Genomic DNA, 45,279 nt, shown 5'->3' with positions numbered 1-45,279 from the left:
GAAGCCCTTGCCGGCATCGCCGGCACGGGCCGCCTCGACCGCGGCGTTGAGCGCGAGCAGGTTGGTCTGGAAGGCGATGTCGTCGATCACCCGGATGATGTCGGAGATCTTCTGCGAGGCGCTCTCGATCCTGGCCATGGCGTCGACTGCCTGTCCGGCGATGGCGCCGCCATTCTCGGCTGCCTGCATCGCCTCGTCGGCGATCCGGGCGGCATCCTTCGAGGCCTGGGCCGAGGCCTTGACCGAGGCGGCGAGCTCCTCGGTCGTGGCGGCGGTCTCCTCCAGCGATGAGGCTTGCTCCTCGGTGCGCTTCGACAGATCGTCGGCGCCCATGTTGATCTCGCGGGCGGCGAGGCCGACATCGGCCGAGGTCGTCTGGATCGTCGCGACCGTGTCCGAGAGGCGATCCACCGTCTCGTTGATCGCGCCCTTCAGGTCGGCGAAGCGGCCGCGATAGGCCGTCTCGACCCGGTTGGTCAGGTCTCCGCCGGCGATCGCAGACAGCGCCCCGGCGAACTCCGTCGTCGCGCCGTCGACCACCGCGTTGATCTCGTTGATGCCGGCCACCAGCCGCTGCATCTGCTCGTCGGCATCCTCGATCTGCAGGCGCGCCGAGAAATCGCCGGCCGCGGCCGCGGCGACGACCTCGCCGACATCCGAGACCACTGCTTCCATCGACTGCGCCCGGGCGAGGCGCGCGGCGGCGGCAGCGCGCTCCTGTTCCTGCAGCAGGGCGACCTGCTCGGTGCTCTGGCGCAGCACGGAGACGGCGCGGGCCATCGTGCCGATCTCGTCACCGCGCTGGGCATGAGGCACGTCGATGCGGGTATCGCCGGCGGTCAGCTTCTCCATGACCCGGCTGAGATCCAGGATCGGGCGGGTGATCGAGCGCTGGGCAAAAATGAGCGCGACACCGACCGAAGCCAGCAGCGTCGTCAGCAGCACGATCGGCATCAGCCACTGGACCTGCCGGGTAAAGGCGGTCGCCTCGGCACTGACCGCGATGCTGGCCTTCTCGACGCGCTGGCTGAAATTGATCAACAGGTCGTTCAGGGCCTTGCGGTTGGAGCGGTTGGCTTCGTTGTTGCCCTGTTCATTGGCGGCTGCGGGTGAAACCTCGCGGCCCAGCCGGGCGGTCTCGGCCCGGAAGGTGATGAACTCCTCGACAGCCTTGGCGATCTGGTCGACGACAGCGCGTTCTTCCGGCGGCGCGACCTTCTGCAGATCGGCGGAGAACCTGCGCAGCGTCGGGAAGCGATCCTCGATGCCCTTGGCGAAAGGCTCGGCCTCCTTGCTCGTCTTTGCCATGTAGACGCCGCGTGAATCCATCACCACGGCCGTGACCACGCCGTTGATGCGTTGGGTCAGCAAAGCGACATTGCCCTGGATTTCGGAGCGGGTGTTGAGGTCGTCGGCCTTGTACAGCCCGTACAGGCTGATGATCGCTGAGAGGATGGCCCCGCCGGCGACGATGGCCAGCATGGCAAGGATTTTCAGGCGGATAGATTTCATGAATGGCGCCCCGAGGCGGCTTCCCGACAATGGAAGCCGATCTAAATCCTGACCTTTGGGCGTTAATGATAAAAAACTGCTTAAAAGCTTAAGGGAGTGAAAATCCTCTGTTTTCCTGCCGGTGTTTAAACGCAGCGAAAGGACTCGCCTGCAGCAGGATCGAACTGATCCTTGGCAGGGCTTTCCGGCCATATCGAAAGCTCTGGCTTGTCTTTGAGAGAGTATCTTGACTCAAGGGAAGGCTCCGCCTTCCGCTAAACGGCCTGTCGGGGTGGTCTAGCGGCCTGCCTCTTGATAGAGCCGCCCCGCCTGAACATGTTTGGCGTGACCCGCCGCCCCGTCTCGATCCCCGGTTAGCCATCTCATGTCCGAAAACAGCAATGTCCCCGTCATGCACGCCACCACCATCCTGATGGTGCGCAAGGGCGGGCGCGTCGTCATCGGCGGCGATGGCCAGGTCTCGCTCGGCCAGACCATCATGAAGGGCAATGCCCGCAAGGTCCGCCGCCTCGCCAAGGGCGAGGTGATCGCCGGCTTCGCCGGCGCCACCGCCGACGCCTTCACCCTGTTCGAGCGCCTGGAGAAGAAGCTCGAGCAATATCCGACCCAGTTGCTGCGCGCCTGCGTCGAACTCGCCAAGGACTGGCGCACCGACCGCTATCTGCGCCGTCTGGAGGCGATGCTGCTCGTCGCCGACAAGGAGGTTTCGCTGCTGATCTCCGGCACCGGCGACGTGCTCGAACCTGAGGCGAGCGAGCACGGCGCGGTGATGGCGATCGGTTCGGGCGGCAATTACGCCCTCTCGGCGGCCCGCGCCCTGATCGATGTCGAGCCCGATGCCGAGGCGATCGTGCGCAAGGCGATGAAGATCGCCGGCGACATCTGCGTCTACACCAACCATTCGCTCGTCATCGAGACGCTGGAGGCGGCGTGAGCGCAGAATTTTTTCGAGAGCTGGATAAAGCCGCACGCGAGCGCCAAGTGGCTGACGCCAAGTTCCAGCAAAATGGCGGAATACGGATGTGGCTTGGCTCGCTTGCTTCAGCGGCGGCCCTCTTTGCATTTGGAAAATCTGTGCTGGTTTTCGGCCTGGTGATCGGTGGTTTGAGTGTCATGTTTTTTACATGGCTGTGTGCCGAGCTCGTCAGCCGCCCCTTTCGACTGGCCTTGCCGAGCATCGTGCTTCTCATCGGTTTTTCCGCTGGAGCATTTTTCGCAAGCAGCGGGCTTTTAGACCCCTTGGTGAAACAAATCGCCCAAGAGCCCACCGCGCTAACCGCTTCGCTCAATTCACATCAAGCGCTTAGGACCGGCGGCGGCTTGATCTTTGCGGCTTTTTTCGTAGGCCTTTACTACTGGCGCTTTAGGGTGCCGCTCGCCGTCTCGGTCGCGTCTGCGCTATTCTTCATTGGCGCATTCAGCCTCTTGTTCTACCAGTCGACCGAAGCCACCAACCGCTGGGCCTTACCAATTACTCTCTCTTTTGGTCTCGTGATGGTGGCCTTGGCCGTCAGATACGATCTCACGGATCCGTCCCGTGCAACGCGGCGAAGCGATGTTGCTTATTGGCTGTATCTGCTTGCCGGCGTCGCTGGCTCACAAGCGATTCTGGGGGGCTTGGAATCGGAACCCGCCACAAGCGTGCACATGATCGGCTTATCTGTACTTCTGCTCCTGTTTGGCGTCATTGGCTTGGTTCTGGAGCGGAATATCCTGTTCAGCGCAACCATTCTTTCTTCAGGGCTATCAGTCGCTTACTCAGCTTGGCGAAGTGCTGATTCTGGCCAATCGAGCCCCTTGTTGTGGTTGCTTTTGGCAGCGCTCGGAATCTTGGGCTCCGCGGTTTGCTGGCGACCCTTGCGCCTCGCGGTAGTCCCGCGTCTGCCATTGGGACGCTTGGCTGATAAATTGCCGCCGATACAACCTGAGAAGACGAGAGCCTGCCCGTGACGGCCAAACCGATTCACGGACATCCCTCCTGCACCGCTTCATGGTTCCCATGATGACTTCTTTATTCTCCCCGCGCGATCGTTCCCGAGCTCGATCGTTTCATCGCAAAGGCGAGCGGGAGCGAAGCCGTCCGATTTCCCAATAAGACGATGAAGCCCAATAGCGAGTACCAGCAGTGACCAGCTTTTCCCCTCGTGAGATCGTCTCGGAGCTCGACCGTTTCATCGTCGGCCAGAGGGACGCCAAGCGCGCCGTCGCCATCGCCCTGCGCAACCGCTGGCGCCGCCAGCAACTCGAAGGGCCGCTGCGCGAGGAGGTCTCGCCGAAGAACATCCTGATGATCGGACCGACCGGCTGCGGCAAGACCGAGATCGCCCGGCGCCTCGCCAAGCTTGCCAACGCGCCCTTCCTCAAGGTCGAGGCGACCAAGTTCACCGAGGTCGGCTATGTCGGCCGCGACGTCGAATCGATCGTGCGCGACCTGCTGGAGGTCGCGATCGCGCTGGTGCGCGACAGCCGGCGCAAGGATGTCCAGGCCAAGGCCCATGTCGCGGCCGAGGAGCGCGTGCTCGATGCGCTGGTGGGCGCCAATGCCAGCCAGGCGACGCGCGATTCGTTCCGCCGCAAGCTGCGCGCCAACGAGCTCGACGACAAGGAGATCGAGGTCGAGGTCGCGGCCGGCGCCGGAGCCTCCGCACCGATGTTCGAGGTCCCCGGCATGCCTGGCGCCTCGATCGGCGCGATCAACCTCTCCGACATGCTTGGCAAGGCTTTTGGCCAGAAGGGCAAGCCCAAGCGCGTCCTGGTCAAGGACGCCTACCAGCCGCTGCTCGCCGAGGAGAGCGACAAGCTGATCGACCAGGATGCGATCATCCAGGCGGCGATCCGTGAGGTCGAGGAGAACGGCATTGTCTTCCTCGACGAGATCGACAAGATCTGCGCCCGCGAGGGCAAGGGCGGCGCCGACGTCTCCCGCGAGGGCGTGCAGCGCGACCTGCTGCCGCTGATCGAGGGCACCACCGTCGCGACCAAGCACGGTGCGGTGAAGAGCGACCACATCCTTTTCATCGCGTCCGGCGCCTTCCACGTCTCGCGCCCCTCCGACCTGCTGCCGGAACTGCAGGGGCGCCTGCCGATCCGCGTCGAGCTCAACCCGCTCGACATCGAGGATTTCAAGCGCATTCTGACCGACACGGAAGCAAGCCTGATCAAGCAATCCGTTGCGCTGATGGCCACCGAAGAAGTGGACATCACCTTCACGCCCGACGCGATCGACGCCATCGCCCGCATCGCCGTCGAGGTGAATTCCACGGTCGAGAACATTGGCGCCCGCCGGCTCCAGACCGTGATCGAGCGCATTCTGGACGAGATTTCCTTCACGGCGCCGGACCGCTCCGGCGAAGCCGTGACGATCGATGCGGCCTATGTCGAGGCCCGCATCGGCGACCTCGCCAAGAACGCTGACCTGAGCCGGTTCATCCTCTGACGAGAGCATGAGACGAGCGGCACCGCGATGGCTTATGTCTTCAAGATTGTGTATCTTGAAGACATAAGGGAGCCCGAACCATGTCTCGAACGACGACCATGACCGTGCGCATCGGCAGCGCGCTCAGCGAGTTCGTGGCGGGCAAGGTCGGTGACGACGGCCCCTACGAGAATGTCAGCGAGTATGTCCGCGACCTGATTCGCCGCGACAAGGAGCGCGCTGAAAGCGAGGCTTTCCAGCGGCTCAAGGCCGAGCTGACCCATGCCTTCGCGGCGCCGGATTCCAGCTACCGGCCCCTGACGGCGGCAGAGGTGATCGCGCGCAACAAGGCACGGGCGTGACGGCTGTTCGTATCCAGGAAGCGGCGTCGCGCCGCCTGGACGAGATCTATCGCTACACCCTGGAGCAGTTCGGCGCCGTGCAGGCGGAACGCTATATCGAGGGACTCTTCGAGGCTTTCGGCAGGATTGCGACGCATGGCGTGCTCTCCCGCCCGGTGCCGGCCGATTTCGGGGTCGACGGCTTCAGCTTCCGCTATGAAAGCCATGTCGTGTATTGGCGCAGGCTTGCGAACGGCGATATCGGCATCGTGACGATCCTTCACCGGCGCATGCATCAGATCGATCGCTTCCGCGAGGATTTCGGATTGTGATCGGGAATCCCCGGCCTTGAGCGAACAGCCCTCCCGCCTCGCTCGCGATTCCGCCGTCGTCGGCGCGGCCACGATCGCTTCGCGCTTGCTCGGCTTCGCGCGCGACGTGCTGATCGCTCGGTTGCTCGGCGGCGGGCCGGTGGCCGATGCTTTCCTCGCGGCCCTGCGCCTGCCCAACCTCGTCCGGCGCGTGCTGGGCGAAGGTGGGCTCAATGCGCCCCTCGTGCCGCTCTATCTCGCGATCAAGGGCGAGCGCGGCGAGGCGGCGGCGCTGGGCTTTGCCGGCGAGGCGGCCGGGCAGATCGGCTTGCTGTTACTGGTCTTCGTCGGCCTGGGCGAGCTGTTCGCGCCCTGGCTCGTGCTGGGCCTGGCCGGCGGCTTCGCCGAGGCGCCCGAAACCCTGGCTCTGGCGGCGTCCTACACCCGGCTGATGCTGCCTTTCCTGTTCCTGACGACGCTGGCCGCCATGCTGGCAGCACTGCTCAATGCCGAGAAGCGCTTCACCGTCGCGGCCCTGGCGCCGGCGCTGATGAACGCGATCCTGCTCGTCGTCCTGTTGCTGCTGCACGCCAGCGACACGCAGCCGGAAGCAGGGGCGCGCTGGCTCGCTCTCTGCACCAGCCTGACCGGCCTCGCCCATCTCGTCATGATCCTCGCGGCGCTGCGTGGCCCCGGCCTGCCGCGCCCGAGCCTGCGCTGGTCGCCGGACATGACGCGGCTCGTTCGCACCGGCGGCGCGACCTTGCTCGCTGCTTCCGCCGCCCAGCTTGTCCTGCTGGTCGCGACGCAGATTGCCTCGACCGGGCCGGGCGCCGTCGCCGCGCTCTACTATGCCGACCGCGTCTTCCAGCTGCCGCTCGGCTTCGTCGGGGTCGCGATGGGCACCGTCGTGCTCTCCGACATGGCGCTGGCAGCGAATCGCGAGGGCCCCGACGCCATGCTCGGGCAGGCTCTGGCGCTGGGCCTCGCGCTGGCCCTGCCCGCCGCGACGGCGCTCGTCGCCTTGGCCGAGCCGATCGTCTCGGCGTTGTTCGAATATGGCCGCTTCGACGCCGGCGATCGCGCCCGGACGGCGGCGGCGCTGGCCATGTTCGGCTACGGCCTGCCCTTCGCCATCGCCGCCAAGGTTTTCGGCCAAGTCTATTTCGCGCGCCGGGCGCCGCGCCTGCCGCTGATCTCCGGCGGCGTCGCAGTGCTCGTCGCCGCTTTCGTCGGGTTCAGCCTGGCAGACCAGGGCAATGCGGCGGAAATGGCAGCTCTGGCAGCGACATGCGCCTTCGTGGCGCAGGCCTGCCTGCTCGGCGGAGCGTTGTTGCGGGACGGAATCTGGCGCCCGAGCATCGGCAGCTTGCGGCCGATCGCCGCCAGCCTCGGTGCCAGCGCTATCATGCTCGCCGTATTGGAGCTGTTGCTCAGGCTGCTGGCGACGCTCCTGGCTTTCGATCAGCCGGCACTGCATCGGGTCGGGGGGCTTGGCCTGCTCTGCCTCGGCGGGCTGGCGTCCTATGGCGCTGCGGGCCTGATGCTCGGGGCTTTCGGTGCTCTCCCCTTGCGCAAGCGGCGGGGTTGAGCCAGAAGCGCCGCTTCCCTTCTCCATCGTGACGACGGAGTGCCCCATGTCGGGTTTTCATCAGCGCGTATTCTCAGGCATGCAGCCGACCTCGACGCTGCATCTCGGCAATTATCTGGGCGCGCTGACCAACTGGGTCGCGATGCAGAAGACGCATGATTGCGTGTTTTGCGTCGTCGACATGCATGCGATCACGATGTGGCAGGACCCGGCCGACCTGAAGCGCGCCATCCGCGAAGTCACGGCCGCCTATATCGCGGCCGGCATCGATCCCAAGCGCAGCATCATCTTCAACCAGAGCCAGGTACCCGGCCATGCCGAGCTTGCCTGGATCTGCAATTGCATCGCCCGGCTCGGCTGGATGAACCGCATGACCCAGTTCAAGGAGAAGGCGGGCAAGGATCGCGAGAACGCTTCTCTCGGCCTCTATGCCTATCCGAGCCTGATGGCGGCCGACATCCTGCTCTACAAGGCGACGCATGTCCCGGTCGGCGAGGACCAGAAGCAGCATCTCGAGTTGACCCGCGACATCGCCCAGAAATTCAACAATGATTTCGGGCCGCAGATCGCCGAACGCGGTCTCGGCACCGGCGAGCTCGGCTTCTTCCCGCTGCCCGAGCCGATGATCATGGGCCCCGCCCAGCGCGTGATGAGCCTGCGCGACGGCACCAAGAAGATGTCGAAATCGGACGCTTCCGATTATTCGCGCATCAACCTGACCGACGATGCCGAGGCGATCGCCCAGAAGATCCGCAAGGCCAAGACCGATCCGGAGGCGCTTCCCTCCGAGGAGAAGGGGATGGAAGGCCGGCCGGAGGCCGAGAATCTCGTCGGCATCTATGCCGGGCTCTCCGGCACGTCGAAGCAGGCGGTTCTCACGCAGTTCGGCGGCGGCCAGTTCTCCGGCTTCAAGGCGGCGCTGGTCGATCTCGCGGTCGAGAAGCTCGCGCCCATCGCCGGCGAGATGCGCCGCCTGCTGGCGGAGCCGAAGCATATCGACGACATCCTCGGCGCGGGCGCCGATCGGGCCGATGCGATCGCGGCGCCGATCATGCGCGAGGTCAAGGACATCGTCGGCTTCGTGCGCAGCCGGTAACGTAGGGTGCACTTGCGCCGGGGGGCCGGCGCAGGCCACCATGCTCGTCCCTGAAGCGGCGGCAGGACAGTTCATGGTCAAGAGACGGCGGTCCTACGAGACGGGCCATCGCCCGAAATTCCTCGCCGTGGTCGATGGCAGCGAGGAATGCGGCAAGGCGATTCGCTTCGCCGCGCGCCGCTGCGCCCGTGTCGGCGCGGCGATCGTCCTGCTCGGCGTCGCCACCCCGCCCGAGCACGAGACCTGGCTCGGCGTCGGTGAGGTCATGCAGGCCGAAGCCGAGGCCGAAGCCGAGAAGCGACTGGAGACGGCCGCCGCCGCCGTACGGACCCTTGCGGGACTCGAACCCGAGAAAGTCGTGCGCATCGGCAACAAGGCCGACGAACTGGTCAAGCTGATCGAGGAGGACGAGGATATCTCGTTGCTCGTGCTGGCGGCCGGCACGAGCAGCAAGGGGCCGGGCCCGCTCGTCAGCGCGCTCGCCGGCAAATCCTCGGCGAGCTTCCCGATCCCCGTCGCCATCGTGCCGGGCCATCTCGAGGACGAGGAGATCGACGCCCTCGCCTGACGGGCGGCTCTCCCCGTCATTGCGAGCGCAGCGAAGCAATCCAGGGGGCTTGGCTGAGCGTTCCACCCGGCGCCCCTGGATTGCTTCGTCGCTTCGCTGCTCGCAATGACGGGTTGTGGTACTGCTTCCTGCTGGAATGATTCCAGCCGGCAGCCTATATCGGAGCCAGGAACGGCGACCTTGAATCGCCGGTACCGGAGGTATCCATGTTCATCCAGACCGAAGCCACGCCGAATCCGGCGACCCTGAAGTTTCTCCCCGGTCGCGCCGTCATGCCCGACGGCACGCTCGATCTGCGCGATCTCACTGACGCCGAGCGTTCGCCGCTGGCGCAGCGCCTGTTCGGCGTCACCGGCGTTTCCGGCGTCTTCCTCGGCTCCGATTTCATCACCGTCACCAAGTCGGACGGCGAATGGCAGCATCTGAAGCCCGCGATTCTCGGCGCCATCATGGAGCATTTCATGTCGGGCGCCCCGGTCCTCGCAGCCGGCTCGGCAGCGGATGTGATCGAGGAGGGCGAGTTCTTCGACCCCGCCGATGCTGAGACCGTCGAGACGATCAAGGACCTGCTCGAAACCCGCATCCGCCCGGCGGTCGCCGGTGACGGCGGCGACATCACCTTCCGCGGCTATCGCGACGGCACGGTCTATCTCGCGATGAAGGGCTCCTGCTCGGGCTGCCCCTCCTCGACCGCGACGCTGAAGCACGGCATCCAGAACCTGCTGCGCCACTTCCTGCCGGATGTGCGCGAAGTCGAAGCCGTCTGAGCGGAACGGGATTGCTGGTGACGATGAGCGTGGCCTGTCGCGGAATGACATCCTGATGCGCATTCTCGCGATCGATACCGCGCTCGGCGCCTGCTCGGCCTGCGTGCTGGATACGGCCGACATGGTGAAGCCCCTGGCGATCGAGCAGGTCGCGATGGAGCGCGGCCATGCCGAAGCGCTGATGCCGCTGGTCGAGCGTGTCATGAAGGATGTCGAGGGCGGCTTCGGTTCGCTCTCGCGCGTCGCCGTGACTGTCGGTCCCGGCAGCTATACCGGCCTGCGCGTCGGTGTCAGCGCGGCGCGCGCCATCGCTTTTGCGGCCGGCATTCCCGCCGTCGGCGTCACCACCGTCGCGGCTTGCGCCGCGCCCCTGATCGGGCGCGAATCGGGCCGCGTCATTGCCGCCGCGCTCGATGCCAGGCACGGGCAGGTCTGGTTCCAGGCACTGACGGCGGAGGGCAAGCCCCTGGTCTCGCTCCGGCAGGTCAGCTATCGCGACGCGGCCCGCGCCATCGGCGCCGGGCCGGTCAGCCTCGTCGGCTCCTCGGCGCTCGCCGTCGCCAACGAAGCCTGGGCGATCGGCCTCGATGCGCTGGTGATCGACGATGCCAGGGCGCCCGACATCGCCTGGGTCGCCCGGCTCGGCTTCATCGCCGATCCCGACAGCGCGCCGCCGCGGCCCCTCTACCTGAAGGCGCCGGAGACGACGCCGCAGGACAAAGCCCGCCTGCCGCGCCGGTGAGCGCATCCCCCAAATGGTGGTTGCCGCTGCGTCAGTCTGTGCGAACAGGCGGCATGGATTGGCTACGCAGATTGCTTCACCCTGATTCGGCTCCGCTGCGCACGATGCGGCTCGATGCCGGCCGCGCCCGTGATGTCGCGACCTTGCACCATCAGGGCGGTTTCGCCCGTGGCTGGGAGCCGGCCGAATGTGCGGCGCTGATTGCCGATTCGGCGGTGTCGACTGACGGCGTCTTCAGCGGCGGCAGCAGCCATCCCGAGGGTTTCGTCATCTCGCGCAAGGCCGCCGACGAGGCGGAGATTCTCAGCATCGTGGTTGCTCCTGCACGCCGCCGCGACGGTTTCGGCCGCGCGCTCCTGGCGTCGCATCTCGCCCGGCTGGCCGAAGAGGGCGTGGCCCATGTCTTCCTCGAGGTCGAGGATGGCAATCTTCCGGCCGAACGGCTCTATCGCCATTTCGGCTTTCGCGAGGTCGGGCGACGCAAGGGCTACTACCCCAAGCCGGACGGCTCCCGCGCCACCGCGATCGCGATGCGGCTCGATCTTGCGTGACAAGCCGGCGCAATCGCGCCATTGACGGCATCTCGACCTCCCGATGGGATTGCCCGTTCCGCCGATGACCGGACCCGCCTGCGCATGAACGGCCTCCGCATCGGTGCGCTCGCCCGATTGGCGATGCTGTGTACCGGCACGCTCGGGCTCGTCCTCGCCCAGCTCGTCGTCATGCGTGTTGCGCCGTCGCGGCGAGGCGCTTTGCCGCTGCGCTTCCATCGCCTGACCTGTTGGTGCCTTGGCGTGCGGCGGCAGGTACGCGGTGCGCCGCCGCCGGCCGGAACCGGGGCGCTGATCGTGTCCAACCACGTCTCCTGGCTCGATATCGGCGTGATCGGTGCCGAACGGGAACTCGCCTTCGTCGCCAAGAGCGAGGTCGGCGAATGGCCGGTGGTCGGCTTCCTCGCCAATCTCCAGCGCACCCTCTACATCGACCGGCAGCGCCGTAGCGCGACCGCCGGCATGGCCGCCACGATGGGAGCTCGCATCGCCGGCGGCGAGGAGGTCGTGCTCTTTGCCGAGGGTACGACCGGCGACGGCACGCGCATCCTGCCCTTCCGCTCCTCCCTGCTCGGCGCCGCGCATCAGGCTATGGGCGATGCCACGGCGGATGTGACGGTCTATCCGTTGACCCTCACCTATACCGGCTGGCAGAATCTACCGGGCGGTCGCGTCGGCCGCGCCGCGCTCGCCTGGTACGGCGATACCGAGCTCTGGCCGCATCTGAAGCATGTGCTGGAATGCGGCGCGATCGATGTCGAACTGGTCTGGGGCGAGCCGATCGTGATGGGCCGTGCGACCTCCCGCAAGGAGGCGACGCGACTGGCCGAAGCCTCGGTCCGCAAGGCCCGTCGCCGGGCCGTCACCGGCCGCCCGGAAGCCTGAAGCTGCTGGTCCGCTGCTTGCTTCCCATCCGTTTGCATCCTGCGGCCGTTCCCAAGGCGCCCGATCCGCAGTAAAGGATGCGCTTTGGAGACCCGATCCGCGGCGATGAAGAAAGTCCATATCAAGTCCTTCGGCTGCCAGATGAACGTCTATGACGGGCAGCGCATGGCCGATATCCTGAGCCATCAGGGCTATGAGGAGACGGCGACGCCGGAGGGCGCGGACCTGATCCTGCTCAACACCTGCCATATCCGCGACCGGGCGGTGCAGAAGGTCTATACCGAGCTCGGCAAGCTGCGCGACATCAAGAAGGCGCAAGGCGCCGAGGGCCAGGAGACGAAAATCGTCGTCGCCGGCTGCGTTGCCCAGGCCGAGGGCGGCGAGATCCAGCGCCGCCAGCCCGCCGTCGATCTCGTGGTCGGGCCGCAGGCCTATCACCGCCTGCCGGAGCTTCTGGCCGAGGCCGGCAAGCGCCGCGTCGTCGACACTGATCTGCCGATCGAGGACAAGTTCGGCTTCCTCCCGGCGCCGAAGCGGCAGGCGATTCTGGCGCGCGGCGTCTCGGCCTTCGTCACCGTCCAGGAAGGTTGCGACAAGTTCTGCGCCTTCTGCGTCGTGCCCTATACGCGCGGCGCCGAGTTCTCGCGTCCCGTCGCGCAGATCATGGCCGAGGTCGAGCGCCTCGCCGAGGCCGGCGTGCGCGACGTCACCCTGATCGGCCAGAACGTCAACGCCTATCACGGCGAGGGGCCGGACGGCGCCGTCTGGAGCCTGGCGCGCCTGATGCATCGTGTCGCCGCGGTGCCGGGCATCGCCCGCATCCGTTATACAACCAGCCACCCCAGAGATATGGACAGCGATCTCATCGCCGCGCATCGCGACCTGCCGCAGGTGATGCCCTTCCTGCATCTGCCGGTGCAGGCGGGCTCGGACCGCATCCTCGCCGCAATGAACCGCAAGCATACCGGCGACGAGTATCGCCGCCTGATCGAGCGCATCCGCGAGGCCCGGCCCGACATCGCCCTGTCCTCGGATTTCATCGTCGGCTTCCCCGGCGAGACCGATGCCGATTTCGAGGAGACGATCCGCCTCGTCGACGAGATCGGCTTCGCGTCCAGCTATTCCTTCAACTATTCGCCGCGCCCCGGCACGCCGGCGGCCGAGCTTACGGCGCAGGTTCCGCGCGAACTGATGAACGAGCGGCTCTACCGCCTGCAGGCGCGCATCGAGCATCACCGGCAGGCCTTCAACGCCGCCATGGTCGGACGGACTGTGGATGTACTCCTGGAAAGAGCGGGGCGGTATCCCGGACAGCTTGCCGGCAAGTCGCCCTATCTGCAGGCTGTGCAGATCGAGAGCGAAACGAATCAGATCGGCGATATCGTGCGCGTGATGATCGAGAGGACGAGTACCAATTCCCTGTTCGGCCGGCTGGTGGAGCCTGGCGACGCCAGTGGGAAGGGTCTGGCCGCTTGAGCGCGCCCCGCCTCGTCACCATTTGCCAGGGATGGGCGGTGGCCTGTCATCAGGCTGAAATTGTTGCGTCCGGTTATGCTGCGAGACGACCCGGCCGGGCGCTCCTGCCCGTCTGGAATAGGTACCGGGGCCGGACCATCCTCCGCCACCCCGGCCTGAAGCGAGGCGACGCATTTGGCACAGGCTGATTCGACGACGCAAAGACCCGACCGGAACCCGCGGCGCGATCTCGCGCCAGCCCGCCCCGAGGGCGGTGTGCGCGAAAGCGCGGGCCGTGACGGGCTGGCGGCGACGGAGGTCGTGCTCTCCTTCGACGACAACGGCCTGGCCAGCCTGGTCTTCGGTCAATACGACCAGAACCTCGCCCATCTCGAGCGCCGCCTCGGTGTCGTGGTCAGTCCGAACGGCAACCACGTCACCGTCAAGGGCCCCCGCGAGACGGCCGAGCAGGCCGGGCGCGTGCTGAAGACGCTCTATGCCCGCGCCAAGGCCGGCGCGCCCGTCACCCTCGGCGAGGTCGACGGCGCGATCGAGGAAAGCAACGTCCAGCGCTCGCTCTTCCCGACGGCCGATGCCGGCAAGACCTCCTTCGACGCGGTCGTGACGCGCAAGCGCGGACCTGTCAGGGCGCGCAATGCCGCGCAGGACGCCTATCTGCGCCAGCTCAAGCGCCATGAGCTCGTCCTCGCCGAAGGCCCGGCCGGCACCGGCAAGACCTGGCTCGCCGTTGGCCATGCCGTCTCTCTGATCGAGCAGGGCGTGGTCGAGCGCATGATCCTGTCGCGCCCGGCGGTGGAGGCCGGCGAGCGGCTCGGCTTCCTGCCCGGCGACATGCGCGAGAAGGTCGATCCCTATCTGCGCCCGATCTACGACGCCCTCAACGACTTCATGGAGGCGCGCCATGTCGAGCGCGGCCTGCAGACCGGCATGATCGAGATCGCGCCGCTCGCCTTCATGCGCGGCCGCACCCTGACCAATGCGGTCGTGCTGCTCGATGAGGCGCAGAACACCACCTCGATGCAGATGAAGATGTTCCTCACCCGCCTGGGCGAGGGCTCGCGCATGATCATCACCGGCGATCCCTCGCAGATCGACCTGCCGCCGGGCCAGCGTTCCGGCCTGAACGAAGCGGTGAAGCTGCTCAAGGATGTCGAGGGCGTCGGCTATGCCCGCTTCGAGGAGGGCGACGTCGTCCGGCATGATCTGGTGCGACGCATCGTCATGGCCTATGAGAGCGCAGCGCGCCATGAGCGCGAGGAACGGGAGGAGCGCTTGCGCAATCCCGATGTGCCCCCGGATCTCAACCGGGAAGGCGACAGCGAAGGGCTGAAGCGGATGTTGGCGCGGGAGCGGCCGCGATGAACGATCGACCTCGCGGGCGGCGCCTGGCGCCGCCACCCGAGAAGACGTCTCCGGAAATCCATCTCGACCTCAGGGCGCAGTCGCGCCGCTGGCATGAGCTGGGCAAGCTGGCGAGCCTGCGTGCATTGCTGAACGAGGCGCTCGACGCCGGCATCGCGGTCGCGCCGCGCAAGCCCATGCCCGGCGCCGAGCTCAGCCTGCTGCTCACCGACGACAGGCGCATCCGCACCGTCAACCGCGACTGGCGCGGCTTCGACAAGGCGACGAACGTGCTCTCCTTCCCGGCCGCTCCGCCGGAGCGCATCGCGCAGAGCCCGCTGCTCGGCGACATCGTCATCGCCTATGAGACCGTGCTGCGCGAGGCCGAGGCCGAATCCAAGAGCGTGAGCGACCATCTGCGCCACCTCGCCATCCACGGCCTGCTCCATCTTCTCGGCGAGGATCATGAGACCGAGGCCGAGGCGCGCCGCATGGAAGCGCTCGAAATCGCGGCGCTTGCCCGTCTCGGCGTGTCCGATCCCTATGCCGGTGCCGAACTTGTCACGGCACTTAGCCCTTCTTCCCCGTAAGCCCCACGATCATGAGCGACGACAGTCGACAATCCCAGAACGAAACCGCCGGCCGTGGCCTCGGCCATTGGCTCGGACAATTCCTCGACCGGCTCGGCCTGCGCGGCGGCGGCACCGCCCGCGAGGAAATCGTCGAGGCCCTGGCCGAGGAGAATGGCGAGCTCGCCGATCTCTCCGCCCAGGAACGCGCGATGCTCACCAATGTGCTGAGCCTGCGCGAGCGCCGCGTCGACGACGTGATGATCCCGCGCGCCGATATCGTCGCCGTCCCGGCGGATGCGACGCTGGACGAGCTGCTCGCGCATTTCCGCACCGCCGGCCATTCGCGCCTGCCGGTCTTCGACGACACGCTCGATGATCCCCGCGGCATGGTCCATATCCGCGACTTCCTCGAATACATCGCCGAGAAGGCGCGGCCCGGGGAGAACCGGCCGCCGGAAGAGAACGGCAAGCTCGCCATTCCCCATACGCTCTCGGCTGTCGACCTCTCGACGCGCCTGTCCGAGACGAAGCTGCTGCGCCCCGTCCTCTATGTTCCGCCCTCGATGCCGGCTGTAGACCTTCTCGTCCGCATGCAGTCGACCCGCACCCATATCGCGCTGGTCATCGACGAATATGGTGGCACCGACGGCCTCGTCTCGATCGAGGACCTGATCGAGATCGTCGTCGGCGATATCGAGGATGAGCATGATCTCGAGGAGACTCCGATCGTGCCCGCCGGCGAGAACCGCTTCACGGCGGATGCGCGCGCGACCCTCGCCGAGCTCAAGGAAGCGACCGGCGTGGACCTGTCCGGCAACGAAGTGGCGGATGACATCGATACGCTCGGCGGGTTGATCGTCACGTTGGCAGGCCGCGTGCCGACCCTTGGAGAGATGGTGAAGGGGCCGGATGGCCTCAGCTTCGAGATCCTCGATTCGGACCAGCGCCGCGTGAAGCGTCTGACCATCCACTGTCACGGCGAGCCCGCCACGGAGGAACCGGCGATGGAGCCGGGCTGATGGGGCTGGCGGGGGCAGCGGAGGCCGTCATCCTGGGCTGGGGCTGGCGGAAGCGCCTGGTCGCGCTCATCGCCGGGTCGAGCGGCGCGCTCGCCTTGCCGCCGCTCGACCTCTGGCCACTCGTCGTCGTGCCGATGACCATCGCGGTCTGGCTGATCGACGGCGCCGTCGGCACCAGCGCCTGGCGCCGCTTCCGGGCCGCCTTCGCGGTTGGCTGGTGGTGGGGCTTCGGTTTTTTCCTCGCCGGCCTGTGGTGGCTCGGCGCCGCCTTTCTCGTCGAGGCCGACAAGTTTGCCTGGGCGATGCCGCTCGGCGTCGTTGCCCTGCCCGCTTTCCTCGCGCTCTTCCCGGCTTGCGCCTTCGGCCTGGCGCGGCTGGCCTGGCCCAGGGGCGCCGGGCGCATCCTCGTGCTCGCGGCCATGCTCGGCATCAGCGAATGGCTGCGCGGCCATGTCCTGACCGGCTTTCCCTGGAACCTCTACGGCATGATGCTGGCAGGCGAGATCCATCTCGCGCAGGCCGCCTCGCTGGTGGGGCTCTACGGCCTGACCCTGTTCGCGGTGGCGATCGGCGCGGCCCCGGCCGTGCTCGGAACGGCCCGGACGCCGGCGGGGCGCAACCTGCCGTTGCTGCTGGCGGCGGTGGCCTTGGCCGGCCTCTTCGCCTTCGGATACTGGCGCCTGCCGTCGGGCCCGTCGCCGCTCGTCGCCGGCGTGAAGCTCAGGCTGATGCAGCCCAACCTGCCGCAGGATGCCAAGTTCAACGGCAATAACGGCGCGGCGATCCTCGAACGCTATCTGGAGCTGAGCGATCGGGCCACCAGCCCGACCACGCCGGGCCTCCAGAGCGTCACGCACCTGATCTGGCCGGAATCGGCCTTTCCCTTCCTGCTCGGCCGCACGCCCGGCGCCCTGTCGCGCATCGGCGCGGTCCTGCCGCCGGACGTGACGCTGATCACCGGTGCGGCGCGCGCCGGCGAGACGCTGCCCGGCGAGAGCCGGCCGCCGATCTACAACGCGATCCAGGTGGTCAATGACGAGGGCGTCATCATCGCCAGCTACGACAAGGTCCATCTCGTCCCCTTCGGCGAATACCTGCCGCCGTTCCTGGAGACGCTGATACGCCGGGTCGGTCTCTCCGAGTTCGTCTCGATTCCCGGCGGCTTCGCTTCGGGCAGCGCGCGGATGCCACTCGCGATCAAGGGGTTGCCGACGGCGGCGCCGCTGATCTGCTACGAGGCGGTGTTTCCGGGCGACGTCGCCGCGCGCGGTCCGCGCGCCGGCTTCTTCCTGAACCTGACCAATGACGGCTGGTTCGGCCAGACCAGCGGCCCTTACCAGCATTTCGCGCAGGCGCGTCTGCGCAGCATCGAGGAAGGCCTGCCGCTGGTGCGCGTCGCCAATACCGGGATTTCCGCGGTGGTCGATCCCTACGGCCGCACCGTGGCGAGCCTGCCGCTGGGCGTCGAGGGCGTGCTGGACTCGAGCCTGCCGCGCAGCGGCCCCGTCACGCTTTACGCCAGGGCGGGGGATATCGCCTTCGCGGGATTGCTGCTGCTTTTTCTCGCTTTTTCCCGGTTTCGGGCCCGGAATTAATCCCGATTGGAACTTTTTCGCGGCGAAGGGTGGATTAGCTGCGGCGCCTATAATAAAGGACGGCTACCGCGCCGACCAGGATGGCGGCTCCTGGTCATGACACTGATGCCTAAGCAGGGTGAATCATGATCAAGAAGGTCCCCAATCCGATCGACAAGCATGTCGGCAGCCGCGTCCGCATGCGTCGGATGCTCGCGGGCGTCAGCCAGGAGAAGCTGGGCGATGCACTCGGGCTGACCTTCCAGCAGGTGCAGAAATACGAGAAGGGCTCCAATCGCATCAGCGCGAGCCGCCTCCAGCAGATCGCCAAGATGCTGGATGTGCCGGTGGCCTTCTTCTTCGATGGCGCTCCGACCGGCGACCTGCCGGAGCCCGGCTTCGCCGATTCCGCCGCAACCACCTATATTTCCGAGTTTCTGGCGACCAGCGAGGGCGTGCAGCTCACCAAGGCCTTCACGCAGATCAAGAGCGGCCGGGTTCGCCGGCGCATCATCGATCTCGTCGAGGCGCTCGCGGAGGAAGACGCCGGAAAGGCGTGATATCGTCATCGTTTCGTTCGATGTGACGAACGATCCTCCCGATAAGCGGACTTTTCCGCTTGACGACGAACGCGTCCGCTGCAATGACGGGTCCTCGTCGGGCTGGCGCCGCTGCGCCGGCCTTTTCCATGTGCCGATTCAGGGAAGCGCCGACCGTGTCACGCCAGAATTACCTGTTCACCAGCGAGTCCGTCTCGGAGGGGCATCCCGACAAGGTCTGCGACCGCATCTCCGATGAGATCGTCGACCTGTTCTTCAAGGAAGCGGCCAAGGCCGGCATGGATGCGAGCAAGGTCCGCGTCGCCTGCGAGACGCTGGCGACCACCAACCGCGTCGTCATCGCCGGCGAGGTTCGTACCTCGCTCGACGAGAAGGCGATGAAGAGCAAGGTCAAGTCGGCCGCGCGCAAGGCGATCAAGGCGATCGGCTACGAGCAGGACGGCTTCCACTGGAAGAAGTGCAAGATCGACGTGCTGCTGCATCCGCAATCCGCGGATATCGCCGTGGGCGTCGATGAGGCCGGCAACAAGGATGTCGGTGCCGGCGACCAGGGCATCATGTTCGGCTATGCCAGCCGCGAGACGCCCGAGCTGCTGCCCGCCCCGATCTATTACGCCCACAAGATCCTCGAGACGCTGACGCTCGCCCGCAAGAAGGGCGAGGGCGCGGCCGCCAAGCTCGGCCCCGACGCCAAGAGCCAGGTCACGGTCAAGTACGAGAACGGCAAGCCGGTCGGCGTCACCCAGATCGTGCTCTCGACCCAGCATCTCGACGAGTCGCTGACATCCGCCGACGTCCGCAAGATCGTCGAGCCCTATATCCGCCAGGCGCTGCCGGATGGCTGGATCTCCAAGGACACGGTCTGGCACATCAATCCGACCGGGAAGTTCGTGATCGGCGGCCCCGACGGCGACGCCGGCCTGACCGGCCGCAAGATCATCGTCGACACCTATGGTGGTGCTGCTCCCCACGGTGGCGGCGCCTTCTCGGGCAAGGACCCGACCAAGGTCGACCGTTCGGCGGCCTATGCGGCGCGCTATCTCGCCAAGAACGTCGTCGCGGCCAAGCTCGCCGATCGCGCCACGATCCAGCTCTCCTACGCCATCGGCGTCGCCAAGCCGCTCTCGATCTATGTCGACCTGCACGGCACCGGCAAGGTCGACGAGGCCAAGCTCGAGGAGGTCCTCGGCAAGCTGATCGATCTCTCGCCGAACGGCATCCGCAACCATCTCGGCCTCAACAAGCCGATCTATGCCAAGACCTCGGCCTATGGCCATTTCGGCCGCAAGGCGGGCCGCGACGGCTCCTTCTCCTGGGAGAAGACCGATCTCGTCGACGCGCTGAAGAAGGCCGTCGCCTGAGACTGACCGTCGGGTCATGAATGGAAAGGCCGGGGTTCACCCGGCCTTTTTTCTTTGACTTGATGTGTCAGGTCGCTGAAACACCGCCGTCGTTCCGGATCTCCACTGCGCTGCGCCCGGAATGACGACGCTCTATCGGACAAAGCGATACGAATACGATCATGACCCACGACCCCGATCATGACGACCGCGCCTTCTATGGTCGCCGCAAGGGCAAGGCCCTGCGCGACGGCCAGAGCCATCTGATCGAGCACACGCTGCCGCGCTTGCGTTTGCCGGAAGGGGAGATCGCCGATCTCAAGGCGCTGTTCCCGCAAGCTGTCGAGGCGGTCCGGCTGGAGATCGGCTTCGGTGGCGGCGAGCATCTGCTGATGCGGATGCGCGAGAGCCCGCAGATCGGCTTCATCGGCGTCGAGCCCTTCATCAACGGCATGGCCAAGTTCCTGGCCGTCGCCGAGCGCGAGGGGCTGACCAATATCCGCGTCTGGGACGACGATGCCGCCCTTCTGCTGCCGCGCTTCCCGGCCGGCAGCCTCGATGCGATCGACCTGCTCTATCCCGATCCCTGGCCGAAGCGCCGCCAGCGCAAGCGCCGTTTCGTCTCGGAGCATACGCTCGGCCTGTTCGCCCGTGCGCTTCGCCCCGGCGGGCGCTTCCGCTTCGCCAGCGATATCGACGATTATATCGGCTGGACGCTGTCGCGCCTGATGGCCTCGCCCGATTTCGACTGGACCGACGAGCGGCCGGGCGACTGGCGCACGCCCTATCCCGGCTGGATTCGCACCCGCTACGAGGCGAAGGCGGTCCGCGAGGGGCGCATCTCCAGCTATCTCACGGCTTTGCGTCGCGCATCCTGAGGAAGCCGAGCACGCGCTGGGCGGTCCCCTGGGCGAGGTTGCGGAAGCTTTCGCGGGCGCGGTCGACGGAGGCCTGTGACTTGCCGAAATCCTTGCGCAGCGAGATCAGTGCCGCTGTCGTCTCCCACGACCAGCCGAGCGCGCGCGCCACCAGCAGCACCGCTTCGCGGTCGCTGCCGAGAATGATCTGCTCGCTCGCCGGCAGGCCGAGCTGCGCCAGCACGGCGACGCCGCAGATCGCATGTTCGGCCGCGCCGTCGCGGGCGTAGTCACGGACCTTGGCCTCGTCGAGCAGGCCGGCTTCGTTCAGTTCGCGGATTTCGACGAGGGCGGCGCTGATGGCACCGAGCTCGCCGGGCATCTGGCCTCCGGCGGCGATCGCGTCCGCTCCGCGTTCGACCGCGCCGTCGACCTCGCCCGCCAGCACGGGTTCGAGGCTCTCGCTGAGCCGGCGCCGGGCGGAGTTCTTGGCGGCAGTCATGAGCTGGTCGACGAGTTCCGCCGGAATGTCGCGCCTCAAGCCCAGCGTGTGCTGGAGCGCATCGTCCTGCGCCGCCCGCATCACCAGCACGCCCATGCCGTGGCGGGAGAAACGCGCGGTCTGGTTGGCCGCGACCGCATGGGTGACGACGCGCCCGCCGCGCAGGATCAGGAAATCGGTAACGGGCTCGCCGAGTTCGGGCCGTTCGGTGATCGCGAGCATATGGTCGCGCCCCTTGGCGGCGGAGATCGCCACGAGATCCTGGTCGTTCAGGCGCGGCGACTGCACCAGCACGGCCCGCGCCACGGCGATCTCGTCGAGGGCGAGCTGGCGTACGATGCCGCTCGGCGCATTCGGCACCGGCGCGAGCCGCTCCGACAGCTCGACGCGGGCGCGCAATTCGATGGCGCGCGACAGCCGCCCGATCACGACGTCGAAGACGCCGACCTGCTCCTCGTCCATATGGACGGCCGTGGCCAGGAACAGATCCGTCAGCCGCGACAGGATGTCGGCGCGCTCTTCGTTCGAGCCGCGCAGCATCGTGGATTCGAGATCTCGCAGCAGCGAGCCGACCGCACTCATACCTGATCCTCAACCGCTATCCCGTCATGCAGTCTGGCATGCGAAGGATGACCATCGGGTTAGCGCCGCCGTAACCGAGCTTGCATATCGGGGCGATGCGGACTAAATAGCGGGCAACAGCTCTGGTATCGGTTAACGCCGATGATCAAGAGCGGGCCCACCGGCCCGCTCTTTTTTATTGGCCGCGACCCGCCGGAGGCAGACGGAACGGTCCGGGCCATGAGTGAACCCACCCACGAGCCGACAACGGCACCCGATCAGGAACCCCGCCTCGTCGTCGAGGGTGGCGTCGCGGCGCGTGTCGCCGTGATCATCGAACCGGCGATCGTCGATCTCGGCTACCGGCTGGTGCGTGTGCGCGTCAGCGCCCAGAATGGCTGCACCGTGCAGATCATGGCCGAACGGCCGGACGGCACGATGAATGTCGAGGGCTGCGAGGCGATCAGCCAGGCGGTGTCGCCGGCGCTCGATGTCGACGACCCCATTCAGGCGGCCTATCATCTCGAGGTCTCGTCGCCGGGCATCGACCGGCCGCTGGTGCGCGCCAGCGATTTCGAGCGCTGGGCCGGCCATCTCGCCAAGATCGATACGAGCGAGCTGGTTGCCGGGCGCAAGCGCTTCCGTGGTATTCTGCGCGGCGTCGCGGGCCAGGACGCACTGCTGACGCGCGACGACGCCAGGAGCGAGGAAGAGCGTGACGTCGCGATTCCGATGCGGGCGATCGCCGAGGCCCGCCTCGTCCTGACCGACGCGCTCGTCACCGAATCGCTGCGCCGCGGCAAGTCCGGTCTGCCGCCGGAGATGCCGGCCGCCGAAGAGATCGCCAGCCCGAAGAAGGGCCGAGGGAAATCGCTGGGACCGCGGCCGACGAAGGCCGGCGAGACGGTCCCTCAAGACAATAACGAAGAGGAGTGAGCGTCATGGTCGTCAGCGCCAACCGGCTCGAACTGCTGCAGATCGCCGACGCGGTCGCCCGCGAGAAGTCGATCGACCGCCAGATCGTCGTCGACGCCATGCAGGACGCCATCGCCAAGGCCGCCCGCTCGCGCTACGGCGCCGAGACCGACGTCCATGCCGAGATCAACACCAAGACCGGTGAACTGCGCCTCGCCCGCCATCTCCAGGTCGTCGACCTCGTCGAGAACCCGGCGATCGAGATCACGGTCGACGAGGCCAAGCGCCATAATCCGGCTGCCCAGGCCGGCGACGTCATCGCCGATCCGCTGCCGCCCTTCGATTTCGGCCGCATCGCCGCCCAGTCGGCCAAGCAGGTCATCGTCCAGAAGGTGCGCGAGGCCGAGCGCGATCGCCAGTACGACGAGTACAAGGATCGCATCGGCGAAATCGTCAACGGCGCGGTCAAGCGCGTCGAATACGGCAATGTCTTCGTCGATCTCGGCCGTGGCGAAGCCATCATCCGCCGCGACGAGATGATCCCGCGCGAGACCTTCAAGGTCGGCGACCGGGCCCGGGCCTATGTCTACGACGTGCGCCGCGAGCCGCGTGGCCCCCAGATCTTCCTGTCGCGCACCCATCCGCAGTTCATGGCCAAGCTGTTCGGCCAGGAAGTGCCCGAGATCTATGACGGGATTGTCGAAGTCAAAGCTGTCGCCCGCGACCCTGGCTCGCGCGCCAAGATCGCCGTGATCTCGCGCGATTCCTCGATCGACCCGGTCGGCGCCTGCGTCGGCATGCGCGGCTCGCGCGTGCAGGCCGTCGTCGGCGAATTGCAGGGCGAGAAGATCGACATCATCCCGTGGTCGCCGGACGTCGCGACCTTCGTCGTGAACGCTCTGCAGCCGGCGGAAGTCGCCAAGGTCGTGCTCGACGAGGAAGCCGACAAGATCGAGGTCGTGGTTCCCGACGAGCAGCTTTCGCTCGCCATCGGCCGCCGCGGCCAGAACGTCCGCCTCGCCTCGCAGCTCACCGGCTGGGACATCGACATCCTGACCGAAGCCGAGGAATCGGAGCGCCGCCAGAAGGAATTCGTGCAGCGCACCGACCTGTTCATGAACGCGCTGAACGTCGACGAGACGGTCGGCCAGCTCCTGGCCTCGGAAGGCTTCCGCAATGTCGAGGAGGTCGCCTATGTCGACCTCTCCGAGCTCGCCTCGATCGAGGGCTTCGACGAGGACACCGCCGGCGAGATTCAGAGCCGCGCCCAGGAGCATCTCGCCGCGGTCGAGGCCGAGTTCGACGAGAAGCGCCGCGCGCTCGGCGTCGAGGACGCCTTGCGCGAGGTCGAGGGCGTCACCACATCCATGATGGTCGCGCTCGGCGAGAACGACGTGAAGAGCGTCGAGGACCTCGCGGGCTGCGCCACCGACGATCTCGTCGGCTGGACCGAGCGCAAGGATGGCGAGACCACCCGCCACGCCGGCTATCTCGATGGGTTCGACCTGTCGCGCCAGGAGGCGGAAGCGATCATCATGGCCGCGCGTATCCACGCCGGCTGGATCGAGGCGCCGGCCGAGGAGCCTGAGGCGGAAGCCGACGAGGCGGCCGAGGCCTGAGCGGAGCCCGCGTAGTGAAAGCGGCGGCGCAGAAGGAATCGGAACGGAGTTGCGTGGTCACCCGTGCGGTGAAGGCGCCTGACGATCTGATCCGCTTCGTCGCCGGGCCGGACGGCACTTTGGTGCCGGATTTGCGGCGGAAACTGCCCGGACGTGGCGTCTGGGCCAGCCTCAGCCGCAAGACGGTCACCGAGGCGATCAAGCGCAAGGCCTTCGAGCGCTCGCTCAAGGCGAAGGTCGCGGTTCCCGCCGACCTTGCGGAGATGATCGATGCGCTGATGCTGCGCGATGCGCTCCAGGCGTTGTCGATGGCCAACAAGGCGGGGCTCGTGATCGCGGGCTTCGCCAAGGTCGAGGCCTTGATCGGCTCGGGCCGTTGTATCGGCGTCATCGCGGCCAGCGATGGGGCCGATGACGGCAAGCGCAAGATCGGCCAGGCCATCAGGCGGATCGGGGTGGCCCGTGAAGCCGAAGGGCTCAAGGCCCGTGAACTGCCCGTCGTCGCTATTTTCACGGCGGCGGATTTGGAATTGGCGTTGGGGCGGGCACATGTGATACATGCCGCCCTTGCTCCGGGACCAGCGGCCGAGGGCGTCCTCTCCCGCTGGCGTCGGCTCGTCCGCTACCGGACGGACGATGCCGCCGCATCCGACCAGAACGATACCGAAGACACGACCGAACCGGCAGGACCGAACGCGGAATGACCGATACCAAGACCCCGGGCGACAAGACGCTGACCGTCAACCCGCCCAAGACCCTGTCGCTGAAGCGGCCTGTCGAGCAGAGCACTGTTCGCCAGAGCTTCTCGCATGGGCGTACGAAGCAGGTCGTCGTCGAGGTGAAGCGCCGCGCCGCCGGGCACGAGGTCAAGGAGCCGGTCGCGCCGCGTGCGCCCCAGGTCCCGGCTCCCCAGGCAGCCCCGCCCCGCCCGGCCGCTCCGCAGCCGCCCCAGCGCCCGGCCAGCAGCATGCTGCTGCGCACCCTCTCCGATGAGGAGAAGGACGCCCGCCAGCGCGCGCTCTCGGAGGCCCGCAGCAGCGAGGCCGAGGCCCGCCGCATCGCCGAGGACGAGGCGCGCCAGCGTGCCGCCGCCGCCGAACGCGAGCGCCAGGAGCGTGAAGCCGCCGCCGCGCGTCAGCGCCAGGAGGAAGAGCGTCGCCGTCAGGAAGACGACCAGAAGCGCCGGGTCGAAACCGCGGCGCGTCAGCGCGACGACCAGCCCGCCCGTCCGGCTTCGCCGCCGCCGCCGGCCCGTGAGGATGCGCCTGCGTCCCAGGCGCCTGCGCCGCAGCCGACCCAGTATTTCGGCCGTCCGGCTCCCTCCGGTCCGCGCGAGTTCACCTCGCGTCCGCCGATGCGCGATACCGGTGCGCGCCCGCCGCGGCTCGACAGCCGCCCGCCGCGTTCCGATGCGCCGCGCACGCCCCGCATCGATACGACCGCTCCGTCCGAGCCCGCGATCGCCCGGCCGGTGCGCCAGGCGCCTTCGGCCAACACGACCCGCAACCGCTCGGATGATGTCGACGTCAAGGCTGCGTTCCGCCGCCCCGGCCTGAGCGCCGGCGCCGGCCGTGGCCCGGCTCCCGCCGCGCCCAAGACGCCGAAGACCACGAATGACAAGCCGCGCGGCCGTCTGACGCTCTCGACCGCAACCGGGAGCGAGGACGAGCGGACACGTTCGGTCGCCTCGTTCCGCCGGCGCGTGCAGCGCATGACCGGCCATCGGGCTTCCGATGTCCAGAAAGAGCGCGTGATGCGCGAGGTGATCATCCCCGAGACGATCACCATCCAGGAACTCGCGAACCGCATGACGGAACGCGGCGTCGACGTCATCCGCCTGCTGATGAAGCAGGGCGCGATGCACAAGATCACCGACGTGATCGATGCCGACACCGCTCAGCTCATCGCCGAGGAAATGGGCCACACCGTCAAGCGCGTCGCCGAATCCGACGTCGAGGAAGGCCTGTTCGACACACCGGATACCGACGAGACCCTGGCCTCCCGCCCGGCGGTCGTGACGATCATGGGCCATGTCGACCACGGCAAGACCTCGCTGCTCGACGCGATCCGCAAGACCAAGGTCGTCACCGGCGAAGCCGGCGGCATCACCCAGCATATCGGCGCCTATCAGGTGACGACCCCGCTCGGCACCCAGGTGACCTTCATCGACACCCCCGGCCACGCCGCCTTCACGGCGATGCGCGCCCGTGGCGCCAAGGTGACGGACGTCGTCGTGCTGGTCGTGGCCGCCGATGACGGCGTCATGCCGCAGACGGCCGAGGCGATCCATCATGCCAAGGCGGCCGGTGTGCCGCTGATCGTCGCGATCAACAAGGTCGACAAGGCCGATTCCAACCCGGATCGCGTGCGCGCCGAGTTGCTGCAATACGAGATCCAGGTCGAGACGCTCGGCGGCGAGACACTGGAAGTCGAGGTCTCCGCCAAGACCGGCCACAACCTCGACAAGCTGCTGGAAGCGATCTCGCTTCAGGCCGAGCTGCTCGATCTCAAGGCCAATCCCGATCGCGCGGCCGAAGGTACGGTCATCGAGGCCAAGCTCGATCGTGGCCGCGGCCCGGTCGCCACCGTGCTCGTCCAGCGCGGCACGCTGCGCACCGGCGACATCATCGTGGCCGGCGCCGAATGGGGCCGCGTCCGCGCCCTGATCGCCGATACCGGCGCGCAGGTGAAGGAGGCTCCGCCCTCCATGCCGGTCGAGGTTCTCGGCTTCAACGGCACGCCCGAGGCCGGTGACCGCGTCGCGGTCGTCGAGTCCGAGGCCCGTGCCCGCGAGATCACCGATTACCGCGAGCGTCAGCGTCGCGACCGCCTCGCCGCCCGCGGCGCGGCCTCGGGCGCCGGCCGCTCGCTCGCCGAGATGATGCGCGAGCTCAAGGAAGGCGCCGGCCGCAAGGAATTCCCGCTCGTCGTCAAGGGCGACGTGCAGGGTTCCGTCGAGGCCATCGTTGGCGCTCTTGAAAAGGTCGGCAACGAAGAGGTTCGCGCCCGCGTGCTCTCGTCGGGCGTCGGTGCCATCACCGAGTCGGATGTCACGCTCGCCCAGGCTTCGGGCGCGGTGGTCGTCGGCTTCAACGTGCGCGCCCACAAGGAAGCGCGCGAGGCGGCCGACCGGGCCGGCGTCGAGATCCGCTACTACAACATCATCTATAACCTCATGGATGACGTGAAGGACGCGATGTCGGGCCTGCTGGCGCCGACGCTGCGCGAGACCATGCTCGGCAACGCGACGATCCTCGAGATCTTCAACGTCTCGAAGGTTGGCAAGATCGCCGGCTGCCGCGTCACCGACGGCACGATCGAGCGCGGCGCCAATGTCCGCCTGATCCGCGACAACGTCGTGGTTCACGAGGGCAAGCTCGGCCAGCTCAAGCGCTTCAAGGACGATGCCAAGGAAGTCGTGGCCGGCCAGGAATGCGGCATGTCCTTCGAGAACTATCAGGACATGCGTGCCGGCGACGTGATCGAGTGCTATCGCGTCGAAGAGATCAAGCGCAGCCTCTGAAGGCCGCGCTTCCTGAAACAGCGCGTCATGGCCGGGTTGCAAGCCCGGCCATCTCGTGACGAGAAGAGCGCGTCCAGCGCCTTATCTTCCTGAGACGGCGGGCTTTGTCCCGCCGTGACGTTTGATCCGGTCCGATCCCGGAGAAACGAGAACCATGGCAAAACCTGCGAAACCCACCGGTCCTTCCCAGCGGCAGTTGCGCGTCGGCGAGCTGATCCGCCACGCGCTCGCCGAGATGCTGGCGCGCGGCGACATCCATGACGATGTGCTGGCAAAGCACGTCATCACCGTGCCGGAGGTGCGCCTCTCGCCGGATCTCAAGCTCGCGACGGCCTACATCATGCCGCTCGGCGGGCAGGATATTAAGCCGGTGCTCAAGGCGCTCGAAGCCAACAAGCGCTATATGCGCGGTGAGATCGCGCATCGCGTGAACCTGAAATACGCGCCGGATATCCGCTTCCGTGCCGATGAGAGCTTCGCCGAGGCCGAGCGCATCGACGCGCTGCTCGATACCGACGAGGTGCGCCGCGATACGCAGGTCGAGCGCCTCAGGATCGACCAGGATCACGAAGACCAGGCTCCCGAAGAAGACCGCCGTGACGATGACCGCTGAGAATCCATCCGAAACCGTCCCGGACCAGGAAGCCACCCCGGCGCCGCGCCCGAAGAAGCGTGACGTCCATGGCTGGGTCATCCTCGACAAGCCGATCGGCATGACCTCGACCCATGCGGTCAGCGTCGTGAAGCGTGCCTTCGGCGCCAAGAAGGCCGGCCATGCCGGCACGCTCGATCCGCTGGCCTCGGGCCTGCTGCCGATCGCATTGGGCGAGGCGACCAAGACCGTTCCCTTCGTCATGGACGGCCGCAAGGCCTATCAGTTCACCGTTGCCTGGGGCTCTCAGACCAATACCGACGATACCGAGGGCAGCGTCATCGCGACCTCGGACAAGCGCCCCGACGAAGCCGCGATCACGGCCCTGCTGCCCCGCTTCACCGGCACGATCCTGCAGACGCCGCCCAAGTTCTCGGCGATCAAGATCGCCGGCGAGCGCGCCTACGATCTCGCTCGCGATGGCGAGGAGGTCGAATTGCAGGCGCGGCCCGTCGAGATCGACGCACTCACCATCGTCAGCCATGACGGGGCCACCACGACCTTCGAGGCCGAATGCGGCAAGGGCACCTATGTCCGCGCCATCGCCCGCGATCTCGGCCTCGCGCTCGGCTGCCTCGGCCATGTCGCGCATCTGCGCCGCACCCGCGTCGGGCCGTTCACGGTCGCTGAGGCCGCCAGCGTCGAGACCCTGCGCGAGAGCCCTGAGAGCGCGCTCTCGGCCCTGCAGCCGGTCAAGGCGGCTCTGACGCTGATCCCGGAGATCGTGCTCCACCGTGATGCCGCCGCCCGCCTCAAGCGCGGCCAGAGCGCCCTGCTGCGGGGCGCCGGCGCTCCGATCGAGCTGGAGGCCGCCTACGCCACCTGCGCGGGCACGCTGGTGTCGACGGGCTCGGTCCAGAACGGCGAGTTCGTCCCCCACCGCGTCTTCAATCTCTGAGGGCGGATGGGCGAAAGCCGCAGGAAGCAGCGATTCGGGGGCCCGGCCCAGGATGGCCGGCTCCTGTTCTGGCGGATCGGCTGCGTTTTCGGCATTGTCGCCGTTATTCTCACGACGGTCTGCTATTTCATCTACAGCCACAACCAGAAGCTGCTGGCGCGTGCCGACCGCGCCGCCGGGACCGTGGTCGAACTCCGGCACGGCGGCGGGGATTCCACCTATCGGCCGGTCGTGAGCTTTCAAACGGCGCAGGGACGGTCCGTCACCTTCGTGACCTCATGGGGCACGAGCCCGCCGGCCTATAGCAGGGGCGACCGGGTGACCGTCCTCTATGACGCTGCGACCCCGGAAAAGGCCGAGATCGAGGGCTTCCTGTCCCTGTGGATGGGAACCCTGATCCTCGGTGGACTGGCGACGGTCTTCGCGCTGCTTTCGGCGGTCCTGATGATCGTGGCGAAGCGGGGCTGAAAAGCCTCAGGCCGCCCGCTTCAGCCCGTCGCGCGCCCAGATTGCACTGAGCGCCGCCACCAAAGTGTCGATATCGGCATCGGAATGGAACGGCGAAGGCGTGATCCGCAGGCGCTCCGTGCCGCGCGGCACGGTCGGGTAGTTGATCGGCTGGACATAGATGTCGAAACGATCGAGCAATTCGTCGCTGATCGCCTTGCAGGCCTTCGCCTCGCCGACCATCACCGGCACGATATGGCTGGGATTGGCGAGATGCGGGATACCGGCCCGGTCGAGCTTGCGGCGCAGCGCCGCGACGCGGTCCTGCTGGCGCTCGCGCTCCGCGGAGCTTTCCTTGAGATGCCGGATCGCGGCGATGGCACCGGCCGCCACGGCCGGCGGCAGCGAGCTGGAGAAGATGAAGCCGGAGGCGAAGCTGCGGATGAAATCGCAGAGCGCGGCCGAGCCGGTGATGTAGCCGCCGATCACGCCATAGGATTTCGCCAGCGTGCCCTGGATCAGGGTAAGCCGGTCGGTCAGGCCCTCGCGCTCCGAAATGCCGCCGCCGCGCGCGCCGTAGAGGCCGACGGCATGGACCTCGTCGATATAGGTCATCGCGCCGAATTCGTCGGCGATGTCGCAGAATTCCCGCACCGGGGCGATGTCGCCATCCATCGAATAGACCGACTCGAAGGCGATCAGCTTCGGCCGGGCGGGATCGAGCGCCGCGAGCTTGCGGCGCAGGTCGGCCGGGTCGTTATGGGCGAAGATGTGCTTCTCGGCGCGCGAATGACGGATACCCTCGATCATCGAGGCATGGTTCAGCCCGTCGGTCAGCACGATGCAGCCGGGAATGCGCGCGGCAAGCGTCGAGAGCGAGGCCCAGTTCGAGACATAGCCGGAATTGAAGATCAGCGCGGCTTCCTTGCCATGCAGATCGGCAAGCTCGCGCTCCAGCAAGACATGGTAGTGATTGGTGCCGCCGATATTGCGGGTGCCGCCGGCGCCGGCGCCACTGCCGTCGAGCGCCTGATGCATCGCGGCGAGCACCTTCGGATGCTGGCCCATGCCGAGATAGTCGTTCGAGCACCAGACGGTGACCTCGCGCGGGCCGCTCTCGCCATGATAGGTCGCGATCGGGAAGCGGCCTGCCTGGCGTTCCAGGTCGGCGAAGACGCGGTAGCGGCCCTCGCCGCGCAATCCGTCGAGTTCACGGCGGAAGAAATTCTCGAAATCCATGGCCAGCCTCCTGCGGCGCGCTTTTCCTAGGCCTTTCGGGCGGCCTTCGGAATGGTGCGCGGTGTCGCGGCTGGAATTGTTCTACTTCGCCTGTTCGGCCAGCTCCAGAATCGTTTCGATGAGGACACGGATGGCGATGCCGGCATCGGCCTCGGTCATGTTCTCCAGGGGCGAATGGCTGATGCCCTTTTCGTTCCGCACGAAGAGCATGGCGACGGGCGCGACCGCCGCGACTGCCATCGCATCATGCCCGGCGCCGGACGGCAGCCGCCGGCCGGCGAGGTTGCTGCCGCACCGGGCGATGCCGGCGGCGAGCGCATCCTGCAGCCTGGGCTCCATCGGCACGGCCGCTGCGCGAGCATAGGGGATGATCTCCAGCCCGACACCGCGCCGCTGTGCGATCTCGCCGAAGCGTTTGCGGATCTCCGCATCCATCGCCGCAAGGGTCGCATCCTTCGGGGCGCGAAAATCGATGGTGAACTCGGCTGCGCCGGGAACGACATTGGTCGCGCCGGGGTCAGGCCTGAACACGCCGACGGTGCCGACGGCGAGTTCATGCGCGCCTGCGATCTGCTCGAGTGCCAGCGCCATCTCGGCGGCGGCGGTCAGCGCATCCTTGCGCAGCGTCATCGGCACGGTGCCGGCATGGCCCGCCACGCCGGTGACGCGCACCTGTGCCCGGCTCTGGGCATTGATGGCGGTGACGATGCCGACCGGCTCGTTCTCCCCCTCCAGCACCGGCCCCTGCTCGATATGGACTTCGAGATAGGCCTGGATCGAGCCGGGCTTGCGCGCGAGCGCTGCGATCCCTGCCGGATTGCCGCCGAAGGCGACGAGCGCATCGCCGAGCTTGACCCCTTCGCTATCCCGCGCTTCCAGCCAGGCCGGATTATAGGCACCCGCCAGCGCTTCCGAGGTCGAGAGATGCGTCGGAAACCTGACGTTTTCCTCGTCGCCGAAGCCGACCACCTCGAGCGGGAAGGGCAGGCTGATCCCGGCGTCGCGCAAAGCCTGCGCTGCCAGGATGCCCGCGACGACGCCGAGATTGCCGTCGAAGCGTCCGCCATCCTTGACCGTGTCGATATGCGAGCCGATCAGCACGGCAGGCGCGCCCGGCACGGTGCCTTCGCGCCGTCCCTGCACCGAGCCCGCGGCATCGATGAAGGCGCTGAGACCCGCCACCTCCATCGCGCCCTTGACCCACTCCGCCGCCTGCTTGTGCGCAGGCGAGAGATAGAGCCGCGTCAACTTGCCGGGCTCGTCGCTGAAGCGGTTGAGACCGGCCAGCGCCGCGAAGGCGCGGGCGCCGAGGACGGCGGCGGAGGGGAGCGTCTGCGTCATGCCGCCAAGCTAGATCAGGGTTTCGAAAACCGCGACCCGCAATTTCGCCAGGCAGCTTCTCCGCGGCGGCATGATCCGCCGCGCTCGCCCCGTCAGTACGTCGCGCGGCCGCCCGAGAGGTCGAACACGCCGGCCGTGGTGAAGCTGTTCTCGGCCGAGGCCAGGAAGGCGACCATGGAGGCCACCTCGTCCGGCAGCAGGAAGCGTCCGCGCGGAATCTTCGCCAGCATGTAGCCGATATGCTCCTCGCTCATCTGGTCGAAGATGCGGGTGCGCGCCGCCGCCGGCGTGATGCAGTTCACGGCGATGTCCTTGTCGGCGAGCTCCTTGCCGAGCGACTTCGTCAGCGCGATCACCGCCGCCTTCGAGGCGGAATAGGCCGAGGCATTGGGATTGCCTTCCTTGCCGGCGATCGAGGCGACCAGGACGATGCGCCCGTAATTGCGCTTGACCATGCCGGGGATCACCGAGCGGCAGCAATGCAGCGTGCCGTCGACATTGAGCTTCATGACCTTGGCCCAGTCCTCCAGCGGATATTCCCAGGTCTTGTGGTTGGGCCCGGCGATGCCGGCGCTGGTGACGAGGATGTCGATGCTGCCATGCTGGGCCTCCAGCGCATCGCTCGCCTTCTGGACGGCGGCCGCATCGGTCACGTCCACGCCGACGCCGATCGCGCCATGGCCGATCTCGCTGGCGGCCTTGGCTGCGAGCGCGGCATCCACATCCCAGATCGCGACGGTCGCGCCGCTCTGGGCAAAGCGTTCGGCGACGGCGCGGCCGATGCCCTGCGCCCCGCCGGTCACGATGGCGACGCGCTTCTTTAAATCGATTTGGTTCATGCCCAGCCCTCCCGAACGTCTTATGCGAATCACCCTAGCCGGCCGGATTGGCACCGGCCAGTGGGCATCGCCGCTTCGGTGAAATGCGCAGGGCCGCCATGCATTTCGTTAAGGATGATCGCAAAAAGATCAGAGCCGAGGGTCTTCGCCGCGTGCCGGATCGGGGCGGTTCGCGCGGGGTCTGTATCGCGGTGGGACGGTGTCCGGGAGCGGCTAAGGCCGCTATCTTCGCGATCGTTCCGGTTCGGTACAAGGCCTTGTTGCTGCAAGAGGATTGCCATTAACGCGCCTTCGCGGAACGCGGGAAGAAGCCGTTCACCTTTCAGCCGGCTTTGCCTTGACCCGAGGCCCGGAACGGCCAAGACATCGTGATGTTCGCAATGGGCCGCTGCGCCCCTGATCGAGAGCACCGTGTCCGCAACCGCCTCCATCACGATCGCTCGCGAAGCCGGAAGCCGAAAGCGACCGGGCTATGCCAAGCGCGATATCGGCGGGATCGGCATCGCCGTGATGGAGCGTGAGGCGGCGATCGCCGAGGTCACCGACGCGGTGCTGACGGGCGGCCACATGAAGCTCGCCTTCTGCAACGCCAATCTGGTGAATGTCGCGGCCGACAATGCCGCTCTGCAGCGCAGCCTCTCGACCTTCCTCGTGCTGGCAGACGGCATCGGCGTCGATCTCGGCAGCTGGATGCTCTACGGCAAGGCCTTCCCGGCCAATCTCAACGGCACGGATTTCTTCCCCACGCTCTTCGCCCGCTCCGAGCGGCCGATGCGGGTCGCCCTGCTCGGCGGCCGACCGGGCGTCGCCGACCGCGCGGTCGCCAATCTGGCGCAGCGCTATCCGGCACATCGTTTCAGCGTCGTCTCGCACGGCTATTTCACCGCCGACGAGGAAATCGTGCTTCTCGGCAAGCTGAAGGTCGAGCGTCCGGACCTGCTGCTGGTGGCCATGGGCAATCCGCTGCAGGAGCGCTTCATCGCCGACAAGCTCGGGCCGCAGCATGGCTCGGTCGCGGCCGCCGTCGGGGCGCTGTTCGACTTCTTCGCCGACGAGGTGCCACGTGCGCCCGAGCTGATGCGCCGGATCAGGCTCGAATGGATCTACCGGCTCTGGCTCGAGCCGCGGCGGCTCTGGCGCCGCTACGTTCTCGGAAATCCCGCTTTCCTCCTGCGCATGGCCCGGCAATATGCCGTGGGGGGCCGACGGAGCGGGTGAGTCCAACCAATTGAATGAAACTTTTGCCCTGGCGACGCCGAGCTACAGGGGCGATATCGAACGTTGCCGGCTGCTCTGCGCCAGCATCGATCGCTTCGTCACCGGTCATGCGGTCCATTATCTTCTGATCGAGGACCGCGACGTCCCGCTGTTTCGGGATCTCGAAGGGCCGCGCCGCCGCATCCTGCCGGAATCGCAATTATTGCCGGGCTGGCTGCAATCGCGGCCCGATCCGCTGAGCTTCGGCACGCGCCGGCTCTGGACCGGGTTTCAGGCGCTGGCGCGCGGCATCCCGCCGCTGCGCGGCTGGCATGCCCAGCAGCTCAGGAAATTCGCGGTCGCAAAAACCTGCGCCGAGGACGTCATCCTCTTCGCCGATTCCGACATGCTGTTCGTGCGGCCCTTCGACCTGACGAGCCTCACCGATGACGGCGCGATCCGGCTCTATCGCAAGCCGGATGCGATCACCGCCGACATGGCGCGCCACATCCCCTGGTGTAACCATGCCAGCGCCCTGCTCGGGCTCGATGCGCCGACCTTCCCGAGCCCGGACTACATCAACAATCTGGTGAGCTGGCGCCGCGACCATGTGCTGGCCCTGCTCGACCATGTCGAGAGCGTCAGCGGGCGCGACTGGGTCTCCGCCATCGCTCGCGAGCGGCAGTTCTCGGAATATGTGATCTACGGCTATTTCGTCGAACGCGTGCTCGGGCTCGAGGCCGCCGGCCACTGGCCGGATGCGCGCGAACTCTGCAAGGTCTACTGGTTCAGCGAGGATGTCGCCGGGATGGATCGGCTCGCCTCCTTCGAGGACGTTCTGGAACCCTGGCAGGTCGCCATCGGCATCCAGTCCTTCATCGGCGAGCCGCTCGACCGTATCCGCACTCTGTTCGAGCGGCAGGCCTCAGCGTAGCGGCCTGCGACCCTGCGCCAGCAGCGTGTAGGTGAAGCCGGCCGAGGCGAGATAGACCACGCCGAAGACGAGGTTCATCGAGGCGGCCCAGCTTCCGGCCTCCGGGAACCGCGTCATCACCACCGAGATCAACCCGGCCTTGATCGCGGTGAGCAGGCACAGCAGCGCGATGCGCGAGCCGGTGCGCTCGCGGGCGTAGAGCAGTTCGGCGTGGTACTCGACGAGATTGCGGAAGGCGGGGACCAGCAGCATCGGCGCGAACAGATAGGCGGCTTCCGAGACGTTGCGGCCGAGCAAATGCGGGAAGGGCTTGAGTGCGATGATGACGGCAACGAGCCCGGCGACTGAGACCAGCGCGATTCCCGCTTCGTAAGCCGCAAGCCGCCTGAAGCCGCCGACGCCGCGCTCCTGCATGATCTTCTGCACCAGCATCTGGTTGAAGCTGCGCACCGGCATGGCGGTGAGGTCGATCACCCGGAGCGCGATGGCATAGAGCCCGGCGGTGCGCTCGCCGGCGAGACCGAGCACCAGGAGCTTGTCGAGTTCGGACTGGACGTAGAACACGATATCGGCCGCGCCGGCGAAGACGGCGTCCGCCATGCGGCGCGGATAGAGGCTGCGCACGAAGCGCCAGCGTGCCTTCGGCAGGAAGGCGAGAAGCGCAACAGCCGCGCTCGCCATCGTCGCCCCGCAATAGGCGAAGGCCCAGATCTCGAGGCTGGCATGGCCGAAACCGGCGAAGAGCAGCGCCGCGATCGTGCGCAAGCCCGACCCGATGATCACGAGCAGCGCCGCCTGCCGGAAGCGCCTAAGCCCGTTATTGACGATGGCGACGACCTCGACGAGGCGCCAGCCCAAGACTTCCGCGACGATGATCGCCGCGAAGGGCAGGAGTGCGAGGCGCTCCGCGAAGAGCAGCAGATAGGCGGCGCCGGCAACCAGCGTGATCAGCGGCAGCGAGAATGCGGACAGGCCCGCGAAGCCGGACAGATAGGCACCGAGCAGGCGCGGCTTGACGGTGGCGACCCGGTAGAGCGGGGAGATGAAACCGAAGGCCAAGAGCCGCGACAGGATGAGCCCGGTCGAGGACGCCGTGGCGAACAGACCGAATTCGCCGAGGGTCAACGTATTCGCAACGATGAGGAAGTAGACAAGGGAGATCACGAGCCGGCCGGCGGAGCCGCTCAGGATGGTGAGGTAGGCGAAGATGGTGGCGCGATCCGGCAGCATGACCCGTTTCCGCGGCGGCTGGCCCGGCGCGTGCCTCAAGCGTTGCGATGTGACGAATCCCTCTTAGCCCAGAGGCGTTGCACGACCCTAAACGATACGGAAGCGTCCCGATTGACTGAGCAGCAACCCGAAACGGACCGGAATGAGGCGCCGCCGACGCGCCGCGACCTGCTGCGCGGAGCCGCGGCCGGCCTGATGGCGGGCAGCCTGGGAGGAACGGATTCCGCGCTTGCGGGCGCCCGGCCGATCCCGTTCGGTTCTGCGGCGGAGATCGACACTTTCCGCAAGGACGGGCGCTATCGCGAGGCGCTGAAGCGCTATTGCGATGTCATCGTGCCGATGAACGACCTGAAATGGGAGGCGCTGCGGCACGACCGGCCGCGCTTCGATTTCTCCGGTGCCGACGAACTCGTCGCCTTCGCCGAGGCGAACAGGAAGGCGCTGCGCGGCCACACGCTGCTCTGGGGCGAGGCGCTGCCCAACTGGGCCAGGGAGATGACGACGCGGGCCGAGGCCGAGCGCGAGCTCGTCAACCACATCGAGATCGTGGTCGATCGCTACAAGGGGCGGATCGCCACCTGGGATGTGGTCAACGAGGTCATCAAATACGATCCCACCGAGGGCGGTCCCTGGCGCGACACGATCTGGCAGCGCCTGCTCGGGCCGGAGCATGTCGACATCGCCTTCCGCACCGCGGCGCGGGTCGACCCGAAAGCCCGGCTCGTCCTCAACGATTTTCATTTCGAGGAGCCGGTTCCCGGCGCCGCCGCGCGCCGCAAGGTCGCGCTCGATATCTGCCGTCGCCTGAAGGACAAGGGCATTCCGGTGCATGGCGTCGGCATGCAGGCGCATCTCTATGCCGACAAGGGCATCGACGTGGACGGCCTGCAGCGCTTCATGCGCGATCTCGACGAGCTCGGCCTCGATGTCGAGATCACCGAGCTCGACGTCATCGACTGGAAGCTGCCGGCCGATGCCGCGAAGCGCGACAAGACCGCCGCCGCCCTGGTCTCGACCTTCCTCGACGCTGTCGTCTCGGCCAAGCGGCCGAAGGCGATCGTCACCTGGGGGCTGACCGATCGCTATTCATGGGTTCACGAGACTTTCCCGCGCAAGGACAGCGCCCGCGCCCGGCCCCTGCCGCTTGATGCCGATTATCGGCAGAAGCCGATGATGGCCGTGCTCGAACGCTACCGGCGTGGCACAGTGTGATGCGGGACAGTGAAGCGTAGCGTCATGTTCACAACCGAGCCGGCAGCGAGCGAAGCACAGGACAGGCAGGATCGCCACGGGCAAGACCGCCGCGAGCGGCCGGCTTCTGCCATGCCTGCCCAGCTTGCCCGTCTCGCCGATCCCGTCTGGGTCATCGCGACGCTGTGGGGCCGGCGCGGGCTGATCCTGCTGATGGCCGTGCTCGGTCTTGTCCTGGCGATCCTCGCCGGGCTGCTGATGACGCCGAAATACGTCTCGACCGCGCAGCTCTTCATCGATCCGCGCGATCTGCGCGTGCTCCAGAACGACGTCTCGCCCAATACCGTTGGCAGCGACCCGACCTCGATCACCGGCTATCTCGAAAGCCAGGCGCGGGTGATCGCCTCCGACAGCATCAAGTCGCGGGTTGTCGAGCGGCTGAACCTCGATCGTGATCCCGATTTCGGCGGAGCCTCGGCCGGCTTCCTCTCCCGCCTGCTGGGTACTGACACCGGCCCGTCGCCGAAAGCGACGCTCTACGCGCTGGCGGCGCTCGACCGAACGGTCGGCGTCCGGCGCGGCGAGCGCACCTTCGTCATCGACATTTCCGCGACGGCGCAGGACCCGGACAAGGCGGCGAAGATCGCCAATGCGCTGGCCGAGGCCTATCTGGACGATCAGGCCGCGGTCCGATCCGAGGCGGCGCAGCGCGCGACCACGGCCCTGACCGGGCGGCTGGAGGAACTGCGCAACCGTCTGCGCATCGCCGAGGAAAAGGCGGAAAAATACAAGGAAGCCAACAACATCGTCGGTGTCGGCACTCGCTCGCTGAGCGAGGAGCAGTTGTCGCTCAACAACACGCAGCTCGTCGCGGCCCGGACCCGCGCGACCGAGGCCAAGGCCAAGTACGACCAGATCACGGCGACGCGTGCCACCAACATCGAGGCCGGCGCGATTCCCGAAGCCGTCGCCTCCAACACGATGACCGCGCTGCGCGCCCAGCTCGGCGCGGCGCTGGCGCGCGAGGCGGATCTCGTCTCCTCGCTCGGCGCACGTCACCCGGCACTGGCCGCGTCGCAGTCGCAGGTGCGCGATGCCCGCCGCCAGATCGCCGACGAACTCTCCCGCATCGCCCGCGCCGCCAAGGCGGAATATGACCGCGCGGTCGAGGCCGAGCGCCAGCTCGCCCGCCGTGTCGACCAGCTCACGGCCGGGCAATACGCCGCCGGCCGCGCCTCGGTGCAGCTGCGCGAGCTCGAACGCGAGGTCGAATCCTCGCGCGCCATCTATGACGCCTTCCTCAAGCGTGCCCGCGAGACCGGCGAGCTCGGCGGCATCGATACCACCAATGCCCGCATCATCAGCCCGGCCATGCCGCCGCTCGAAAAGAGCGGCATGAGCCGGCGGACGCTCGCCATGCTCGGCGCCTTCGGCGGCGGCGGCGCAGGCGCCATGCTGGCGCTGGGCCTCGCCCTGTTCGCCGTGCCGCGACCTCCGGCCAGCAGAGAAACCCGCCCCCGCAAGCCATTCTGGCGCCGTGCGCCGCGCCCCGTCGCGGCGGAGGCGGTTGCGGAGGAGCGGCCGATATCCGCGCCTCCCGCGCCCGCGGCTCCTCCTTCCCCTCCGCCGCAAGCCAAGCCGTTCTGGCGTCGCGCCCCGCGCGCCGTGGCCACCGAAGCGGCCGAGAGCGCACGGCCAGCACCCAGGCCTGCCTCACCAGCCGCTGCCTCGCCCCAGCCCGCGGCAATGCGGCCGGAGCCACCGTCGCCGGCCGCTTCCACGGGGTTGGGGCCGGCGGGCTGGCGGCGTCTCATGGCGATTCAGGGCGGGCAGGCGGAGCACGCCGCGCGCCAACCCGCGCCGACGGCCGAACCGGCTCCCGAGCCGGTACGCCGCTCCGTTCCCGCGAGGGTGCTCGAGGCAGCTCCCGAACCTGTCTCCCAGTCCGCCGCCCTGCCGACGCTGGGCACCATCCCATCCGTGCGCAACCGCCGCTGGCGGCGTGGTGTGGCGGAGGCGCGCTCGGTCTTCCAGGGACAGGCGCATCTGGTCGATGTCATCGACAAGCCGCAAGGTAGTTTCGCCGAGGCCGTCTCGGCCATTCGCCTCGCGCTGGCCGGAGCAGCGGGGGGCGAGCAGCGCCGCCGCGTCCTTGTTCTCGGCGTCGAGCCGCAGGCTGGGGCGACGACGCTCGCCCTTAATCTCGCGCTGGATGCGGCCCGGTCCGGTCTGCCGGCGCTGCTCGTCGATGCCGGCGACGGCGCTCATGGCCTGACCCCGATTTTCGCCGCCGATGCGCTGCTTGGGCTTGGCGACGTGCTGGCCGGGCGTGCGGCCCTGGCGCGCGCCATCCTCAAGGACGAAGGCACCGGCCTGACCTTCCTGCCGTTGGCCGGAAACCCGCCGCCGGCAGGGCAGGGCTCGCTGCGGACAGGGCCGTTCGCGGCGGCGCATCGCTTCGGACCGATGATCGTCGATGGCGGCAGCCTGCCGATCGCGGGGCTGATCGGGCGCTTTGCCGAGGCGGTCGACGATATCGTTCTGGTCGCGCGCGACGCTGGTTCCGCCAAGGCAGTGGCAGAAGGCTGGCAGAAGGCGCTCGGGCCCCACGCGAACAAGCTGCGCGGCTTCGTGATCAACGCGGCCTGAAGCGTCTGCTGCGGCGAAAGCCGGGTCAGTTCTTCTCGGGCTTGCGGTATTGCTCGTTGGCGACGCCGAATTCCGACATCAACCGGCCGATCGCGACCTGCGCATGGTAGAGCCCGATCAGCCCGGAACCGGTGCGGATTCCGAGCGCCAGTCCGCGCGGGACGGCCGCGGCGAGCAGAGCCAGGGATTTCGCCAACACCCGCAGCCTGCCGGCGGTTCCAGGATTCTGCCGCCGCTCGATGGCCGCCGAGATCGCGCCATTGCGCAGGCCACGCGCATGGATCCAGCCGAATTCGCTGCGCCGCGCCGGCATGGTCTCGTGCTGCGCCGCCTCCTGTACCCACCAGAAGCGGAAGCCGGCCGCCTTGGCCCGGGTGAAGAAATCGGTGTCGCCGCCGCCGGTGAAATCGAAGCTCTCGTCGAGGAAGGGGAAGCCGAGCCTCTCGAGTACGCCGCGCCGGATCAGGTAGTTCGCGCTCGAATAGAGCATCGGCACCGGCCCGGAGGCGCTGTAATGCGATCGGAACACCGGATGCGCTAACAACCAGGCGCGCGAGACGTCAGTGAAGACCGGCGTGACCGAGCCGCCGAACAGCTCTGCCGGTGCGGTCCGGGCCGCCGTGACGAAGGCATCGAGCCAGCCCGGCTCCGCCTCCTCGTCGTCATCGATGCCGAGGATCTGTTCCAGGGCGGGGAAGCGCGTCAGGGCGCAGCGCCAGGCGGCGTTATAGGCCTTGCAGTTGCCCTGGCGCGGCTCGACGATCACGAAGCCCTTGAACAGCCCCGCCGCGAGCAGGGCACTGGCGCGGGCCGCTCCGGCGCGCTCGATGCCATCGTTCTCGACCACGATCACCGCGAAATCATGTCCGCCCTTTTGGCTGGCGAGCGAGCGCAATGTCGCTTCCAGCATGTCCGGACGCTTGAAGGTCGGCACGCAGACGACGCTCGTGATTCCCGCCAGCGCTTCTGGCGCCGAACCGGCCACAACCGCGAAGCTTTCGGGCGTGCCGAAGACCGGCCCGGCGGGGTGGTCCGGCCCGCCTCCCGGCGTGCTCTGGGCTGTCTGGCTGGCCATGGTCATCGGCCCGCAAGCTAGGCTGCGGCAGCTTAAGGTTCGGTGTCCGCCTTCGCCGAAAGAGCGGCCGATCCCGCCAAGTCCTATTGATCATAGCCGACGGCGCAGCTTGACCTGCCCGGCCAATGGGACGAGTGGAGTTACCACCTGTCGACGAGCTTTCCGCCTTGCGTCTTGCTTTCCTGACCTCGCTCATTCCCGTCGCCCGGCCGGATACCGGCTTCGAGATCGCCAATGCGGCGATCCTCTCGGCGTTGCGCGCGGCCGGGCACGAGGTCACGGCGATCGGCTTCCTGCGCCCCGGCGAGGTTCCGGCCGAGCCGGAGCAGGCGGTCGTGGTCGCCGAGGCCGATATCGAGAACGCGGTGGTGCCGACGGCGCAGAAGCTGCGCTGGCTGGCGGCCGCCGTGCGGCTCGGCTTGCCGGTTGCCTGCGCGAAGCTCAGGCTCGCCGGAGCGGGCCGCCTCGTCGAAGCCGTCCGGGCTCACGGGCCTTTCGACGCGCTGATCCTGAATTCCGTCATGTTGCCGGGTGCTTTTCCGGAATTGCTGCGGCTCGCGCCCTGCATCCTCGTCGAGCACAATATCGAGCATGTTTCGGCCGGTCAGAACGCCGATCATGCCGAAAGCCTGCTGTTGCGCCGGCTCTACCGGCGCGAGGCGGGCTTGCTGGAGCGGCTGGAGCGACGGCTCTGGGACGAGGCGCGCTTCATCTGGACGCTCGCGGAAGAGGACCGGCAGGCGCTCGGCCCCGCCTATCGGGAGAAATCCTGCGCCCTGCCGCTGGTCTCCTCCCATGGCCCAGCCGCAGCTCCACCCGGCGATCTCGGCGAGGCGCCGGCCTTCGATGTCGGCCTGATCGGCACCTGGACCTGGGGCTCGAACCTGATCGGCCTGGAATGGTTCCTCCAGGAGGTCTGCCCACTGCTGCCCGATGGAATCCGCGTCGCGATTGCCGGCCGGGTGCCGCCCGAATTGCGGACGCCGCTGAACGTGACGCTCGTCGGGCGCGTGCCCTCGGCGGAGCATTTCCTGCACTCCTGCCGGCTGATTGCCCTGTCGAGCCGGGCCGGTACCGGCGTGCAGCTCAAGACGATCGAGGCGATGCAGCTCGGCCTGCCGGCGGTCGCGACCGCTCTGTCCTGTCGCGGCTTCACGACGCTGCCGGCCAACTTCACCCCTGCCGATACGGCGGCGGATTTCGCCCGGGCGGTGACGGAGCGCGTCGCCGCGATCCGTGCCGGCGATCGGCAGCGCATCGATGGCGCCGCCTTCATGGAGGGGCAGCGCGTGGCGCTGGCGGAGGGGCTCGCGCGTGGGCTTGCCGTCGCCGTGGCGTAGATCATCGCGCGTCCGATAGCACGCGGTAACGATGATCTATCCGATGCTAAAGGGCGGCTATTCCGCTGCGGCTTTGCGGTCCCGGCGGCCGATCAGGCCGAAGATCGGCCCGGCCGAGACCATCACCAGGAAGACGCGGATGATGTGATGGGCCGCAACGAAGGCGACCTCCGTATGGAGCGCCAGCGCGATCAGGCTCATCTCGGCGAGGCCGCCCGGCGAATAGGCCAGGATCAGCGGGACATGGCCGTGCACGGATAGCAGCGCGACGAGCCAGGCGAAGCCCAGCGTCAGCGCCAGCAGGATCATGGTCGAGCCGACCGAAAGCAGCAGCACCCGCAGGATGATGCGCGGCGCCGTGCCGACGAAGCGGCAACCGATCGTCACGCCCAGCACGAGCTGCGCCGCATTGACGATCTCCGAGGGCGGCATCGCGGCGCTCAGGCCGGTGACATGCACGATCGCGCTGACCAGCATCGGGCCGAGCAGGTATTTCGCGGGCATCCGCAGCCAGTGGCCGACGATGACGCCGGCGATGCCGCAGCCGATCAGCCAGAGTTCCGAGCCGAGCGGCGTCTGCGTGATGGAAGGGCCAGCGACGCGCCCGCCGCTCAGCGTGACGCCGCCGATCCATTGCACGATGAAGGGCAGCGTCATCACCACGAGCAGGATGCGGGCCGAATGGATCAGCGCGATGATGCGGGCATCGCCGCCTTTTTCCTCGCCGACCGTGACCATCTCGATCAGGCCGCCCGGCATGCCCGAGAAGAAGGCCGTGACCGGGTCGAACCCGGCGACGCGGCGGAAATAGCTGACGCAACAGAGCCCGCAGGCGACCATGAACAGCACGAGCCCGGCTAGCGTCGGCAGCCAGTTCGGCATCTGCGAGACCACCTCCGGCTTGAACGAGGCGCCGAGCATCACCCCGATCACCGCCGTCATCGGCGGGCGGATCACCGCTGGAGCGGCGACCGGCAGGTTGACCAGCGCGGTGACGGTGCAGAACACCATCGAGCCCAGCATCCAGGGCAGGGGCAGTTTGGCCTGCACGAAAAGCCAGCCGCCGAGCCCGCCGAGCGCGAGCGCCAGCGCGAAACGGCGATAGGGGAAGCGGTTGGGGGCGAACGCCTTGAGGCCGTCCAGGAAATCGTCGAACACGGCCTTCATCGGCCGATGCCGCCGTGCCGGATCGGCCGGTCGGTTTCCAAGGCCGCCCGGAGGCGGGAAGAGGGGCGGTCTCGAAGCGTCAAGCGGCAGGTCCCTTTCAGGTTCCTCCTAGAGGCTGTTCGCCGCCTTGCACAGTCCGCGCCGGGTATGTCGCCCCTGCGCGTCGCGCGGCCGGAACAACGCGGCCATGTCGCATTGTCATTGGCCGAATTGCCGCGTTTCCTCAATGATTTGCGGCAAGGGATGAAATGCCGCGCCGGCCATCGGCCGCCGACCACTGGTTGAGGGTGATGAGCGAGGAACGGCAGTCCGGCCGGCAGGGTCGGCCGGGGTTCGAGGGCGATGCTCCCTGGCACGAGCCGGCCGCGTCCGCGCCTCCGGCGCCCGGATCTTCCGCCTCCGTTCCGATCGTCGAGGCCGAGCCATCGGGTGGCGCGAAGGCAGGCCGGCTCGGCTGGCTGGAAACCCGCAGGCAGCGCCTGCGCTACTGGTGGCGCGGCGCGAGCCCGAATCTGCGCGGTTCGGTCTTCATGCTCGCCGCCTTGCTTGTCTATGCGGTGATGGTCGCCGGCATCAAGCATGTCGGACAGGCCATCCCGCTCGCGCAGATCCTGCTGATCCGGCAGGTGATCATGACGGCGATCCTGCTGCTCTTCGCCGCCGGCAGCCTGCGGCGGGCGCTCCATACCGACCGGCTCGGCCTGCAGGTCTTCCGCAGCGTGGTCACGCTTTTATCCATGCTGTGCGGCTTCACGGCGGTCGTCAAAATCCCGCTTGCCCAGGCGACGGCGATCGGCTTCAGCCAGGTCTTGTTCGTCACCATCGCGGCGGTCCTCGTTCTCAAGGAGGTCGTCGATATCAGACGCTGGACGGCGACGGCGATCGGGTTCGTCGGCGTGCTGATCATGCTGCGGCCGAGCTCGGAGGGGCTGGACATCTATGCGATGCTCGCTGTCGCCGGTGCGATCTGCGGCGCCGCCATCACGGTCAGCGTCCGCAAGCTCGCCGCGAGCGAGCGCACCGATACGATCCTGCTCTATCAGGGCATCGTGCTGATCGTGCTGCTGGCGGTACCGACCTGGGCGTGGTGGCAGATGCCGACGCCCAATCAATGGTTCTGGCTGATCACGCTCAGCGTCTTCGGTACCGCCGGGCAATGGCTGATCACCCGCGCCTATCAGGTCGGCGAGGCGGCGGCGCTGGCGCCGCTCGATTTCAGCCGCCTGCTGCTGGCGAGCTTCACCGGCTTCGTCTTCTTCGCCGAGATTCCGGCGCTCACCACCTGGCTCGGCGCCGCTATCGTCATCGGCGCGACGCTCTATACGATCCGCAAGAACGCCCGCACGACGGCACCGCCGCCAGCCGCGGCCTGAGCGCCGGGATTGCGCCGGTCCCGCCCCAGGGGCTATGAATCGGCGCACGCCTCTCCGCGTGCGGCCGCC

General features: G+C 67.5%; 41 protein-coding genes. 33 read left to right on the top strand and 8 right to left on the bottom strand.

Going from position 1 to position 45,279, the window contains the following annotated elements:
- The coding region (locus ASE61_RS23710) for a methyl-accepting chemotaxis protein (RefSeq protein WP_162260142.1) at nt 1-1,512 on the bottom strand (1,512 nt) is incomplete at its 3' end.
- Nucleotides 1,513-1,876: 364 nt separating this feature from the next.
- On the opposite strand from ASE61_RS23710, the gene hslV reads away from it, so the two are divergent.
- From hslV to trmB, 20 genes are all read left to right on the top strand, one after another.
- The gene (hslV, locus tag ASE61_RS23705) at nt 1,877-2,446 is read left to right on the top strand and encodes an ATP-dependent protease subunit HslV (protein ID WP_274532901.1); all 570 of its coding nucleotides are present in this window, start codon (nt 1,877-1,879) and stop codon (nt 2,444-2,446) included.
- Entirely contained in the window at nt 2,443-3,462 is a 1,020-nt protein-coding gene (locus tag ASE61_RS23700; protein WP_156407204.1) for a hypothetical protein, read from the top strand. The genes hslV and ASE61_RS23700 overlap by 4 nt, the downstream gene beginning before the upstream one ends.
- Nucleotides 3,463-3,637: 175 nt before the next feature.
- A complete protein-coding gene (hslU, locus tag ASE61_RS23695; RefSeq protein WP_061971145.1) occupies nt 3,638-4,948 on the top strand; it encodes an ATP-dependent protease ATPase subunit HslU in 1,311 nt (436 codons plus the stop codon).
- A gap of 80 nt (nt 4,949-5,028) precedes the next feature.
- Nucleotides 5,029-5,289 (top strand): type II toxin-antitoxin system ParD family antitoxin, encoded by a 261-nt coding sequence (locus ASE61_RS23690; protein ID WP_061971143.1) that lies wholly within the window; start codon nt 5,029-5,031, stop codon nt 5,287-5,289.
- On the top strand, nt 5,286-5,600 hold the full coding sequence (locus ASE61_RS23685; protein WP_061971141.1) for a type II toxin-antitoxin system RelE/ParE family toxin: 315 nt from the start codon (nt 5,286-5,288) through the stop codon (nt 5,598-5,600). The genes ASE61_RS23690 and ASE61_RS23685 overlap by 4 nt, the downstream gene beginning before the upstream one ends.
- 16 nt (nt 5,601-5,616) lie before the next feature.
- Nucleotides 5,617-7,170 carry a murein biosynthesis integral membrane protein MurJ gene (gene murJ, locus ASE61_RS23680; protein ID WP_061971139.1) on the top strand — a complete coding sequence of 518 codons (1,554 nt, stop codon included), beginning with the start codon at nt 5,617-5,619 and terminating at the stop codon, nt 7,168-7,170.
- Nucleotides 7,171-7,216: 46 nt separating this feature from the next.
- Nucleotides 7,217-8,266, top strand: coding sequence for a tryptophan--tRNA ligase (trpS, locus tag ASE61_RS23675; RefSeq protein WP_061971137.1), 1,050 nt, complete (start codon nt 7,217-7,219; stop codon nt 8,264-8,266).
- 73 nt (nt 8,267-8,339) lie between these two features.
- Nucleotides 8,340-8,834: a universal stress protein gene (locus ASE61_RS23670; protein WP_061971136.1), complete on the top strand. Its 495-nt coding sequence runs from the start codon at nt 8,340-8,342 to the stop codon at nt 8,832-8,834.
- Between the two features lie 206 nt (nt 8,835-9,040).
- A complete protein-coding gene (locus tag ASE61_RS23665; protein ID WP_061971134.1) occupies nt 9,041-9,601 on the top strand; it encodes a NifU family protein in 561 nt (186 codons plus the stop codon).
- A 55-nt stretch (nt 9,602-9,656) separates the two neighbouring features.
- The gene (tsaB, locus tag ASE61_RS23660) at nt 9,657-10,343 is read left to right on the top strand and encodes a tRNA (adenosine(37)-N6)-threonylcarbamoyltransferase complex dimerization subunit type 1 TsaB (RefSeq protein WP_061971132.1); all 687 of its coding nucleotides are present in this window, start codon (nt 9,657-9,659) and stop codon (nt 10,341-10,343) included.
- A 71-nt stretch (nt 10,344-10,414) separates the two neighbouring features.
- Complete coding sequence (locus tag ASE61_RS23655; RefSeq protein WP_244492993.1) at nt 10,415-10,894, top strand: GNAT family N-acetyltransferase; 480 nt, start codon at nt 10,415-10,417, stop codon at nt 10,892-10,894.
- Between the two features lie 84 nt (nt 10,895-10,978).
- Nucleotides 10,979-11,779 (top strand): lysophospholipid acyltransferase family protein, encoded by an 801-nt coding sequence (locus tag ASE61_RS23650; protein ID WP_061971129.1) that lies wholly within the window; start codon nt 10,979-10,981, stop codon nt 11,777-11,779.
- Nucleotides 11,780-11,884: 105 nt separating this feature from the next.
- On the top strand, nt 11,885-13,255 hold the full coding sequence (miaB, locus tag ASE61_RS23645) for a tRNA (N6-isopentenyl adenosine(37)-C2)-methylthiotransferase MiaB (protein WP_061971127.1): 1,371 nt from the start codon (nt 11,885-11,887) through the stop codon (nt 13,253-13,255).
- Between the two features lie 255 nt (nt 13,256-13,510).
- A complete protein-coding gene (locus ASE61_RS23640; protein ID WP_091857694.1) occupies nt 13,511-14,617 on the top strand; it encodes a PhoH family protein in 1,107 nt (368 codons plus the stop codon).
- On the top strand, nt 14,614-15,186 hold the full coding sequence (gene ybeY / locus ASE61_RS23635; RefSeq protein ID WP_082617683.1) for an rRNA maturation RNase YbeY: 573 nt from the start codon (nt 14,614-14,616) through the stop codon (nt 15,184-15,186). The genes ASE61_RS23640 and ybeY overlap by 4 nt, the downstream gene beginning before the upstream one ends.
- A gap of 11 nt (nt 15,187-15,197) precedes the next feature.
- Nucleotides 15,198-16,187, top strand: a complete 990-nt coding sequence (locus tag ASE61_RS23630; RefSeq protein ID WP_061971125.1) for a hemolysin family protein — start codon at nt 15,198-15,200, stop codon at nt 16,185-16,187.
- On the top strand, nt 16,187-17,782 hold the full coding sequence (lnt, locus tag ASE61_RS23625) for an apolipoprotein N-acyltransferase (RefSeq protein ID WP_061971124.1): 1,596 nt from the start codon (nt 16,187-16,189) through the stop codon (nt 17,780-17,782). The genes ASE61_RS23630 and lnt overlap by 1 nt, the downstream gene beginning before the upstream one ends.
- Before the next feature lie 125 nt (nt 17,783-17,907).
- Nucleotides 17,908-18,321 carry a helix-turn-helix domain-containing protein gene (locus ASE61_RS23620; RefSeq protein WP_061971122.1) on the top strand — a complete coding sequence of 138 codons (414 nt, stop codon included), beginning with the start codon at nt 17,908-17,910 and terminating at the stop codon, nt 18,319-18,321.
- A 128-nt stretch (nt 18,322-18,449) separates the two neighbouring features.
- A complete protein-coding gene (gene metK, locus ASE61_RS23615) occupies nt 18,450-19,682 on the top strand; it encodes a methionine adenosyltransferase (RefSeq protein WP_061971199.1) in 1,233 nt (410 codons plus the stop codon).
- Nucleotides 19,683-19,843: 161 nt separating this feature from the next.
- On the top strand, nt 19,844-20,539 hold the full coding sequence (gene trmB, locus ASE61_RS23610; RefSeq protein ID WP_061971120.1) for a tRNA (guanine(46)-N(7))-methyltransferase TrmB: 696 nt from the start codon (nt 19,844-19,846) through the stop codon (nt 20,537-20,539).
- Here the strand turns inward: trmB and ASE61_RS23605 are convergent.
- Nucleotides 20,514-21,602, bottom strand: a complete 1,089-nt coding sequence (locus ASE61_RS23605) for a DUF2336 domain-containing protein (RefSeq protein ID WP_061971118.1) — start codon at nt 21,600-21,602, stop codon at nt 20,514-20,516. The two genes, trmB and ASE61_RS23605, sit on opposite strands and share 26 nt — an antisense overlap.
- Nucleotides 21,603-21,821: 219 nt before the next feature.
- Here ASE61_RS23605 and rimP point away from each other — a divergent pair, with 219 nt between their 5' ends.
- The 7 genes from rimP to ASE61_RS23570 all read left to right on the top strand — a co-directional run bounded on the left by rimP (nt 21,822) and on the right by ASE61_RS23570 (nt 29,656).
- Entirely contained in the window at nt 21,822-22,517 is a 696-nt protein-coding gene (gene rimP / locus ASE61_RS23600; protein ID WP_091857837.1) for a ribosome maturation factor RimP, read from the top strand.
- Between the two features lie 5 nt (nt 22,518-22,522).
- Nucleotides 22,523-24,115, top strand: coding sequence for a transcription termination factor NusA (gene nusA, locus ASE61_RS23595; protein ID WP_061971116.1), 1,593 nt, complete (start codon nt 22,523-22,525; stop codon nt 24,113-24,115).
- A gap of 14 nt (nt 24,116-24,129) precedes the next feature.
- Nucleotides 24,130-24,819, top strand: a complete 690-nt coding sequence (locus tag ASE61_RS23590) for an RNA-binding protein (protein WP_274532900.1) — start codon at nt 24,130-24,132, stop codon at nt 24,817-24,819.
- Nucleotides 24,816-27,638 (top strand): translation initiation factor IF-2, encoded by a 2,823-nt coding sequence (gene infB / locus ASE61_RS23585; RefSeq protein ID WP_061971113.1) that lies wholly within the window; start codon nt 24,816-24,818, stop codon nt 27,636-27,638. The genes ASE61_RS23590 and infB overlap by 4 nt, the downstream gene beginning before the upstream one ends.
- Nucleotides 27,639-27,792: 154 nt before the next feature.
- Entirely contained in the window at nt 27,793-28,251 is a 459-nt protein-coding gene (gene rbfA, locus ASE61_RS23580; RefSeq protein WP_061971111.1) for a 30S ribosome-binding factor RbfA, read from the top strand.
- On the top strand, nt 28,241-29,188 hold the full coding sequence (truB, locus tag ASE61_RS23575; protein ID WP_061971110.1) for a tRNA pseudouridine(55) synthase TruB: 948 nt from the start codon (nt 28,241-28,243) through the stop codon (nt 29,186-29,188). The genes rbfA and truB overlap by 11 nt, the downstream gene beginning before the upstream one ends.
- A 6-nt stretch (nt 29,189-29,194) precedes the next feature.
- On the top strand, nt 29,195-29,656 hold the full coding sequence (locus tag ASE61_RS23570; protein ID WP_061971108.1) for a DUF3592 domain-containing protein: 462 nt from the start codon (nt 29,195-29,197) through the stop codon (nt 29,654-29,656).
- A gap of 6 nt (nt 29,657-29,662) precedes the next feature.
- On the opposite strand, the gene hemA is transcribed toward ASE61_RS23570, so the two are convergent.
- The 3 genes from hemA to ASE61_RS23555 form a co-directional block, all read right to left on the bottom strand.
- Nucleotides 29,663-30,874, bottom strand: coding sequence for a 5-aminolevulinate synthase (hemA, locus tag ASE61_RS23565; RefSeq protein WP_061971106.1), 1,212 nt, complete (start codon nt 30,872-30,874; stop codon nt 29,663-29,665).
- An 81-nt stretch (nt 30,875-30,955) separates the two neighbouring features.
- On the bottom strand, nt 30,956-32,215 hold the full coding sequence (locus tag ASE61_RS23560; RefSeq protein ID WP_061971105.1) for an allantoate amidohydrolase: 1,260 nt from the start codon (nt 32,213-32,215) through the stop codon (nt 30,956-30,958).
- Between the two features lie 92 nt (nt 32,216-32,307).
- Complete coding sequence (locus tag ASE61_RS23555; RefSeq protein ID WP_061971103.1) at nt 32,308-33,054, bottom strand: SDR family NAD(P)-dependent oxidoreductase; 747 nt, start codon at nt 33,052-33,054, stop codon at nt 32,308-32,310.
- Between the two features lie 411 nt (nt 33,055-33,465).
- Between ASE61_RS23555 and ASE61_RS23550 the strand changes: the two genes are divergently transcribed.
- Together ASE61_RS23550 and ASE61_RS23545 are read left to right on the top strand one after the other, a co-directional pair.
- Nucleotides 33,466-34,272, top strand: a complete 807-nt coding sequence (locus tag ASE61_RS23550) for a WecB/TagA/CpsF family glycosyltransferase (RefSeq protein ID WP_082617681.1) — start codon at nt 33,466-33,468, stop codon at nt 34,270-34,272.
- Nucleotides 34,273-34,282: 10 nt separating this feature from the next.
- Nucleotides 34,283-35,185 (top strand): DUF6492 family protein, encoded by a 903-nt coding sequence (locus tag ASE61_RS23545; protein WP_156407203.1) that lies wholly within the window; start codon nt 34,283-34,285, stop codon nt 35,183-35,185.
- Here the strand turns inward: ASE61_RS23545 and ASE61_RS23540 are convergent.
- Entirely contained in the window at nt 35,177-36,415 is a 1,239-nt protein-coding gene (locus ASE61_RS23540; RefSeq protein ID WP_061971100.1) for a lipopolysaccharide biosynthesis protein, read from the bottom strand. The two genes, ASE61_RS23545 and ASE61_RS23540, sit on opposite strands and share 9 nt — an antisense overlap.
- 111 nt (nt 36,416-36,526) lie before the next feature.
- On the opposite strand from ASE61_RS23540, the gene ASE61_RS23535 reads away from it, so the two are divergent.
- Complete coding sequence (locus tag ASE61_RS23535; protein WP_061971098.1) at nt 36,527-37,627, top strand: endo-1,4-beta-xylanase; 1,101 nt, start codon at nt 36,527-36,529, stop codon at nt 37,625-37,627.
- 111 nt (nt 37,628-37,738) lie between these two features.
- Entirely contained in the window at nt 37,739-40,255 is a 2,517-nt protein-coding gene (locus ASE61_RS23530) for a Wzz/FepE/Etk N-terminal domain-containing protein (RefSeq protein ID WP_162260141.1), read from the top strand.
- Between the two features lie 25 nt (nt 40,256-40,280).
- On the opposite strand, the gene ASE61_RS23525 is transcribed toward ASE61_RS23530, so the two are convergent.
- On the bottom strand, nt 40,281-41,330 hold the full coding sequence (locus ASE61_RS23525; protein WP_082617692.1) for a glycosyltransferase family 2 protein: 1,050 nt from the start codon (nt 41,328-41,330) through the stop codon (nt 40,281-40,283).
- Between the two features lie 167 nt (nt 41,331-41,497).
- Between ASE61_RS23525 and ASE61_RS23520 the strand changes: the two genes are divergently transcribed.
- Nucleotides 41,498-42,670 (top strand): glycosyltransferase, encoded by a 1,173-nt coding sequence (locus tag ASE61_RS23520; protein ID WP_061971095.1) that lies wholly within the window; start codon nt 41,498-41,500, stop codon nt 42,668-42,670.
- A 57-nt stretch (nt 42,671-42,727) separates the two neighbouring features.
- Here ASE61_RS23520 and ASE61_RS23515 read toward each other — a convergent pair whose 3' ends face one another.
- Entirely contained in the window at nt 42,728-43,837 is a 1,110-nt protein-coding gene (locus ASE61_RS23515) for an AbrB family transcriptional regulator (protein ID WP_061971093.1), read from the bottom strand.
- A 290-nt stretch (nt 43,838-44,127) separates the two neighbouring features.
- On the opposite strand from ASE61_RS23515, the gene ASE61_RS23510 reads away from it, so the two are divergent.
- Nucleotides 44,128-45,210: a DMT family transporter gene (locus tag ASE61_RS23510; protein WP_061971091.1), complete on the top strand. Its 1,083-nt coding sequence runs from the start codon at nt 44,128-44,130 to the stop codon at nt 45,208-45,210.
- Nucleotides 45,211-45,279: the final 69 nt, after the last annotated feature.

The organism is Allobosea sp. Root670 (assembly GCF_001429415.1).
In the GTDB taxonomy this organism is placed as follows: Bacteria; Pseudomonadota; Alphaproteobacteria; order Rhizobiales; family Beijerinckiaceae; genus Allobosea; species Allobosea robiniae.
Note: the sequence above shows the minus strand (reverse complement) of the source record. Positions and strands in the feature narration are given on the sequence as shown.

What these genes read in the sequence shown, in the direction of transcription:
- tsaB (WP_061971132.1), top strand. Translation starts at nt 9,657, where the DNA reads ATGCGCATTCTCGCGATCGATACCGCGCTCGGCGCCTGCTCGGCCTGC.
- trmB (WP_061971120.1), top strand. Translation starts at nt 19,844, where the DNA reads ATGACCCACGACCCCGATCATGACGACCGCGCCTTCTATGGTCGCCGC.
- ASE61_RS23510 (WP_061971091.1), top strand. Translation starts at nt 44,128, where the DNA reads ATGAGCGAGGAACGGCAGTCCGGCCGGCAGGGTCGGCCGGGGTTCGAG.
- ASE61_RS23540 (WP_061971100.1), bottom strand. Translation starts at nt 36,415, where the DNA reads ATGCTGCCGGATCGCGCCACCATCTTCGCCTACCTCACCATCCTGAGC.
- ASE61_RS23605 (WP_061971118.1), bottom strand. Translation starts at nt 21,602, where the DNA reads ATGAGTGCGGTCGGCTCGCTGCTGCGAGATCTCGAATCCACGATGCTG.
- ASE61_RS23665 (WP_061971134.1), top strand. Translation starts at nt 9,041, where the DNA reads ATGTTCATCCAGACCGAAGCCACGCCGAATCCGGCGACCCTGAAGTTT.
- ASE61_RS23515 (WP_061971093.1), bottom strand. Translation starts at nt 43,837, where the DNA reads ATGAAGGCCGTGTTCGACGATTTCCTGGACGGCCTCAAGGCGTTCGCC.
- ASE61_RS23570 (WP_061971108.1), top strand. Translation starts at nt 29,195, where the DNA reads ATGGGCGAAAGCCGCAGGAAGCAGCGATTCGGGGGCCCGGCCCAGGAT.
- metK (WP_061971199.1), top strand. Translation starts at nt 18,450, where the DNA reads ATGTGCCGATTCAGGGAAGCGCCGACCGTGTCACGCCAGAATTACCTG.
- miaB (WP_061971127.1), top strand. Translation starts at nt 11,885, where the DNA reads ATGAAGAAAGTCCATATCAAGTCCTTCGGCTGCCAGATGAACGTCTAT.
- trpS (WP_061971137.1), top strand. Translation starts at nt 7,217, where the DNA reads ATGTCGGGTTTTCATCAGCGCGTATTCTCAGGCATGCAGCCGACCTCG.
- nusA (WP_061971116.1), top strand. Translation starts at nt 22,523, where the DNA reads ATGGTCGTCAGCGCCAACCGGCTCGAACTGCTGCAGATCGCCGACGCG.
- hemA (WP_061971106.1), bottom strand. Translation starts at nt 30,874, where the DNA reads ATGGATTTCGAGAATTTCTTCCGCCGTGAACTCGACGGATTGCGCGGC.
- ASE61_RS23555 (WP_061971103.1), bottom strand. Translation starts at nt 33,054, where the DNA reads ATGAACCAAATCGATTTAAAGAAGCGCGTCGCCATCGTGACCGGCGGG.
- infB (WP_061971113.1), top strand. Translation starts at nt 24,816, where the DNA reads ATGACCGATACCAAGACCCCGGGCGACAAGACGCTGACCGTCAACCCG.
- ASE61_RS23530 (WP_162260141.1), top strand. Translation starts at nt 37,739, where the DNA reads ATGCCTGCCCAGCTTGCCCGTCTCGCCGATCCCGTCTGGGTCATCGCG.
- ybeY (WP_082617683.1), top strand. Translation starts at nt 14,614, where the DNA reads ATGAACGATCGACCTCGCGGGCGGCGCCTGGCGCCGCCACCCGAGAAG.
- ASE61_RS23670 (WP_061971136.1), top strand. Translation starts at nt 8,340, where the DNA reads ATGGTCAAGAGACGGCGGTCCTACGAGACGGGCCATCGCCCGAAATTC.
- truB (WP_061971110.1), top strand. Translation starts at nt 28,241, where the DNA reads ATGACCGCTGAGAATCCATCCGAAACCGTCCCGGACCAGGAAGCCACC.
- ASE61_RS23620 (WP_061971122.1), top strand. Translation starts at nt 17,908, where the DNA reads ATGATCAAGAAGGTCCCCAATCCGATCGACAAGCATGTCGGCAGCCGC.
- ASE61_RS23690 (WP_061971143.1), top strand. Translation starts at nt 5,029, where the DNA reads ATGTCTCGAACGACGACCATGACCGTGCGCATCGGCAGCGCGCTCAGC.
- ASE61_RS23560 (WP_061971105.1), bottom strand. Translation starts at nt 32,215, where the DNA reads ATGACGCAGACGCTCCCCTCCGCCGCCGTCCTCGGCGCCCGCGCCTTC.
- rbfA (WP_061971111.1), top strand. Translation starts at nt 27,793, where the DNA reads ATGGCAAAACCTGCGAAACCCACCGGTCCTTCCCAGCGGCAGTTGCGC.
- ASE61_RS23630 (WP_061971125.1), top strand. Translation starts at nt 15,198, where the DNA reads ATGAGCGACGACAGTCGACAATCCCAGAACGAAACCGCCGGCCGTGGC.
- ASE61_RS23650 (WP_061971129.1), top strand. Translation starts at nt 10,979, where the DNA reads ATGAACGGCCTCCGCATCGGTGCGCTCGCCCGATTGGCGATGCTGTGT.
- rimP (WP_091857837.1), top strand. Translation starts at nt 21,822, where the DNA reads ATGAGTGAACCCACCCACGAGCCGACAACGGCACCCGATCAGGAACCC.
- ASE61_RS23525 (WP_082617692.1), bottom strand. Translation starts at nt 41,330, where the DNA reads ATGGCCAGCCAGACAGCCCAGAGCACGCCGGGAGGCGGGCCGGACCAC.
- lnt (WP_061971124.1), top strand. Translation starts at nt 16,187, where the DNA reads ATGGGGCTGGCGGGGGCAGCGGAGGCCGTCATCCTGGGCTGGGGCTGG.
- hslV (WP_274532901.1), top strand. Translation starts at nt 1,877, where the DNA reads ATGTCCGAAAACAGCAATGTCCCCGTCATGCACGCCACCACCATCCTG.